This is a genomic window from Longilinea arvoryzae (assembly GCF_001050235.1).
Classification (GTDB): domain Bacteria; phylum Chloroflexota; class Anaerolineae; order Anaerolineales; family Anaerolineaceae; genus Longilinea; species Longilinea arvoryzae.
Genome location: NZ_DF967972.1, coordinates 1,974,014 through 2,031,684 on the forward strand (window position 1 = coordinate 1,974,014; position 57,671 = coordinate 2,031,684).

Annotated in this window: 49 protein-coding genes and 1 tRNA gene (2 of these 50 running past the window's edge); 26 read left to right on the plus strand and 24 right to left on the minus strand. The window is 57.2% G+C overall.

Translation table 11 applies throughout. The features are described from left to right. The 3 genes from LARV_RS08795 to LARV_RS08805 form a co-directional block, all read right to left on the minus strand. Nucleotides 1–80, minus strand: a tRNA-Ser gene (locus tag LARV_RS08795); it reaches 8 nt to the left of the window's first position. Nucleotides 81–108: 28 nt separating this feature from the next. Then, a complete protein-coding gene (locus tag LARV_RS08800; RefSeq protein WP_075073285.1) occupies nt 109–1,503 on the minus strand; it encodes an MBL fold metallo-hydrolase RNA specificity domain-containing protein in 1,395 nt (464 codons plus the stop codon). A 10-nt stretch (nt 1,504–1,513) separates the two neighbouring features. After that, entirely contained in the window at nt 1,514–2,671 is a 1,158-nt protein-coding gene (locus LARV_RS08805) for a ribonuclease D (RefSeq protein WP_083522448.1), read from the minus strand. Between the two features lie 111 nt (nt 2,672–2,782). Here LARV_RS08805 and LARV_RS08810 point away from each other — a divergent pair, with 111 nt between their 5' ends. After that, the gene (locus tag LARV_RS08810) at nt 2,783–3,460 is read left to right on the plus strand and encodes a response regulator transcription factor (protein ID WP_075073287.1); all 678 of its coding nucleotides are present in this window, start codon (nt 2,783–2,785) and stop codon (nt 3,458–3,460) included. After that, nucleotides 3,460–4,836 (plus strand): sensor histidine kinase, encoded by a 1,377-nt coding sequence (locus tag LARV_RS08815; protein ID WP_075073288.1) that lies wholly within the window; start codon nt 3,460–3,462, stop codon nt 4,834–4,836. Before LARV_RS08810 ends, LARV_RS08815 begins: the two co-directional genes overlap by 1 nt. 65 nt (nt 4,837–4,901) lie before the next feature. On the opposite strand, the gene LARV_RS08820 is transcribed toward LARV_RS08815, so the two are convergent. The 6 genes from LARV_RS08820 to LARV_RS08845 form a co-directional block, all read right to left on the minus strand. Next, the gene (locus LARV_RS08820) at nt 4,902–5,675 is read right to left on the minus strand and encodes a hypothetical protein (RefSeq protein WP_075073289.1); all 774 of its coding nucleotides are present in this window, start codon (nt 5,673–5,675) and stop codon (nt 4,902–4,904) included. 159 nt (nt 5,676–5,834) lie between these two features. Further along, nucleotides 5,835–7,595: an amylo-alpha-1,6-glucosidase gene (locus LARV_RS08825; protein WP_075073290.1), complete on the minus strand. Its 1,761-nt coding sequence runs from the start codon at nt 7,593–7,595 to the stop codon at nt 5,835–5,837. A 6-nt stretch (nt 7,596–7,601) separates the two neighbouring features. Next, on the minus strand, nt 7,602–8,207 hold the full coding sequence (locus tag LARV_RS08830) for a histidine phosphatase family protein (RefSeq protein WP_075073291.1): 606 nt from the start codon (nt 8,205–8,207) through the stop codon (nt 7,602–7,604). A 52-nt stretch (nt 8,208–8,259) separates the two neighbouring features. Further along, nucleotides 8,260–10,110, minus strand: a complete 1,851-nt coding sequence (locus LARV_RS08835; RefSeq protein WP_201785904.1) for a glucosyl-3-phosphoglycerate synthase — start codon at nt 10,108–10,110, stop codon at nt 8,260–8,262. Continuing rightward, on the minus strand, nt 10,107–11,330 hold the full coding sequence (locus tag LARV_RS08840; protein ID WP_075073292.1) for a glycosyltransferase family 4 protein: 1,224 nt from the start codon (nt 11,328–11,330) through the stop codon (nt 10,107–10,109). The genes LARV_RS08835 and LARV_RS08840 overlap by 4 nt, the downstream gene beginning before the upstream one ends. 290 nt (nt 11,331–11,620) lie before the next feature. Further along, nucleotides 11,621–12,952, minus strand: a complete 1,332-nt coding sequence (locus LARV_RS08845) for a glycoside hydrolase family 1 protein (protein ID WP_172797822.1) — start codon at nt 12,950–12,952, stop codon at nt 11,621–11,623. Nucleotides 12,953–13,066: 114 nt separating this feature from the next. Here LARV_RS08845 and LARV_RS08850 point away from each other — a divergent pair, with 114 nt between their 5' ends. The 15 genes from LARV_RS08850 (at nt 13,067) to LARV_RS08915 (ending at nt 26,932) form a co-directional block, all read left to right on the plus strand. Next, complete coding sequence (locus tag LARV_RS08850; protein WP_236709944.1) at nt 13,067–13,588, plus strand: CinA family protein; 522 nt, start codon at nt 13,067–13,069, stop codon at nt 13,586–13,588. A 15-nt stretch (nt 13,589–13,603) separates the two neighbouring features. Next, nucleotides 13,604–14,866, plus strand: a complete 1,263-nt coding sequence (locus tag LARV_RS08855) for an MGDG synthase family glycosyltransferase (RefSeq protein WP_075073295.1) — start codon at nt 13,604–13,606, stop codon at nt 14,864–14,866. Continuing rightward, a complete protein-coding gene (locus LARV_RS08860; protein ID WP_075073296.1) occupies nt 14,859–15,563 on the plus strand; it encodes a 5'-methylthioadenosine/S-adenosylhomocysteine nucleosidase family protein in 705 nt (234 codons plus the stop codon). Before LARV_RS08855 ends, LARV_RS08860 begins: the two co-directional genes overlap by 8 nt. 200 nt (nt 15,564–15,763) lie before the next feature. Beyond that, nucleotides 15,764–16,279: a cytochrome c maturation protein CcmE gene (locus LARV_RS08865; protein WP_075073297.1), complete on the plus strand. Its 516-nt coding sequence runs from the start codon at nt 15,764–15,766 to the stop codon at nt 16,277–16,279. A 75-nt stretch (nt 16,280–16,354) separates the two neighbouring features. After that, nucleotides 16,355–18,415: a heme lyase CcmF/NrfE family subunit gene (locus LARV_RS08870; protein ID WP_075073298.1), complete on the plus strand. Its 2,061-nt coding sequence runs from the start codon at nt 16,355–16,357 to the stop codon at nt 18,413–18,415. A gap of 89 nt (nt 18,416–18,504) precedes the next feature. After that, complete coding sequence (locus LARV_RS08875) at nt 18,505–19,035, plus strand: cytochrome c-type biogenesis protein (RefSeq protein WP_075073299.1); 531 nt, start codon at nt 18,505–18,507, stop codon at nt 19,033–19,035. Between the two features lie 24 nt (nt 19,036–19,059). Beyond that, complete coding sequence (locus tag LARV_RS08880) at nt 19,060–19,632, plus strand: TlpA family protein disulfide reductase (protein WP_075073300.1); 573 nt, start codon at nt 19,060–19,062, stop codon at nt 19,630–19,632. Between the two features lie 27 nt (nt 19,633–19,659). Next, nucleotides 19,660–20,193, plus strand: a complete 534-nt coding sequence (locus LARV_RS08885) for a zinc ribbon domain-containing protein (protein WP_075073301.1) — start codon at nt 19,660–19,662, stop codon at nt 20,191–20,193. A gap of 10 nt (nt 20,194–20,203) precedes the next feature. Next, nucleotides 20,204–22,126 carry a c-type cytochrome gene (locus tag LARV_RS08890; protein WP_075073302.1) on the plus strand — a complete coding sequence of 641 codons (1,923 nt, stop codon included), beginning with the start codon at nt 20,204–20,206 and terminating at the stop codon, nt 22,124–22,126. After that, on the plus strand, nt 22,123–22,854 hold the full coding sequence (gene ccmA, locus LARV_RS08895; RefSeq protein WP_075073303.1) for a heme ABC exporter ATP-binding protein CcmA: 732 nt from the start codon (nt 22,123–22,125) through the stop codon (nt 22,852–22,854). The genes LARV_RS08890 and ccmA overlap by 4 nt, the downstream gene beginning before the upstream one ends. Then, nucleotides 22,851–23,534, plus strand: a complete 684-nt coding sequence (locus LARV_RS08900; protein ID WP_075073304.1) for a heme exporter protein CcmB — start codon at nt 22,851–22,853, stop codon at nt 23,532–23,534. Before ccmA ends, LARV_RS08900 begins: the two co-directional genes overlap by 4 nt. A 47-nt stretch (nt 23,535–23,581) precedes the next feature. Further along, the gene (locus LARV_RS08905) at nt 23,582–24,280 is read left to right on the plus strand and encodes a cytochrome c biogenesis protein (protein WP_075073305.1); all 699 of its coding nucleotides are present in this window, start codon (nt 23,582–23,584) and stop codon (nt 24,278–24,280) included. A gap of 12 nt (nt 24,281–24,292) precedes the next feature. After that, nucleotides 24,293–24,451, plus strand: a complete 159-nt coding sequence (locus tag LARV_RS20355; protein ID WP_236709945.1) for a hypothetical protein — start codon at nt 24,293–24,295, stop codon at nt 24,449–24,451. A 142-nt stretch (nt 24,452–24,593) separates the two neighbouring features. Further along, nucleotides 24,594–25,742, plus strand: coding sequence for an NBR1-Ig-like domain-containing protein (locus LARV_RS08910; RefSeq protein ID WP_075073306.1), 1,149 nt, complete (start codon nt 24,594–24,596; stop codon nt 25,740–25,742). A gap of 134 nt (nt 25,743–25,876) precedes the next feature. Further along, nucleotides 25,877–26,932 carry a hypothetical protein gene (locus LARV_RS08915; protein ID WP_075073307.1) on the plus strand — a complete coding sequence of 352 codons (1,056 nt, stop codon included), beginning with the start codon at nt 25,877–25,879 and terminating at the stop codon, nt 26,930–26,932. A gap of 117 nt (nt 26,933–27,049) precedes the next feature. On the opposite strand, the gene LARV_RS08920 is transcribed toward LARV_RS08915, so the two are convergent. Both LARV_RS08920 and LARV_RS08925 read right to left on the minus strand, forming a co-directional pair. Then, nucleotides 27,050–28,147, minus strand: a complete 1,098-nt coding sequence (locus tag LARV_RS08920) for a C45 family autoproteolytic acyltransferase/hydolase (protein WP_075073308.1) — start codon at nt 28,145–28,147, stop codon at nt 27,050–27,052. Between the two features lie 84 nt (nt 28,148–28,231). Then, nucleotides 28,232–29,110 carry an AraC family transcriptional regulator gene (locus LARV_RS08925; RefSeq protein ID WP_172797825.1) on the minus strand — a complete coding sequence of 293 codons (879 nt, stop codon included), beginning with the start codon at nt 29,108–29,110 and terminating at the stop codon, nt 28,232–28,234. Nucleotides 29,111–29,488: 378 nt separating this feature from the next. On the opposite strand from LARV_RS08925, the gene LARV_RS08930 reads away from it, so the two are divergent. From LARV_RS08930 to priA, 3 genes are all read left to right on the plus strand, one after another. Further along, nucleotides 29,489–30,706, plus strand: coding sequence for a M23 family metallopeptidase (locus tag LARV_RS08930; RefSeq protein ID WP_075073310.1), 1,218 nt, complete (start codon nt 29,489–29,491; stop codon nt 30,704–30,706). A 218-nt stretch (nt 30,707–30,924) separates the two neighbouring features. Next, nucleotides 30,925–31,773, plus strand: a complete 849-nt coding sequence (amrB, locus tag LARV_RS08935; protein ID WP_075073311.1) for an AmmeMemoRadiSam system protein B — start codon at nt 30,925–30,927, stop codon at nt 31,771–31,773. Next, entirely contained in the window at nt 31,770–34,295 is a 2,526-nt protein-coding gene (priA, locus tag LARV_RS08940) for a primosomal protein N' (protein ID WP_075073312.1), read from the plus strand. The genes amrB and priA overlap by 4 nt, the downstream gene beginning before the upstream one ends. A gap of 76 nt (nt 34,296–34,371) precedes the next feature. Here priA and LARV_RS08945 read toward each other — a convergent pair whose 3' ends face one another. From LARV_RS08945 to trmD, 12 genes are all read right to left on the minus strand, one after another. After that, a complete protein-coding gene (locus tag LARV_RS08945) occupies nt 34,372–35,361 on the minus strand; it encodes a peptidoglycan DD-metalloendopeptidase family protein (protein WP_152031759.1) in 990 nt (329 codons plus the stop codon). Nucleotides 35,362–35,465: 104 nt separating this feature from the next. Continuing rightward, the gene (gene rho, locus LARV_RS08950; protein WP_075073314.1) at nt 35,466–36,740 is read right to left on the minus strand and encodes a transcription termination factor Rho; all 1,275 of its coding nucleotides are present in this window, start codon (nt 36,738–36,740) and stop codon (nt 35,466–35,468) included. Between the two features lie 313 nt (nt 36,741–37,053). After that, on the minus strand, nt 37,054–38,166 hold the full coding sequence (locus LARV_RS08955) for an NBR1-Ig-like domain-containing protein (RefSeq protein ID WP_172797826.1): 1,113 nt from the start codon (nt 38,164–38,166) through the stop codon (nt 37,054–37,056). Between the two features lie 281 nt (nt 38,167–38,447). Further along, complete coding sequence (locus LARV_RS08965) at nt 38,448–39,677, minus strand: ABC transporter permease (protein WP_075073317.1); 1,230 nt, start codon at nt 39,675–39,677, stop codon at nt 38,448–38,450. A gap of 7 nt (nt 39,678–39,684) precedes the next feature. Continuing rightward, a complete protein-coding gene (locus LARV_RS08970; RefSeq protein WP_075073318.1) occupies nt 39,685–40,890 on the minus strand; it encodes an ABC transporter permease in 1,206 nt (401 codons plus the stop codon). Further along, the gene (locus LARV_RS08975; RefSeq protein ID WP_075073319.1) at nt 40,883–41,788 is read right to left on the minus strand and encodes an ABC transporter ATP-binding protein; all 906 of its coding nucleotides are present in this window, start codon (nt 41,786–41,788) and stop codon (nt 40,883–40,885) included. The genes LARV_RS08970 and LARV_RS08975 overlap by 8 nt, the downstream gene beginning before the upstream one ends. A gap of 111 nt (nt 41,789–41,899) precedes the next feature. Next, the gene (locus tag LARV_RS08980; RefSeq protein WP_075073320.1) at nt 41,900–43,180 is read right to left on the minus strand and encodes an ABC transporter permease; all 1,281 of its coding nucleotides are present in this window, start codon (nt 43,178–43,180) and stop codon (nt 41,900–41,902) included. Then, nucleotides 43,180–44,460, minus strand: a complete 1,281-nt coding sequence (locus tag LARV_RS08985) for an ABC transporter permease (protein ID WP_201785905.1) — start codon at nt 44,458–44,460, stop codon at nt 43,180–43,182. Before LARV_RS08985 ends, LARV_RS08980 begins: the two co-directional genes overlap by 1 nt. 14 nt (nt 44,461–44,474) lie before the next feature. Beyond that, nucleotides 44,475–46,043 (minus strand): ABC transporter ATP-binding protein, encoded by a 1,569-nt coding sequence (locus LARV_RS08990; protein ID WP_075073321.1) that lies wholly within the window; start codon nt 46,041–46,043, stop codon nt 44,475–44,477. Nucleotides 46,044–46,169: 126 nt separating this feature from the next. Further along, the gene (locus LARV_RS08995; RefSeq protein ID WP_075073322.1) at nt 46,170–47,303 is read right to left on the minus strand and encodes a BMP family lipoprotein; all 1,134 of its coding nucleotides are present in this window, start codon (nt 47,301–47,303) and stop codon (nt 46,170–46,172) included. 202 nt (nt 47,304–47,505) lie between these two features. Beyond that, a complete protein-coding gene (locus tag LARV_RS09000; RefSeq protein WP_075073323.1) occupies nt 47,506–48,768 on the minus strand; it encodes an SLC45 family MFS transporter in 1,263 nt (420 codons plus the stop codon). 100 nt (nt 48,769–48,868) lie between these two features. Then, entirely contained in the window at nt 48,869–49,642 is a 774-nt protein-coding gene (gene trmD / locus LARV_RS09005) for a tRNA (guanosine(37)-N1)-methyltransferase TrmD (protein WP_075073324.1), read from the minus strand. Nucleotides 49,643–49,809: 167 nt separating this feature from the next. Here trmD and LARV_RS09010 point away from each other — a divergent pair, with 167 nt between their 5' ends. The 6 genes from LARV_RS09010 to LARV_RS09035 all read left to right on the plus strand — a co-directional run bounded on the left by LARV_RS09010 (nt 49,810) and on the right by LARV_RS09035 (nt 56,438). Then, nucleotides 49,810–51,063 carry a tetratricopeptide repeat protein gene (locus tag LARV_RS09010; protein ID WP_075073325.1) on the plus strand — a complete coding sequence of 418 codons (1,254 nt, stop codon included), beginning with the start codon at nt 49,810–49,812 and terminating at the stop codon, nt 51,061–51,063. Nucleotides 51,064–51,066: 3 nt separating this feature from the next. Beyond that, nucleotides 51,067–52,521 (plus strand): tetratricopeptide repeat protein, encoded by a 1,455-nt coding sequence (locus LARV_RS09015; protein ID WP_075073326.1) that lies wholly within the window; start codon nt 51,067–51,069, stop codon nt 52,519–52,521. A 200-nt stretch (nt 52,522–52,721) separates the two neighbouring features. Continuing rightward, nucleotides 52,722–53,015 (plus strand): co-chaperone GroES, encoded by a 294-nt coding sequence (gene groES, locus LARV_RS09020; protein WP_075073327.1) that lies wholly within the window; start codon nt 52,722–52,724, stop codon nt 53,013–53,015. Between the two features lie 44 nt (nt 53,016–53,059). Further along, nucleotides 53,060–54,694, plus strand: a complete 1,635-nt coding sequence (gene groL, locus LARV_RS09025) for a chaperonin GroEL (protein ID WP_075073328.1) — start codon at nt 53,060–53,062, stop codon at nt 54,692–54,694. 102 nt (nt 54,695–54,796) lie between these two features. Beyond that, complete coding sequence (locus LARV_RS09030) at nt 54,797–55,693, plus strand: peptidylprolyl isomerase (protein ID WP_083522454.1); 897 nt, start codon at nt 54,797–54,799, stop codon at nt 55,691–55,693. A gap of 25 nt (nt 55,694–55,718) precedes the next feature. Next, nucleotides 55,719–56,438, plus strand: coding sequence for a hypothetical protein (locus LARV_RS09035; protein ID WP_075073330.1), 720 nt, complete (start codon nt 55,719–55,721; stop codon nt 56,436–56,438). Between the two features lie 92 nt (nt 56,439–56,530). Here the strand turns inward: LARV_RS09035 and LARV_RS09040 are convergent, their stop codons facing one another. Then, on the minus strand, nt 56,531–57,671 hold the 3' portion of the coding sequence (locus LARV_RS09040; RefSeq protein WP_075073331.1) for a DUF711 family protein. Its footprint extends 92 nt past the window's final position; the window shows 1,141 of its 1,233 coding nt (coding positions 93–1,233); the start codon falls outside the window, past its right edge; the stop codon is at nt 56,531–56,533.

The following is a 57,671-nucleotide window of genomic DNA, read 5'->3' on the forward strand; positions in this document are numbered from 1 at the left end:
GTGGGATTCGAACCCACGGTGACGACGAGCGCCACAACGGTTTTCGAGACCGCCCCGATCGGCCGCTCCGGCACCTCTCCAGTGCGGTCCATTATAATCGGCTTTTGCTTAAATCTCAACCTCTTCGCCCCAACCCGGATACATCACCGGGCCAATATGCTGTTCGGCCAGTTTGGACTGGAAAGCGCTGGAGGCATCCGGTTCACCGTGAACCAGGTAGATCTGCTTGATTGTGGACTTCGACGCAGCGGCGTATTGCAGCAGGATGTCCTGACCGGCGTGAGCGGAGAGTCCGCCAATGGTGGCGACTTCGGCGCGCCTTTCGAACCACTGGCCAAAAATGCGCACCATCTTTTCGCGATCGGCTAGCCGGCGGCCCAGGGTGTCGGGAGCCTGCCAGGAGACGATCAGAATGGTGTTGCGCGGATTTTCGATGTTATTGCGCAGATGATGCAGGATGCGCCCGGTTTCAGCCATGCCGGAGGCTGAGATGATGACCATCGGATCGTGGCGGTCATTGAGCGATTTGGATTCGTCGACCGATTGGACGTAATGCAGACTGCGAAAATTCAGGGCCGGATGGTGTTCTTCGGCGATGAAGCGGCGGGTCTCTTCATCGTAATACTGCGGGAATTTCTGGAATACCTTGCTGGTTTCCACCGCCAGCGGGCTGTCGACATAGACCGGGACTTCCGGCAGATCGCCGTCGCTCATCATACGGTTCAGGTCGTACACCAGTTCCTGGGTACGGCCGACGGCAAACGCCGGAATGATCACCTTGCCGCCGCGTTTCAAGGTGCGCCGGGTGACGTCTCGAAATTCGACGAAAGCGTCTTCCGGGTTGGAGTGCGGTTTGTCTCCATAAGTGCATTCCATGATCAAATAACCCGCATCTCGCGGGTAGACGGGATCCTTGATCAAGGGCAGGTTGGGGCGGCCGATATCGCCAGAATACCATAGGCGGAATTTCCGGCCATTTTCCTGGATATCGAGCACTACCCCGGCTGAGCCCATGATATGTCCGGCTTCGACCAGGGTCAATGTGACGCCGGGAAGAATGGGGGTGGGGCGATCGTATTCGATGGGCTTGAAATATTCGGCCACCTGAGCGGCGTCCTCGAGGGTATACAGGGGTTCGACGGGCGGTTCGCCACGCCGGGCGTGTTTTTTATTGACATACTCCGCGTCCGCTTCCTGAATATGCCCGGAATCGCGCACCATCACATCCGCCAGCATGGCAGAAGCCGGTGTGGTGTAGATTGGCCCGGAAAATCCCTTCTTGATCAGGTTGGGCAAATTGCCGCTGTGATCGATATGCGCGTGCGATAAGATCACGGCGTCGATACTGGATGGGTTATATTTAAAATTCAGGTTACGCTCGTAGAAATCCCTGCGATGGCCCTGGAACAGGCCGCAATCCAGAAGCAATCGGCGGCCGTTGATTTCCAGCAAATGCTGCGAGCCGGTAACCGTTTGGGCAGCCCCATCGAAATGGATCTTCATGAAGCACTCCTCAATTTTGAATGGCGTGAAGGATATCCGCACCAAATCGTTTGAAGCGATATGGCACGCTTTCCATGATCTTTTCGAGCGCGTTCAAGTTCTCCGGATTCACGTCTGCAATGGCTTGCATGACATCGCGCGGGAGGACGACATCCGATTCAACCTTCAGGCTCTGGGCGGTTTCCTTACGCCAGAGGCGCAGTGCGTCCTGGCGATTGGACAATTCCTCGTCCCGGTGGTGATTGCGGCGCGGGCGTGGTGGAGGTGCAGCCAGTTGCCCCTGGCGGATGGCATTCAGCAGGCCCTCCGCGTGGCGTTCCAGCAGGCGCGGGCTGATGGATTGGATTCCCATCAGTTCGCTTCGATTTTGAGGGGCGGCCAGAGCCAGTTCGACCAGGGCCGAATTACTGAGCACTTTGAACTGGGGCTGGTTGGTCTGGCGCGCGCGGGTGTCCCGATAAGTACAAAGCGCCTGCAGCACGGCGGCCTGACGGGGCGTGATCTCGGTGCGTCCGGCCAGGCGCCAGCAGGCGTCGGACGGATTATCCAGAACCGGGATTGGGGTCTGGCAAAGGCGGTTGAAATCTTCCTGGGCCAACTCCCACAGTCCGCAGTCGATCAGCTCGGCGGATAGGCGCTGGCGCAGCGCAATCAAATAATGGCTGTCGAACCGGGCGTACGTTTTTTGCGCGGGCGGAAGCGGGCGCTGTCCCCAGTTGGCGCGCTGGTAGCGTTTATCCAATTGGATGCCAAATTCAGCTTCCAGCACCGAGCCCAGCCCGACCGCCGGCCGTCCCAGAATGCGCGCAGCGACCATGGTGTCGAAAAGGTTGTTGAAGGAGAAGCCAAAATCACGTTTCAGACAAATGATGTCGTATTCCGCGGCATGGAAAATCTTCTCAGTTTGTGGATCCGAAAAGATGGGTTCGAGAGGGGATAGATCGGAGATGGCCAGCGGATCGATGAGATAATCGCTGGTGGGTGTCGAAAACTGGATCAGGCAGACCTGCTCCTGATAGGCAAACAGGCTGTTGGACTCGGTATCCACGGCCAGGAACGGACTCCCGGCCAGATCTGCAACAATCCGGTCTAATTTATGATATGAATCCACCCAGACGGGGTCTTTAAGAATTTCATTCAACATGCGAGAAATTATAGCTTGAATCATCCAGTTTTTCCAAAATCGGAGTGTTCTCACTCAAACTGGAAGGTTTGAGGTTCAATTCGCTAGCGTATGGTTTATGGATATGGTATATTATTTTTTAATCTAGGAGGGGTTATGAACGAACGCATCCTGATTATTGAAGATGATGAAGCCATTTTGCGGGTGCTGCGTCGAGCGCTGGCCTATGAAGGCTATCGGGTGGATACGGCCGGGGACGGTGAGAGCGGCCTGAATCAAGCGCGCGACCATCATCCCGACCTTGTGATACTCGATTGGATGTTGCCAGGGATGGACGGCCTCGAAGTTTGCCAGCGGCTGCGCGCCGGAGGCGGCATTCCCGTATTGATGTTAACTGCCAAGGATACACTGCAGGATCGCGTGCAGGGTTTGGATGCGGGCGCGGACGATTATATGGTGAAACCCTTCGAGTTGGATGAACTGTTAGCTCGAATTCGCGCTTTGCTGCGCCGCACTCAGCCGGAGCGCGTTCCGCTGCTGACTTTTGCCGACCTTTCACTGGACACATCCACCCGCCAGGCGTCCCGCAAAGGCCGGATCATCTCGCTCACCGCCAAGGAATACGACCTGCTGGAACTCTTCATGCGCCATCCGCGCCAGGTTCTGACGCGCGAAATGATTTTCGATCGGGTCTGGGGGTATGATTTTGGCGGTGAGAGCAATGTGCTGGATGTCTATATTCGATATCTACGCCAAAAACTTGAGACGGAAGATGAACAACGATTAATTCATACCGTCAGGGGCGTTGGCTACGTCCTTCGAGAAACCCCTTAATGTCCCTTCGTCTGCGATTTTCCTTGCTTTACACCAGCCTGCTGGGCGGCGTACTCCTGCTGTTCGGCGGGCTTGTTTATGGTCTGGTCAGCATCATTCTGGTGAATCAGATCGATATTTCTCTGACGCAGGAAGCCCAAAACCTCATTTCGCGTTTGAAGGCCACCTCCACCAACCAGTTGGATCAAAACTCTGCCGCATTGTACGAGCCGACCCAGAATATCCTGATTCAGTTTTGGGATACCAACCAGAAGCTGGTTTTTGCGCGACCGGCGCTTTTACAAACCGTGCTGGACAGCCGCGGGTTGCACTCCGGAGCTCCGATTTTTCATTCGGTCGCGACGAATGAGCAGTATTACCTGCGCGTTTTAAGTGTGCCTCTGAGCACGGCGCGCGGGGCGGTTGGGGTGCTTCAGGTGGGCATGAATATGGGGCTCGTGGTCGCCCTGCAGCGTTCGCTGGCGGTGACGCTGGCCCTGCTCACCTTGGCGGCAATGTTCCTATCCGGATTGGTCATCTGGTTCGTCACCGGACGAGCGCTGGCGCCCATCTCCGCCCTGACGCGGGTTGCAACGGAAATTACCCGCGCGGACGATTTATCGCGGCGCATTCCAACCCAGGGCATCCTGAATGATGAAGTGGGGCGGCTGGTGGTGGCCTTCAACGACACCCTCGAGCGGCTGGAAAAGTTATTCACCACCCAGAGCCGATTTCTGGCGGATGTGAGCCATGAACTGCGCACTCCCCTGACGGTCATCAAGGGAAACCTCAGCCTGATGCGCCGGATGAAAGAGGTGGACGAGGAGTCCATGGATTCGATCAGCCACGAGGTCGATCGCCTGACCCGCCTGGTGGGCGACCTGCTGCTTCTGGCGCAGGCCGAATCGGGGCGGCTGCCCCTGCAACTGGGGAAAGTGGAATTGGATGGATTGCTGCTGGACGTCGTTCAACAGCTTCAACCCCTGGCCGGAGACCGGCGTCTGATCGTTTCGGAGATCGATGAGGTGCAGATGACCGGCGATGGCGACCGGCTGCGCCAGTTGTTGATCAATCTGGTGAGCAACGCCATCCAATATACCCCGGCCGGCAGCAGAGTTTTCATCCGGTTGAGCAAGGATGAAACCTTCAGCCGGCTGGAGGTGACGGATACCGGGCCGGGCATTCCAGCCGAGGATTTGCCGCACATTTTCGAGCGCTTCTACCGCGGCGAACGCTCGCGCAAACGCAGCCCGACGAGCGGCTTTGGCCTGGGTCTCTCGATCGCGTACTGGATCGTCAAGAACCACGATGGAACCATCGAAGCCCAATCTGAGGAAGGCCAGGGAACAACCTTTATCGTCCGATTGCCATTGCGTGGACCGGAAGCGCGCAGTTAAGGGAATACAAACCGGCGCAGGGTGTGAACCTGCGCCGGTTTTTGCGGGGGATAACCGGGAGATTTCTAGAAGCGGCGGACGCCAGAGCTGGCCGTGTTTTCGACGTGGTTCGGGCGGTGGGATGGATGCGCCTGCGGGGTCATGCTGACGCTGTGATAGGTCGGTTCGGGCCGCGGAGCGGGTTCGGCATGGTTCGCGGCCTGGCGCAAAGAAGACGAGAAAGAGGAAGGACGGTGCGCCGGCGCGGCATTGGCCAGGTTGACCGGTTGGGCATTGGTGGCAATGCCGGTGTTCCGCGCGTTGCGCGTGTACGGTCGCTGCGTATTGGTCCCAAAGAGGCGATCGCCGGCAACCGAGAGCGTGCCGATGATCAGGATGCGAATGACCCACACCATCAGCGCCACGAACACGGGAATGACTTTGGTCAGGGTGTTGGTGTCGATGACTGCGGTGCTCTTCAGGCTGTGGTTGACGATGGCCATCGAGATGCCCCACCAGGTCAGACCGGCGTTCATCGTCGCCGCAAGCAGCCAGGCGCCGAACAGGTACCAGACTTCCTTGGGCTCTTCCGCGCCCTGCTCGGGGGTGAACAGGCGGGCAATGCCTGCAAAATCGATGCCGCAGAAGGCCACGGCCAAAATGGTGGCCCAGCGCATGCCTGCAAATCTCAGGTCGCCCAACAAATCGCGCAAGGCATAATCGGTGGTGCTGTAGTTGAATATCTCGAATGCGAGCAACGCGCCAATGATCAGGCCGCCGGTCAGGAGTCCCGGCCGGAAGCGCAGGCGGCGCAAGGCACTAAAGGGATCAAAAGTCGAGCGAGAATCGGCGTAATTCATGGGGAACTCCTTATCGAACGAAGTAAACCAGTCAGGGATGAATGTAGATAGAGTATAGAACAATAATTCTATTAAGTCAATAGGGTAATTGAACAAATGTTTCAATTAAAAAGACAAAAAAAGACCGCTGAAAAGAGCACACTCTTTTCAGCGGTCTTTTCAATCCTGCGAAGCGTCCAGTGCCATTTCGATGAACAAGGAGGCCGACCAACCGAACATTGTGGCTGCGCTCGATCCCGGATCGCCCGTTTCTGGGTGATAGAACTCGTAGATGTCGGCCCCGCGCATGACCAGGTCGAGCGTGCGGCGGCGCAATTCGCGCGCCACGGCCGGAAAACCGGAGCGTAGCAGGCCTTCGACCAGCATGTAATTCACATTGATCCAGGTCGGGCCGCGCCACATTTGAAGCGGGTTGTAACGCGGATCGCTGACGGATACCGTGGGAATCGGGAATTTTGTCCAGAATTCGGTCGGATTGGTCAGGTGAGCAACCAGGCTGCGGGCAATTTCGGCCGGCAGCCGGCCGGTGATCAATGGAAAGAGGTTGAAGGGGGTGATCACCGGAATCACCCGCCCTTTTTGTTGAGCCCAGAACAGCCCGGTTTTTTCATCCCAAAGCTTGCGGATCATGAGCTGCAGATGGGCTTCGGCCTGTTCTTCCCAGGCGCGCGCTTCGGTCTGTAAACCGATGACGTCTGCGATGCGCCCCAGGTTTTCCATCTGCATCACCAGATAGGTGTTCAAATCGGGCGATGTCACCGGCATGCCCGTATCCCAGATCGGGTTGTCGTCCAGCCCGGAGGAGAAGGGATGCAGGTATTCGCACAGGCCGTCGCCGTCCGGGTCGCAGTTCTCGAACCACCAGCGGTTCCAGCGCACGACCGGTTCGTAGAGCTCTTCCAGAAATTCGCGGTCGCCGTCGGTCTGATACAGCTTCCATAAAACCCAGGCCAGCAGCGGGGGTTTGGTGACGTCCGCGTCCACCGGAAAGGTGAGGTGGGTGATGGTGCCTTCGTCGTGGATGGCGTCCGGGATCATGCCATCTGGGCGCTGATGATCGAGAACCACGCGAATTTGGTCCTGGGCCAGGCGCCGGTCGATGTGCCGGTAGGCCAGCGCGTGAAAGAAAGCATCCCATTGCCAGACGCCGACGTAATGGATTTTGGAAGGAGTCATGGATTCGCGGGTCATGAAATAGCGGGTCGAAATCAAGCCGGCCCGCATGATCCACCATGCGTATAGTGATTGAGGTTGGTAAGGCTCTGCCACCGACGGCGCGGCGGCGAACCAGGCGCCCCAGCGCCGGGCGGCTTCTTCGAAAGCGAATTCGAGATTGGGAATGTAACGATTGAAACCCAGGCGGGGGGTGAGATTGATCAACAGACCACTACTGGGGCCGGCGGCAACGGTCATTTGAACTTCCAGTTGGTCCGGTTCGATCTGCTGGATTTGATTGGTTACCAGCGGCCGGTTGGTGGTGTAGGCCAGGTTGCGGCGGATATCGCCGGTTTTTCGCAGAACACCGCCGCGCCTGTCCGTGACACCCTGGTCGACATGCATGCGAAAGCGCAACCCGCAGGCGGCTTCGGGCAGGGCGATGAGCAGCGTTTCACTGTCTTCGAAAGCGATCGCAAATTCGCCCAACCGGGTTCGAAAATTCAAACGGTGCGGGAAGGATTCCAAAACGGCTTCCAGGTCGTGGCCTTCGGCATCGATGAAAACGATGCCCTCCACGATGGGTGGCCGCAGCCGGTAACCGGACAAACGTGGATCGATTTTATTCCAACGTTCCACCAGACGGATACACAATCCGCTTCCGTTTTTCATCAACAGGATGCGGCTTCCGCGTTCGGTGAAGGGAATGTGCTCCAGGTCGATGCGGTTCCGCAGCATGTCGAGGGTCTGGTCGTAGGTCAGCATGGCGGTTCAACCTGTGGCCGAATGACTCTGGGGGGCTTTGTGACCGTTCATCCGCGGAGGCCATTCGATCACCTCCGGATGGGCATTGTGCGGCAGGTGATCGTAGACGTCTTGCAGGGGAATTTGATTGGCCTGGCAGATCAGGGTGGCCAATGCCAGCGCATGGGATACGACAATCACCTGGCCGTCCGGATGGGCGCACGCGATGGCATCGATGGCCTGCGCCACACGGGCCGCCACCTCGGCCACCGATTCGCCGTCCGGCGGCCGAAAACCGTTTGGATCGCCGCGGCGCGCCAGCATTTCAGCCTGAAAACGGGCGACCAGATGTTTGTAAATCTGCCCCTCCCATTGTCCCTGGTTGATTTCACGCAGGCGGATATCCGTCTGCACCGGCAGGCGCAGCGGCCGGGCGATGATTTCAGCGGTTATACGAGCGCGCTGCAGGTCGCTGCTGTAAACGGCGTCGAACGGCCGCCCGGCCAATTCGGCGGCCAAAGCATGGGCCTGAGCCAGGCCGGCGGCGTTCAACGGCACATCCGTTTGCCCCTGATAACGCCCCTCCACATTCCAATCCGTTTGTCCGTGTCTTACCAACCACAGGGTTGTCATGATGAAACGCGATCCTCTGTTTCGTTCGATTGGAAGGTATTGTACTTCAGCTTTATGATTCCAAAGTTGCAGTGCGATCCTCTTGGTCGGTGAGTCCGCGCTTTTTTCGATATTCCGGTAATTCGATCATGGGCGGGCGTTCTCTTTCGGCCACCTCCTCCACTTCCAGGTAATAATTCCCATTCTCGAAGCGGATCAATTTCATGGTCCGGTTGACATCCTGCAGCATTTGCTGGCCGTAACGGCTTTCCAGGCGGCGCATGACCGCCTGCTGGATCTGGAATGACATTTTCGAAAGCGCCTCGAGGGTCTGGTTGTGGTGTACCCGTTCGAGCAAATCGACCTGAGCGATGGCGGAGAGGCCAAATTTCTCGAAGGTTTCGATCAGCAGGCCAATCTCCACGCCATAACGTGAGAAGAAATGCATCTGTTCCAGCGCCTTGCGGCGGCCACCGTACTCACCCGAAAGGGGTTGGATGACGCCGGATAACTCCGGATAATAAAGGTTGAGCAGCGGGCGGGCGGTGAGTTCGGTGACCCGGCCTCCGCCGCCTTTTTCGAGAACCTCGCCGCTTTTCAACGGGCGTTGATAAAAGCCTTTGACGAATTGAACCTGGGGATCCTGCAGCAGCGGCCCGAGGACGCCGTAAACGAAGCGGGGGTGAATGTTCACGATATCCGTGTCGATCCACAGGACGATATCGCCCCGCGTGACGTACAGGCTCTTCCACAGGGCTTCGCCTTTGCCAATCCGGGCGCCGTATCTCGGCAGGAGGTCCTGATGAATATAGACGGGCAAACCCAGGTTGGCCGCAATTTCACGCGTCTGGTCGGTGGAATTCGAATCGATGAGCACGATTTCGTCCAACAGGGGTGTGTTATCCATCAAAGCGCTCTTCACGGCCCGGATGACGTTGCCAACGTTTTCGGCTTCGTTGAGCGCCGGCAGGGCCAGGCTGATGGTGACGCCCTGCTTTTCCTTGAGCGCCATCAAACGCTGGAGATCGGCAAATTCGTTGGCATGGTAGGTATTTTCTGCAAACCAGCGGTCGACCAGCAGCGAAATTGCCTGGGCGCCGGCCAATTCACCTTCCGGGCCGGACCAGGAATTGGGCTGTTCGCCATGCGAGCGGATGATCACCGTGGCGCCGGGGGCGTTCCGGAGCAGGTCCTCGGTGGAGCGCCCGATGGGCTGCGTCTCGGCGGGCGGGCGGTTGGATGCGCCAATCACCAGCAGATCGGCAGCGGAAGCGCGTTCGAAGATGGTATGAAGCGGGTCCGCGGAGACTTCGCGTTTGAAATGAATTTCGCTCAGGTTGGGCAGGATGCTCGCCAGGCCGCGGAAAGGCGCTTCCATTGAGTCGGCGGCGTTGGGCGCTTTCAGGTTGAGCACCTGGATTTCAGTGTGCTGCATGGAGAGCGAAAAGCGCAATGCCAGGACGGCATTGGCGCCGCCACGGACCGGGTTGAGAATTCGCAATGGACCGGCCGGCAACGGACCGCGGACGACGGCCAGGTTGCAGACCGGGTTGGCCATCAACTCAGCCAGGGATTTTCCCAGCGCGGAACAGGCTTTGGGATATTCCAGCAGGATCAACTCGACCGAGTCGCCGGCCAGGGCGGTCTGTAATTCAGCCCATGGATCATGGGCCACGTAAACGTGGGAGGGACTCGAATTGGGCAGGTCCGCTCGCAGCGCCTGCAGGCGTTTTCGCAATTGACGCGCGGTGCGCGCTTCGGCCGAGATGGAAGATTCAGGCGGCACACGCACCAGGCCGACCAGGTGAATTTCGCCTCCCAGTTGGCGGGCCAATTCGATTGGCAGCGTACAATCCATACCGGGCATCACCGGGACGACGATTTGTTGAAAAGGACGAAAAACATGTTTGAACGTTGAGGTCATTTCAACTCCTCAAGGATGGGTGCAATTAGGGTTTGATAAATTCCTTCCCAACTGTAATGCTGGCGAATATGCATGCGCATTTGCAGGGTCGGGTGGGTTTGAATGTAATGGGCGATTCGGGCTGCAATTTCAGGAGGAGCGTCATCCGGGTCGAAGTAATTGGCTCGTTCTCCGGCCAGGGCTTTCAGGGCGGAAAGATCGCTGCAAAAAATCGGGATGCCGGCCAGACCGGCTTCGAGAATGGGGATGCCAAAGCCTTCTTCGCGGCTGGGTAGGAAAAGCAGATCGCTTATCCGGTAGAAATCCGGCACGCTGCTTTCCGGCAGTCCTTCCGGAAAATATTCAGCCAGGAAATAAGCGGACTCCTGCAGGTGCAGCGCCGTGCGCAGGCTGAGCAGTTCACTGAAATAATCGATATTGGTCGGATTATGCGGGCCGGGTGGGCCGGTGACGATGAGCGCCGCGGATGGATAAGAACGCTTGAGCGCCGCCAGCGTACGCAGCGCCAGCTCGATGTTTTTGCGGCGGGTCAGCCGCACCGGTGTCAACAGAATCGGGCCGTTGTTCGCGAGGGATAATTTCTTCAGCAGGGTGCAGGTTTCGGGGTGCAGGTTGAGAAATTCCTCCAGATCGAGACCGGCCGGAATGACAGAGATATTCTCACCTGGAATTTGAAAAAGGCGGGCCAGTTCGGTCTGCCTGGCCTCGGAAATCGTCACCTGGCGTACGTTCGGCCAGGCGGTGCGCAGGAGATTCCACGGATATCCGTCGTGAAGTTCGGGCAGATAACGCGGGGACGTCCAGGCGGGATCATGGTGCCAGGCGATCAATCGCGGCCTGGGATTTTCCTGGCTGATTTGAAAGATTGCGGCCGTCAAGGCCAGATTCTTGTGCAGCGAAAGGACATTATGGGCAATCAGGATATCGCAGCCGGCCAATGCCTCCATCAATTCGCGCTTGATGCGTTCCACCAATTCATCGAACTCATCCGGAAGGACGCCCTTATCCAGACTGGCCTTGGCTTTGAGAATATGCGGATGGCGGGAATCGATCAATGGCAGGGTGCGCACCGGAATTTGGGCGTCCCAGGTTTCGCCACGGCCGGCCAGAATCCGAACCGAGTTTCCGGCGCGGTTCAGTTGCTGGGCCTGGTGGGCAATAACGGTCTCGACTCCGCCGACGACCGGCGGCGCCGCATAATGCAGAAGGGTGATGCGCATGAGAGCCTTTCCGGCGCCGCGTGAATTCGTAAACCGCCGGAAAAGGAGCCTTAGGATTGCCTGAATTGCCTGATTGGATGTTTCAGGGGGCTGAAGAATCCTTGACCGGTTGGATTGAACAGGTTGTTATTCGGTTCACCGCGGTACCTGAAAACAGTATAGCCGGAAAATTTCACTCCTGTCAACCGCGCGAATCGGAAGGGCGAGCGTATTTCATAAAAAATACCTGCTCCTTCAAAGATTCGAAGGAGCAGGCTGTTATTTACGGACTGCGAGAAATTCCAGACGTCTCAGGCTTCAGGGAACAACCGCGGATACGCTTCGGGCGCAAATCGTTGGACGGTATCGGAGGAGATGGCGTTCTGGCGGCAAATTTCAGCGTACAAATCGACGCTGCGCCGGCGAATGCGAGCCTGGGTTTGAATATCCAATCCCCACAGGCCGAAACGCTGCGACCAGCCGCGTTCCCATTCGAAATTATCCACCAGCGACCAGTGGAAATAACCCTTGATGGGGAAGTTGAAATTGGCGGCCCGCCAGACCTGGTGCAGATGTTCGACCAGATAGCGCGGGCGGAGCTCGTCGGCGGCATCCTCGACGCCGTTTTCGGTGATGTAGATGGGCAGGCCATAACCGTTGGCCCAGCGCAGGGCTTCGAACATCCCATCCGGAACATGGGCGATGAAACCGGTCGGGCTTAACAGCGCATCCTTTGGGAAGAAGCGCTTCATGAAGAGATCTCTGGATGCCAGCGGGGCAAAGCGAACCAGATCGCGGGTGTAGTAATTGACGCCAATAAAATCCTGGGTGCCCGCGGCTTCGGGTACGGCGACGTGTTTTGCGGCGAAATGCAGTTCGCCGGTTTTGAGCGCGCGTGTGAAACTATCGTTATACGAGTTGTGGAGAAATCTGGCCAGGAGAGAGTCAAAAGGCGAGGCTGCGCAGGCGGGTTTAAAACTGCGGTAATTCACCGCAATGCCAACCACCGAATTCTTCTGGATGCGTTTGATGGCCTGGTAGGCCGCGGCGTGGCCGCGAACGAGATTGCGCAGCACGGTAAATGCCGCATTCATGTCTCCCTTGCCGGGCGGAAAATCAGTGCCCGTGTAGCCGCTGACCACATACACATTGGGTTCGTTGATCGTCACCCACAGGCTGACATATTCTTTCAAAGCTTCGACAACCCGGCTGACATATTTCTCGAACAGCTCGGGCGCATTTTCCAATTCCCAGCCGCCCTGGTTGTAGAACCACAGCGGATCGGTGAAGTGATGTAGGGTCACCATGGGGGTCAGCCCGCGGGCGAGCATGCCGCGCATGATCTCGCGGTAATGGTCGAGAGCGTCCTCATCCCAGTGATCCGGCGTGGGCTGGACGCGGCTCCATTCGATGGACATGCGGTGCGCGTTCTGTCCGGTTTCAGCCGCCCGGTCGAGATCTTCCTTCCAGCGTCCGCCCCACCAATCGCAGGCCAGGCCGGATCGATCACCGTTGAGAATGCGGCCGGGTTCGGCTTCCCAGGCCGCCCAATTGTTGTTGGTGTTTCCGCCTTCCACCTGGTGAGCAGCCGTCGCGGCTCCCCATAAAAAACCTGCCGGGAAATTAAAGGTAGCTTGAGGCATGGGTGTTCGTTGTCCTGTGACAGAGAGTTGTATCATTATATCCCGACACCTGCAAAACCGATGAGGGGCAGAGTATAATAATTACCTGATTCAATAATGAATTCACAGGAACCTTTGAACACACCACTTGAGATAACGATCGGAACGTTATTGCGACAGCGCGGCATGAAGCTGGTTGTCGCGGAATCCTGCACGGGCGGATTGATCAGTGATCGGATAACGGATGTCCCCGGCTCGTCCGATTATTACCTGGGCGGCGTTACGGCGTACGCCAACGAAGTAAAACGACGCGTGTTGGGGGTGAGCGCCGAGACGTTGAGATCTTACGGCGCGGTCAGCGGCGAGACGGCCATCGAGATGGCCAGAGGGGCGCGCTTTGCCCTGGCGGATGAAACGCCCGTCTCATCCATCCTGGGAATTTCAGCGACCGGCATCGCCGGCCCGAGCGGAGGTTCACCGGATAAACCGGTCGGGCTGGTCTGGATTGGACTCAGCGCGCCGGAGGGGGAATCGGCCTGGCAGTTTGTGTGGGAATTCGATCGCAGCGGCAATAAAGCCGCCTCGGCGGAGCAGGCGATCCGGTTGGCGGTCGATTACCTGCGGGGAACGCTTTCGAGCATAGATTCAAACCACTAGCCAAGGAACAAACCGATGGAAAAAAAGCGTATTTTGATTTTAACGGCTGACGCCGGTTTTGGGCATCGCAGCGCGGCAAATGCGATTGCGGCAGCGCTCGAGCTGGACCACGGCGAAGAATGTGAAGTCCAAATTCTTAATCCGGTGGAGGATCGCCGGGCGCCATTTTACCTGCGCGATTCCGCCTCCGACTATGACCGCATGGTCCGCTCGGCGCCGGAACTGTATAAGCTCGGTTACGACGCCAGCGACAAGGAAATCCCAAGTCTGCTCGGCGAAAGTGTAATGACCCTGGCGCTCTTCGAGATCATCCGCGACATGATCCGAAACGAGGATCCGGATGCAATCGTATCGACATACCCGCTCTATCAGGCCCCGCTGACGGCCTACTTCAAGCTCATGGGATACTACGTGCCCTTGAGCATGGTTGTGACCGATCTGGGGACCGTACACCGCATCTGGTTCTCGCAGGGCGTGGATATGTGCATGGTGCCCACGCCGGAAGTGCAGACCCTGGCGATGAACAACGGAATCGCCCAAAATAAGATCCATGTCACCGGGATACCCGTATCGCCGGCCTTTTCACAAAAGAAGCACCGCAAGATCGATCTGCGCCGGAAATTGGGCTGGGAACCGACCCTGCCGACGATCCTGGCGGTCGGCAGCCGGCGCGTCGACCAGTTGATGGAGACCTTGAACGTGCTCAATCATTTTGGCAGGCCGCTGCAGATCGTGGCCGTGGCCGGGAAGGACGAAGAGCTTTACAGCCAGTTGAAATCCGCCGACTGGCATGTCCCGACGCATATCTATGATTTTGTCACCGATATGCCCGATTTGATGATGGCATCGGACGCGGTGATCTGCAAGGCCGGCGGTCTGGTGGTCACCGAATCCCTGGCAGCCGGATTGCCCATGCTGCTGGTGGACGTGATCCCCGGCCAGGAGGAAGGCAACCGGGATTATGTGGTGCAAAACGGCGCCGGCGATATGGTGGAAACTCCCATGCAGATGCTGGAAACCTTTTCGCATTGGACGGCCAACGGCGGCGCGCTCATGCGCGAACGGGCGCGCAATGCGCGCCACCTGGGCCGCCCGAACTCAGCCCTGGATGTGGCGGAACTGGTGTGGCGTTCAGCCTTGCGCGGGCCGGTGAACAAACGCGGTCGTCTGGGCATGGGGCGCAGCCGGCTGATCGATCTGCTCACGAAGAATAACATTCCCTGGCGGGAGACACGGGTAGCAATCGCCCCCGAGACCTTCGAGCAGTTCGATGAATGAGATGGCGAACGATCGACCCAGCGCAGTGATTGTCATTTCGGCCAATGCCGAATGGTGCGTCGTCCGGGAATTCTACGCGGCCTGTCCGGTTGAGGCCGAACCCTACGGCGAATGTTTCGAGACCCGTCTGGCGGGCCGGAAGGTCGTCTTTTTTCAGGGCGGCTGGGGGAAAATTGCCGCGGCGTCGTCGGCGCAGTACGCCATCCAGCGCTGGCAGCCGGATTTGATTGTCAACCTGGGAACCTGCGGCGGATTTGCCGGCTGCGTGGACCGGGGGACGGTCCTGCTGGCAACAGAAACACTGGTCTATGATATCGTCGAACAGATGGGGGACGCGCAAGAGGCGATCGACCACTATTCGACGTCCATCGATCTGTCCTGGTTGCAACCGCCTTATCCTATGGAGGTCCTTCCAGCGCGTTTGGTTTCAGCGGATCGCGATATTCTGCCGGGGGATGTGAAAATGCTGCGCGAACAATTTTACGCCGTGGCCGCCGATTGGGAATCGGGCGCGATCGCCTGGGTATGCAAGCGGAACCACGTCCACTGTTTGATCCTGCGGGGTGTATCGGATCTGGTGGCCGAGAGCGGCGGAGAGGCTTACGGCAGTCTGGAAGTCTTCCGGAATGGCACCCACCGGGTCATGTCGCAGTTGTTGGCCGCATTACCCGATTGGCTGACGCTCGGGGCCGGGTAGAAGAATCTCAAGGGGGTAATACAGTTCCTGTGATATAATCCGCGCTGTGAAATATGGAGAAATAACACCAAATTTCACCTAAGCATAAACGATGTCCACTTCTCAGGCGGATTTAATGTGAATATGACAAAATTCAATTAATCCCCAGATTTAGGATTTTTCAAGTGAAAATTAATCACACTGAGGAGGGTAAAAGCTTTATGGAGGACGCCGCAGTTCGGAAACCCGCTTTCAAGGGGCGCGCCAAATTCATCATCGGCGGCCTGTTGATCATTGCCGCAGTCGTATATCTCGTCATCACCTCCACCCGCGCCAATGCGCAATATTTCATGACCATCGGCGAAGTCAAGGCCAAAGGTGCTGATGTCGTCGATCGCGAACTGCGCCTTTCGGGCGCAGTTTTGGGAGATACGATTCAGTATGATTCGAGCAATCTTCGATTGACTTTTACCATTGCAGACATCCCGGCCGACAACGCCGAGATCGAAGCTCAGGGCGGGCTGGCGGCGGTTCTCCATAGTGCAGTCACCGATCCCAGCCGGGAGAAGATGAACATCGTTTATGAGGGGGTGAAGCCTGATTTGCTCAAGAACGAGGCGCAGGCCATCGTCACCGGAAAAATGGGGGCGGATGGGAACTTCTACGCCAACGAATTATTATTGAAATGTCCCACGAAATATGAAGAAGCTGTTCCCGAACAGGCTGGCAATAACTGACCAGCCCGGTTGAAGATTCACCCCCGGATCAACCACCGGGGTTTTCGTTCTTAGATTAATTGGAGAGAGCAAAGCATGCTGGCGGATTTTGGTTTTGGAGCGCTGGTAATCACCTTTCTGGTTGCGTTGTTTGGCATTGGAGCTGCGGTTTACGGGGGCTTAAAGAACTCCAATCGTTGGGTAGAAAGCGCCCGCCTGGCAATGCTTTTGACTTTCCCTTTGATCACATTGACGGCCTTGAGCATTATCATCCTGCTCGTCACCCGCCAGTATCAAATTCAATATGTTTATAACGTTACCAGCGACAGCATGCCCTTATACCTGAAGGTCACGGCACTCTGGGGTGGGCAGGCGGGTTCGCTGGTTTTATGGTCGTGGTTGATGTCGGCCTTCGCCGCCGCGGTCACGCTCCGGCGTTGGGATCGCGACCGCGAATTCCTGCCCTGGGTGATCGTGGTCTCCTTAGTGACGCTGGCTTTTTTCCTGGGCCTGTCCATTTTCGTCGAGAACCCGTTCGAGCGTTTCTGGCTGAGCAGCAGTGGGCGCGAAATCGTAGCCCTGTTCCAGCCGGCCGGCGCTACGATACTCGCGCCATCGGACGGCCGGGGTTTGAATCCGTTGTTGCGTCACCCGGGCATGATCATTCATCCACCCATGCTGTACCTTGGATTCGTATCGTTCGTCATTCCTTACGCCTTCGCGATCGCCGCGCTGGTGACGGGACGATCCGACGATCGTTGGATTCGAGTGACCCGCCGCTGGACGCTGGTTGCCTGGCTGTTCCTCTCCCTGGGGTTGGTTTTGGGCAGCCGTTGGGCCTATGACGTGTTGGGCTGGGGCGGTTATTGGGGCTGGGACCCGGTGGAAATCGCCGCCTTTTTGCCCTGGCTGAGCGGAACGGCATTCCTGCACTCCGTGATGATCCAGGAAAAACGCGGCATGTTCAAACGCTGGAACATGGTGCTGGTGATCGTAACTTATTCGCTGGTCATCTTCGGCACATTCCTGACGCGTTCGGGCGTACTTTCATCGGTGCATGCCTTCGCCCAGAGTGCGATCGGTCCGCTGTTTTTCGGTTTCATCGGCATCACATTCATTGCGTCCCTGGCGCTGCTGCTGATCCGCTGGAACGATCTTCACTCCGGCGGCGAACTGACATCCATGCTCTCGCGCGAATCGCTTTTCCTGCTGAACAATCTTCTGTTCATGCTGATCGTTCTGGTATGCTTCTGGGGGTTGATCTATCCACTGGTTTCGGAGTTGTTCACCGGCCAGAAGGTGACCTTTGGGCCGCCCTGGTATGAACGCACGACCGGGCCCCTGTTTGCCGGTTTGCTGTTACTAATGGGTGTCGCGCCGCTCTCGGCCTGGGGACATTCCACCATCAAAACCCTGGGGCGAGCCATCTGGAAACCGGCCATCGTCTCGATCCTGGTATTGATCGCCGTCATCGCATTTGGAATCCGGTCGGCGGGCGCCCTGCTGGCCTTCTGGCTGGTTGCCTTTGTAATTTCCGTCACCGTGTATGATTACGGCCGCGCGGTTTGGGCGCGCCACCGCCGCACGCAGGAAGCCCTGCCGTTGGCCCTGTGGAAACTGGCCGGGCGCAACCGCCGGCGCTACGGCGGTTACATCATCCATCTGGGCATCGTCCTGATGTCGCTGGGTGTGATCGGCATCGAAATGTTCCAAACCCAGACCCAGGGGACGCTGAAAACCGGCGAGAGCATGTCGCTTTCGGGGTACACGGTCACTTTTCGCAGCCTGGCCGAATGGAACAACCCGGACGGCCGCAACATTGCCCGGGCGGTGGTGGATGTTTATAAGGACGGCACATATCTGGGCCAGCTCACCCCGCGGCGCGATTTTTATTTCGACGCCCAGCAATCCATGACCATTCCGGGTATGCGCAGCACCATGGACGATGACCTGTACCTGATTCTGGTGGATTGGGAGGAGTTCAATACCAACCAGGCCACGTTCAAGCTGTATCACAACCCGTTGGTCAACTGGCTGTGGTTGGGCGGATTTGTGCTCATTCTGGGGACCCTGGTGGCCGCCTGGCCTGATCCAGAACCGGAAACGGTTCGCCGACGAGAGGCTCGAAAGACAACAGCACAGGTCACCGTGGGATGATGGCGCCCGCCCTATTTTCATCCAGACTCCATGCAGGGCTTATGTAATATTTCTGTAATTCTTACACCTTCACGAGGTTGGCAGGCAAGATGCTTCAAAGAACTGAAAATAACCGGTTGAACCGCCTGAAAATTCTGGCGCTGGCAGGCCTGGTGGCGCTGGCGCTCGGGTTGATATTTGCGGGCAAAGTATTGGCGCAGGATCCGCAGCCGCCAACGGATGACCAGGTCAACGCGGTGGCGAAGGAATTATATTGCCCGGTGTGCGAGAATATTCCGTTGGACGTCTGCCCCACCCCGGCCTGCGCGCAATGGCGCGACCTGATCCGGCTGAAACTCTCCCAGGGCTGGTCGGCGGATGAGATTCGCAACTATTTCGCCGAGCAATACGGCGATCGGGTGCTGGCTGCGCCGCCCGTTCGAGGTTTCAATTGGGTCTTTTACGTCTTGCTGGGAGTTCTGTTGGTCCTGGCGCTGTTGGTTTATGCGAGCGTGATGCGTAAAATTAGATCGAAAACGTCCGCGATCGAGAAGAAACTTCCTCTCGAACCCAATGGAACCCGGGATGAATATCTGGAGCGGATCGAGGAAGAACTACAACGCCGTGAGAAGAAAGGCTAATCCGGAGAGGAGTGGGTAATTTGGATGGATACTAACGTGGAAAATCCCCAGGAGACGCAACCTTCCCCCCGCCGCAACCTGCCGCGCTGGGTGATCCTACTCTCTTTCACCGTGCTGTTGGCTTTTTTGGCTCTCATCGGCATTGGCTTGCGTCGCGTACAGGCTGGCCCAATCGTGATCGGGCAAAAGGTGCCCGATTTTTCCATGGTCACCTTTGACGGACAGACGCATGACCTATCCGATTTCAAGGGAAAGGTCGTGGTGCTCAATTTCTGGGCATCCTGGTGCGCGCCCTGTTCGCAGGAAGCCGCTGAACTGGAGCAGGCCTGGCAGTATTACAAACCCGGGAATGAAGTGATTTTTCTGGGCGTCGATTATACCGACACTGAACCGGAAGCGCTATCTTATCTGGCGAAATACAGCATCAGCTACCCGAACGCGCCGGATTTACGCACGATCATCTCCCAAATGTTCCGCATCACAGGGGTGCCGGAAACGTATTTTATCGACCGTGATGGCAACCTGGCCTATGTCAAGAAAGGCCCCTTTGCTTCCATGACCGAAATTCAGGCCGCGATCGATGATCTCCTTAAGTAGGCAGGGTCCGATTAACAGGAAGAACTTATGGATATTGGCTCGCTTTTTCTCATCCTCGCATTAGCTCTGGCCGTGATTTTTTTCATCGCTCAACCTTTCTTCAAATCCGAAGAGAAAAAAGGCCCGGCTGTCAAAGAAGCAATTGAAACTCGCGAGCATCTCCGCTCGGCGCTGCTGGCTGAGGAAGAACAAGTTCTGGACGCGCTGCAGGAATTGGATTTTGACGACGCGCTGGGAAAAATTCCGGCTGAGGATTATCCGGCGCAACGGATCAGCCTGCTGAACCAGGGCGCGAACGTGATGCGCCAATTGGATCAGATAGAGGAGCGCGACGTCACCCAGAGCGCAGAGGACAGGCTCGAAGCCGCCATCGCCGCCCGGCGCGCAGATACGCAGGCGAATGCCGGCGCCGCCGGAATTGGCGCCCGGGATGCCATCGAGGACCGGATTGCAACGCGCCGCCGCGCGCGGGAGGAGAAATCCGTGGGCTTCTGCACCAAATGCGGCCACCCATTGCAGAAATCGGATAAATTCTGCCCAAAGTGCGGCACAGCCTTATGACGGGGGAGTCATGAAGCGTTCTTTTATTTTCTCGGCAATCATTGCGCTGGTTTTTCTTTCGGCCTGCTCGCTGGCCGAGGATGTCACCCCGCCGCCCGATTATCAGGCGCCGACCCCTTCGAGCGTGGAAACGGTTTACCCGATCGTCCCACCCGACCCGGAGCGCGGCGCGGAAATATTTGCCGAGAAATGCGCACCCTGTCATGGGGATGTGGGGCGCGGGAACGGGACGATGGCGTCCAATCTTTCGGTGGAGGTCCCGGCCATTGGGCGTTCGGAAGTTGCCCTGGGGGCGCGCCCCGTCGAATGGTACGCTGTGGTCACCAATGGGCGGATGGAACGCAGCATGCCGCCCTTCAATTCTTTGACCGATCGCGATCGCTGGGACGTGGTGGCGTATGCGCTTTCGCTGCACGTGACCCAGGGCGAATTGGATTCGGCCAGGGTCTTATACGAACAAGCGTGCCAGAGTTGCCACGGCGTACAGGGCAAGGGGGACGGCGCTCAGGCGGCCGGGATGACCGTGCCGGATTGGTCTCAGCCGGAACGGCTGGCGCTGCGATCAGAAGAGGAATTGTTCCAAACGATTACAACCGGCGCTGGCGAGATGCCGGCTTACCGCGATACACTCACCGATGCGCAGCGCCTTGGGCTGGCAGCCTATGTGCGCTCGCTGACTTTCGCGTCGCCTGGCATTCGGGCCGAAGCTGCCCCGACCACCACGCCCGAGCCAACCCTTACCCCGACCGTCAAACCATCTCTCTCGAGCATGGGCGCAACGCCTTTGGGCAGTACAACCGCGACGCTGGAAGTTACCCCCGACCAACCTCAAAAAACAACCATTTTCGGCACCCTTAAGAATGCGTCCGGCGGCGGATTCCCGGACGGTTTGGAGGCGACCCTGCATGCCTATGATGATATGCAGGCCGCGTTCACGCTGACCGCGCCGGTGAAGGCGGACGGCAGTTATCAATTCACGGATGTCGAACTGGCCGATAACCGCGTGTTCATGGTGACGGTAAATGTCGAAGGGGTGGATTACAATTCGGATCCCCTGCACAGCAAAGACATCTCCGTGGACCAGGCGCCGGAACTGCCGATCACGATCTACGAGGTCAGCAATGATGTGGCGCTCTTGCGCGGCGATCGCCTGCACGTCTTCTTCGATTTTACCGATCCGAAGATGGTGCAGGTGGTGGAATTGATGATCTTCAGCAATCCAAGTCAGCAGGTCGTCGCACCGGCAGCGGGCAGTACGACGCTTCTGAATTTCAAACTTCCGGCAGGCGCAACCGATATTCAATTTCAGGACGGAACGCTGGGCGACGGCACCTACATTCAAACGGCGGATGGCTTTGGCGTCGCCCAGGCTTATACGCCAGCCGAAGGGTATCAGGTTCTTTTTGCCTACAATTTGCCCTATACACACAAGGGCGATTTCGAACTGGACGTCCCCATCGATGTCGCCGAAGCAATTGTGATGCTGCCCCAACAGGGCGTGCGCATGAAGAGCAGCCAGTTGACGGACGCCGGCTCGCGCACAGTACAGGACATCGATCTGGAGTTGTTTACCGGCGCCAATCTCTCGCCGACCTCTCCGTTGAAATTGAGCCTGAGCGGGCGTCCCAGGCAGGGAGCCCAGGTCAGTTCCGGTTCCACGACCACGCTGGTGATCGGCATCGGTGCGTTTGGATTGGTGGGCGCAGCGGCCGGGATTTATTTCCTTCGCCGCCGGAAGGCCCGGAATTCACATCAGATCGAAATTTTAAAGGATGAAACCCCCGAGACATTGATGGATGCCATCATCGCCCTGGACGATCAGCGCCGCACAGGTGAATTAAATGAAGAAGCCTATCTTAGCCGGCGCAGTGAACTCAAGCAGCGATTGGAGCAGGCCCTCAACTCGAAAGACCCCGGGAAAGGCGCTGAATGATCGAGGTGCGCTCGCTGGTAAAACGGTTTGGCCCGAAAACCGTGCTGCGCGGCCTGGATTTTTCGGTGGCCCAGGGAGAATTCGTGGCCCTGTTGGGACCCAACGGCGCAGGCAAGACCACGTTTTTACGCATTCTGGCTTCGCTTTCCCGGCAGTCTTTGGGGGAGGTGAAGATCGCCGGATTTTCGCTGCCGGAGCAATCGGCTGCCGTGCGGCGGCGGCTGGGCGTGGTTTCGCATCTGCCGCTGCTTTACGGAGATCTGAGCGCGGAAGAGAATCTGCGCTTCTACGGCCGCATGTACGGCGTTCCAAACCTGTATGCGCGCATCACCGAAGTGTTGGAACTGGTCGGGCTGACCGCCCGGCGGCGCGATCTGGTGCGGACTTTCTCGCGCGGCATGCAGCAGCGCCTGGCGATTGGACGGGCCATTCTTCACGACCCCGAAGTGCTCCTGCTGGATGAACCGCACACCGGCCTGGACCAGGATGCTTGCGGCATGCTGGATGAGGTGCTGCGCCAGGTGGCCGTTCGCGGCCGGACTGTGGTGATGACTTCGCATGACCTGGCGCGGGCCCAGGACCTGGCCTCGCGGTTCGATATCCTGACCCGCGGGCGCATTCAGGCCTCGGTGCAGCAATCCGACCTGGTTGTGGACGGCCTGTTATCGTTCTACCGCAAAACCCTGGAAGCGGGCGCGTCCGTTCAACGCGAGGGGAGAGCGCTATGAATCAGGTGACTCCCTTCCTGCGCGCGATGGGCGCCGTGGTGTGGAAGGACCTGGCCGCCGAATGGCGCAGCCGGGAAATGCTCTCGGCCATGCTGGTCTTTGCCCTGCTGGTTATTCTGATTTTTAATTTCGCCCTGGAACTCGATCCGGTCGGAAGAGCCAACATCACCTCCGGTATTTTGTGGGTGACCTTCACCTTCGCCGGCACGCTGGGACTGAATCGTTCCATGGCGGTCGAAAAAGATCGCGGCTGCCTGGACGGGCTGCTGCTTGCGCCGGTGGACCGCACGGCTATCTATTTCGGCAAGGCGCTCGCGAACTGGATTTTCATGCTCTCGGTGGCGGTCATCGTTTTGCCGGTATACAGTGTGCTCTACAATATCAATTTGTTTCAACCCGGCTTGCTGCTGGTGATTGTTTTGGGCTCCGAAGGGTACGTGGCGATCGGAACATTGCTGTCGACCATGACCGTGCAGACGCGAACGCGGGATATTTTGCTGCCCATTTTGCTCTTCCCGGTGGTCATCCCGGTGGTCGTGGCGGCTGTGAAGGCTTCCGGCAATTTCCTGGCCGGGTTGGAAATGACGGAAATTCAGCCCTGGCTGAATTTATTGATCGTCTACGATGTGGTTTTCACATGCGTGGCTTTCATGGTTTTCGATGCGGTGGTTGAGGAATAAGCCTCATTTCTTCTCTCGATGAGCATCGCTTGACAGGAGGAATTTGAATGACGGCGCAACCGAAATCATTACGGGTTTTGAATGGGGTAACGGCGCTGCTGTTGGCTGCCGCAACCCTGATGGTCTTTCTGTACGCGCCCACCGAGGCGGTGATGGGCCTGGTGCAGAAGGTCTTTTATTTCCACGTGGCATCGGGTTGGACCGGTATGCTCGGCTTTTTGGTGGCATTCGTCGCGGGCATCGCCTACCTGATCACCCACAAACGCAGTTGGGATATCGTCGGCATGGCCGGGGTTGAAATTGGCCTGGTGTTCATGCTGATCTGCATCATCACCGGCTCGATCTGGGCGCGCCCGATCTGGAATACCTGGTGGACCTGGGACCCGCGCCTCACGACGGCAACCATCATGGAGCTGGTCTATGCGGCCTACCTGATGCTGCGGCAGGGGGTCGAAGATCCCGACCGGCGGGCGCGATTCGGGGCCGTATATGCCATCATTGGCTTTTTAAGCGTGCCGCTGACCTTCTTTTCGATTCGCATTTTCCGCACCATCCACCCGGTGGTGATCGGCGGCAGCGACCCTTCGGCCACGGGGTCGTTCGATATGACGGCCAGGATGCTGCAAACCTTCATGTTCAGCCTGCTGACTTTCTCCGTATTGTTCGCGAACGCGCTGTGGCACCGTATTCGCCTGGGCAAGTTCGCTGATCAGGTCGATCAAATGAAAATGAAATGGATGGACTGAGAAGAAAGGAAAATGACGATGGAAGGACCTGCCGACACCCTGACGTACATGATCGCCGGTTACGCGGTCATATTTGGCGTCATGCTGATCTATCTGGTCAGCCTGATCCTGCGCTGGAAGAACCTGCGTAAAGACATCGAGGTCTTGAAGGACCTGGAAAAGAAAGACTAAATCCATATTCCCGGATCGAGATTTCATCGAGCGGACAGACAACTGTCCGCTCGATTTTTTCGTATACTAAATATATAAATTATTGGGAACTTTATCCGATGAAGAACCGTCAATAGGACATCAACACAAAGGAGTCTGCGAGATGAGTAAGAAATTTGTCCTGATGCTATCGGTCTCTTTATTGGTCTTGTTGGCTTTGGCGGCCTGTATTCCCGGAATGCAGCCGGCCGCGACATTGAGCCCTGAATTGATTGGCACGCTTTCCGCCCAAACCGTTGTGGCGCGTTTGACGGAAATTGCTCGCCAGACCCCTGAGACTTTGCCCACTCAGGAGCCGGTCGTGGCTTCGCCAACAGTTCAGGTGATCACCCCGACCCCGACCAACACTTCCATTCCGCCCACCATTACGCCCATCCCGCCGACGGCGACGCCCAGCCTTCCGTGCAACGCCGCCCAATTCGTCAAGGATGTCACTGTTTCAGACGGCAGTGTGTTCAAACCCGGCCAGACCTTCACGAAGACCTGGCGGATCAAGAACATCGGAAGCTGCAACTGGTCGGCGGATTATTCGATCGTGTTCGTCAGCGGCAACGCCATGTCCGGCCCATCCTCCGTCAATATCAACGCCACGGTCCGGCCGGGTGAGATGATTGACCTTTCGGTGAACCTGACCGCGCCGAGCAATACCGGCGACTACACCGGCAACTGGGCGCTGCGTACGTCCAGCGGCACGATCTTCGGCATCGGCCAGAGCCATGAAGAAAGCTTCTGGGTCAAGATCACCGTCAAGGTAGCCGATACCATTGTTTATAACCTGGCCGACAAGGGCTGCGATGCCAGTTGGAAATCGACCGTCGGCGGCCTGACCTGCCCAGGATCGGAAGATCTGACCAATGGCTTTGTCAGCAAGGTAAACGGTCCCAATACCGAAACCGGCCAGGAAAATGAGGCCGCACTGGTGGTGGCGCCGAGCGCGGGCGACGGCGGCTACATCGAAGGACGCTTCCCGAACTTCAAGATCCAGAATGGGGACCATTTCAAAACGGTCATCGGCTGCATGGCTTCCAGCCCGAAATGCGACGTGATGTTCCAGGTGAACATCTCCGTGGAAGGCGGCGCCGTGCAAAGTCTGGGCTCGTGGACGCAGACTTCGGATAAGAGCCTGCAAAAGATCGATCTGGACCTGAGCGCTTACAAGGACAAGAACGTGTCGATCATCTTGAAAGTGCTCAACAACGGCAAGGCGGAAGACGACCGCGCCTTCTGGCTGCTGCCCCGCATCCTGAGGTAATTTCGAACTGAAAAGGCTGCCTATCGAAACCGCACACCAGCCCGGGCAGCCTTATTTTGATCGAATTAGTAGATATTTATGCCTTGTTTTGCTATACTGAATTCAATCAGAGGGATTGAATCAAGGAGATCGAAATGAGCAACCGAAATATTGGCACAAAATGGGGCTGGCTGCGGAATGGATTGCAACTGGCGTTCGTTTTTGTCCTCATTGCGGGATTAGCGCTGGTGCAGACGCCCTTTACCGCGCAGGCGGCGACAATCCCAACCTTCGACATCGTCAAGGTGGTGGTGGATGACAGCGTGACCATTCGCACCCATAACTTCCCGGCGAACATGACTTTCACCGTGCGCATGGGAAAGATCGGCACCCGGGCGATCGGCGGCATCGAAATCACCAAGACCGATTCCGGCAAAGGCGGAAGCTTCGATGTGACCTATAAGATTCCGGCGGATCTCAAGGGTCTGGCGCAGATTGCGATCCGCATGGACGGCAGTCTGGGATACTATGCCTACAACTGGTTCTACAACAAGACCAGCACCAGCACCACGGCCACCCCGGTTCCTTCGGGTCCCATTCCCACGTTCAGCATCAGCGCGGTGGTGAAAGACGACAGCGTGACCATCAAGACCAGCAACTTCCCGGCCAACCGGACCTTCACCGTGTTGATGGGCAAGATTGGAACCCGGGCGGTCGGTGGGGTGGAAGTCGGGAAGACCGACTCTGGCAAGGGCGGTTCATTCGAGGCCACATACAAGATCCCAGCCTCGCTCAAGGGACTCTCGCAGATCGCCATCCGGATGGATTCATCGCCTTACTTTGCCTATAACTGGTTCTATAACAGTTCGACGGGCACCGGCGGCACGGGCGGCGTAACGCCCACACCCATTCCCGGTTACACGGGCTACCCGACCTTCAGCATTATCGGGGTCGACCGCGACAATACGGTCACCATCCGCGCCAAGAACCTGCCGCCCCACGTGACCTTTACGGTGCGCATGGGCAAGTACGGTACGCTGGGCCTGGGTGGGACGCAGGTGGCTACCACCGATTCGGGCGCGGGCGGGTCGATGGATGTAACCTACACCATCCCCTCCGGCCTGAAGGGATTGGATCGCATTGCCATCCGCATGGACAGCGCCCCCGGTTACTTCGCCTATAACTGGTTCTGGAACAACGACGCGCCTTAGAAGTCCTTGAATTCTCCGCCCTCCCGGCTGTTGCCGGGAGGGCGAGTTCATTCTACGACTGGATTTACGATGAGGAGCAGCCGGTAAGAATTCCTGTCTGCGCGACGGATGGTTCAGCTATCCCCAAAACTGAGCGAAGCCGTCAGCCTGGGGCAGCTCAACCGGGAAGACCTGGACTTCGGCGGGTTGCTCGAAAGTGAAGGTATGCTTTTCGTTGACTGCCGGCGAACCAAAGCAGATTTCGATGCTGCCGTTCATCGGATCGGCGATAAAACTGTATAGGGTGCCGAAGTATTCCTTATAGAAATGATTGCACAGTCCCTGCGGGTAACGCCCGGCGAGCAGCGCGCGAATGTCATCGTGGGTGATGGACGGCGCGCGCTGCGCGATCAGGTCGAGCATCAACTGCCTGCGCACCTGTGAATTGGACATCACCGGTTGAGAATAGCGCGCCAGTTCGGGGCTGGTGTAGTGGTTGGTCGCGCAAACGAATGGATCGGCATGTTCGACGGCCAGTTCTTTGCCGTGTACTTCGACCTTCGCAGCCTGTCCTTTCTTATCGGCCAGGATGAGAATCGGATTCCCGCCGCAGGGGATCTGACGCAGCCACTGCAGGGCTTCGCTTACATCGCTGCAGTTCTCCAGCAGCGAGCGCACCACCGCCCAGAATTGCAATCCCTTTTGCAATGGCGGGGTCATTCCAGGTTTATTGCTCACCGGGATTCCTCCGGCCGACATGGTGACCACCAGACCACGGTCATTCATCCCGTCTGCCCGGCCCAACAGAAGGGTCGAAAAAGCCAGGTGGCTGTACTTGCCCTGCAGACGGGTCAGGCACAGGCGCATATCCTCGGTTTCGGGACTGAAGTCGTAATTGCGCCCGACCAACGTCCTCCCGCACCGGGTGATCTGGGGCAGCAATGCAAAGTGGCTGCAATGAATCGGCTTGAGGTAGGTGTGCAGGTGATAAATAATCTGCCCCGGGGCAACGCTCAACCCGTCGGCGATGCCCTGCACTTCCTCCAACAACCCCGGACAGAATTGAAGGTACAGCGCAGCGATCTCCGCGTAGTTCGAATCGATCCATTCTTGTGGGGTGGATGTGAAAAATGTGCGTAGCGCCGGGTCGGTTTGTACAAAGGCAGCCTGCTGCTGTCCGATCTGGTAAGAAGTCCCTGTAAGCGGGATGTAACGATACTGATAGCGTGAATCCATTGTGGTCTCCTTGTTTTTCATCAAGGATAAGCTTTTGGCAGGAGCTTCGCTTTCACTTTCTTGCCAGAATTTATGCATTTCTTGCTATATCGGGATGGGTTGAACCGGAATGCAGATATTGACATCGAACCATTGCCGCGGATGTCCTTCGGGCGTTTGCAGATAAACCTCGAAGGGCAGGCTGTTTGCCGGCTGAAAACCGGTATCCGGGAGCCAATCGTGGAATATTGCGTAATACACCTGACGCAGTTCTGCCGCCGGACTCTCGGTGTGGTAAACGGCATAACGACCGCCGGGGATGGTCAGGTTATTGACCGGCGGCGAGGCGCGCACTTCTGTTGGGGTGCTCAGACAGGCGTAATAGCGGCATTTGTTCTGGCGGGTAATCAATGGATCATCCAGCGAGATCCCGATAGCCTGGCTGCCGGAAAGATCCAGGTTCTGCATAACCGCCCAGCGGTTGAGTTTTTCCCAGGCGCGGCAAATCATGCGCATGTCGTAGCCCTCATAGCAGGAAACGTAAATTGTGTAAATATCCGGCATGTTTTTCAGGGAAACCTCGTGAATCACGTATGAATGCTCCGGAGGATCGGTCAGCAGGTTCGGATGCGCCGGCTGGTCCTTCACCGGGATACCCGCCCGATACTGGCTGGGGGTGATCCCGTACCGCTGCCGGAATGTGCGCGCAAAGATCGCCGAATTGGTGAAGCCACTTTCCAGGGCAATCTGGGTGACGCTGCGGCTGGTTTTGATCAGGTAGTTTTGGGCCATTTCCAGGCGGGTGCGCAGAACGTAATCGGCCGGCGTCTCGCCGACCAACGCAGTGAAAATGCGGTGAAAGTAAAAACTTGAAAAACCGGAGATACCGGACAGGGTATCCAGTGAAATAGGCTCGGAGATGTGCGTGGAGATATAATCGATGGCCAGATTGATGCGTTTTTGGTAAATTCTGTTCGAATCCATGCTGCGCCTGAGGGTAAACCAAAACATTCGGCGAAAAAGAGGGATCTCCTCCAGGTTGTTTTCCGCGCTTGATCTGTCAGGGGCAATTCCCCAAAACAAGTATACCGCTGACGGGCCGGTTGACTGCATATCTTTGCCCGCCGAGAAAGGGGGTCCGGCCGCGGATATTATATTATCCAGTCGAAGGGCAGCCCGGGTGGGAAACCCCGTTACCCGGGCGGGGGGAAGAATGTCTTTGTCATCCCTCATCCGTTCACCGACAACCATCATCCATTCAGACATATGAGAATTCGATGAAAATTATCCTGATAACTTTCCAGTTCGCTTGACCAACTAAAAACGCTGTGATAACATGCCTTTCATGAGGAATAATTGAAAATGATTGAACCATCGACATCGAACATTCCTGATCGATCCGATGCCGATCTGCAAAAGGAACAAGAAAATACCCCAGAGCAGCCCACGCCCCGCCGGGGATTGAATCACTGGTGGGAACAATTGGTCCGGATGGGCCTGGGTGAGGTTGCCCTGCGGGTAGGGACCGGCATCGCGTCCCTGGTCATGATCCTGGTGGTTTTGTGGGTCATGCGAAATTTTTACCTGAAGGGTGCAGTCGAAACCGCTCCCAGCGGCGCAGCAATGGCCGCCGCCCTGCCGACGGAAACTTCAGAGGTGGAAGCGCCTGCCTACGTGCTGCCGAATGAGGTGGCCATGGTTCAAGGCGTGCCACGCCTGGCATTGCTGCATACCACGCTGCCATCCCGCCCGCGTTTCGACGTGATCCAATACACGGTGGCTCAGGGCGATACGATCTTCGATATCGCCGAGAAGTTTGGGCTAAAGCCGGAGACTCTCTTGTGGGGTAACCAGCAGACGTTGGGAGACGACCCGCACCGGCTGAAAGTGGGCGTCACGCTCAACATTCTCCCCACGGATGGCGTGTATTATGAATGGCATGCCGGGGACGGGCTGAACGGCGTGGCCGAATATTTTCACGTGGACGCGGATACGATCATCTCGTGGCCGGGAAACCATCTGGATAAAGCGACGCTCGGCGATTACACCAATCCGAACATCCCGGCCGGCACCTGGCTGGTCATCCCCGGTGGACGGCGCGAGTTTGTCTCCTGGAGCGCCCCGCGCATCACACGCCAGAACCCGGGCGTGGCCAAATTGTACGGTCCCGGCGCGTGCGGCACCATCGTGGATGGGGCAGTGGGAACGGGATCGTTCATCTGGCCGACGACCAACCAATGGTTATCGGGCTATGATTTCAGCCTCGGCGCCAACCATCCCGGCATCGACATCGGCGGGCAATCCGGCAACGCCATTTACGCGGCTGACAGCGGAGTGATCGTCTACTCAGGTTGGAACGACCTGGGGTACGGTTACGTGATCGTGATCGATCACGGCAACGGCTGGCAGACCACCTACGCTCACCTCAGCCAGATCTATGCCGGCTGCGGCGCCAGCGTTACCCAGGGCGCCACCATCGGCCTGATGGGCACGACGGGCAACTCCACGGGCCCGCACCTGCACTTCGAAATGTACAACGATACCTACGGCAAGGTCAATCCGCACCAGTTCCTGCCGTAAACTGACGAATAAGTATGTGAACCTCACCTCCGGGCTGGATCGTTTCAGCCCGGAGGTGTTTTTTCTTGCCGGCGGAACCATCCGGCAGGCTCGTTCGTGAAGGACCGTGACCGTAAGCCGCTTTTGAGATATAGTTAATGCGACGGTAAAGACCGCGAGAAGAGATTGCGTATCGTTATCGTATCGAAGCGGGTTATTGGAAAGGAGTGTGGTCGATCATGGTTGCTGACGTTCGACCTTCGCCCATTGCGGGTACCTGGTACAGCGCCGATCCGCAGCGTCTGGCGCACCAGGTGGATGCGTTTTTACAATCCGCAGTTCTTCCGCCCCTGTCCGGAGAGGTGATCGGGCTGGTCAGCCCGCACGCCGGGCACCGCTATTCCGGACGCACCGCCGGGCACGCCTTTCGGGCCGTCCAGGGCCAGCACTTCGATCTGGTGGCGGTGATCAGCCCGCTGCATGGTTTCTATCCGGCCGATCTGCTCACGACCGCCCATAAGGCGTACGGCACGCCGCTGGGCACGGTCTGGGTGGACGGTGAGGTTTTGGATGCGTTGGATGAAAATATCAAGGTGATTTCGGACAAAAAAATTCAGCGGATCTCGAATGACACCGAACACTCGCTTGAAATCGAGCTGCCTTTCCTGCAACGCGCCCTGGAAGGGGAGTTCAAATTGCTGCCCGTGATGGTTCGCAGCCAGAGCAAGTCCACCGCCCGCGCGTTGGGTGAAGCGCTGGGGCGCGTGTTGGCCGGTAAACGGGCGCTGTTGGTGGCCAGCACGGATTTATCGCATTTCTATCCCGAAGAGACCGCCGACCAGTTGGACGCCGTCATGCTCAAGCAGATCGCTGATTTTTCGCCGGATGGCGTCTTTCGCGCGGAAGAAAGCGGCACAGGCTTTGCCTGCGGATATCCGGCCGTGGCCGCCGTTCTATGGGCGGCGCGCGCCCTGGGCGGCAATTCGGTTGAGATTCTCCATCACAGCACCTCGGCGGACGAAACCGGTGATCGCGGGGAAGTCGTCGGTTACGGGGCAGCCGCGATTTTGAAACAGGTTTCCGCTTGACCACCTTCGTACAGGTCGCCGTAAACGTCCCGTTGAGCGGGTCGGGTATCTACGACTATCACCTGCCGGAAGAATTGGAGGGGCGGGTGAAACCGGGCTGTCTGGTCATCGTTCCCTTTGGTAAGCGGACCGTTCAGGGGTTGGCGCTTCGCCTGACCGGTGAAAGCGCCGTGCCGGAGACCCGCCCGGTGCAGACACTGGTGGATGATCAACCGGCCCTGACCGCCGAGCAGATGAAGCTGGCGCAGTGGATGGCGGACGAGACGCTGTCGCCGCTGGCGGCGTGCATCGAACTCATGCTGCCACCTGGCCTGAGCCAGCACACCGGGACACTCTATGGCTTGAATTCGGAAAAGCTCCCTGCGGCGGCGGTGTTTACCCCGCTGCAAAACCGCCTGATCGATCTGCTGCGCCAGCGCGGACCGCTCCGGGATGGGCAGATCGATAACGCGCTGCCCAAAGTGCGCTGGCGGGAAGCCGCCGAGCCGCTGCTGCACAAGGAGATTCTCGGCTCGCAGCCGTTTTTATTGCCGCCGACGGTACAGCCCAAGCGGGCGCGCACGGTCTGGCTGACGGCTGCGCCGGAAACGCTGGCGGAGCGCCTGGAGGGGGTGGCCCGACCCGGCAGCGCTGCCCTGGAACGGCGCAAAGCAGCCCTGCGATTCCTGCAGGGCGAAGCGCTGCCCGTAGATGTGGCCTGGGTAAAGGCATCCTCCGGAGCAACGCTGGCCGACCTGCAAAGCCTCGCCGAAAAGGACCTGGTGGCTTTTGGTGAAACCGAAGTCTGGCGCGATCCATTGGAACATATGGCCCCGGTGGTGCAGCAGGCCCCGCAATTGACGGGCGGTCAGATGGAAGCCCTGGAGCGCGTGCGGGCCGGTTTACGCCAGATGGACCCATCCAATCCGCCCGCGCCTTATTTGCTGCACGGCGTGACCGGCTCGGGCAAAACGGAAATCTACTTGCAAGCCGTGGCCGAAGCCCTGCGTCAGGGACGCCAGGCGATCATTCTGGTGCCCGAGATCTCGCTCACGCCGCAGACTGTCAAGCGCTTCCTGGGGCGTTTCCCGGGCCAGGTGGGGCTGGTGCATTCGCGGCTTTCGCCGGGCGAGCGTTACGATACCTGGCGGCGAGCCCGCAGCGGGCAACTGAGCGTGATTGTCGGGCCGCGCAGCGCCCTGTTCACGCCGCTGCCGCGCCTGGGCTTGATCGTGGTGGATGAATGCCACGATGATTCATATTATCAGGACGATCAGACGCCGGTGTATCACGCCGTGCAGGCCGCCCTGGCCTACGCGCGTATCACCGGCAGCGTGGTGTTGCTGGGCTCGGCCACGCCCGAAATCGGATTGTATTACCGGGCGCAACGCGAGCATTGGAATCTGCTGGAGCTGCCGGAGCGTATTCTGGCGCACCGCCAGATTTTGGCGACCCAGGCGAGCCAATCCGGTATTTCGATGCCTGAACTGGACAACGAAGGTGAGGCCGCGTTCTTGCCGCTGCCGCCCGTTCAGGTGGTGGACATGCGCCAGGAACTTAAAGCCGGCAACCGTTCGATTTTCAGCCGGTCGTTGCAGGATTCCCTGACGCAGGTGCTGAATGCCGGTCAGCAGGCCATCCTGTTCCTCAACCGGCGCGGCTCGTCCACCTATGTATTCTGTCGGGAGTGCGGCCATGTGTTGCGCTGCCCGCGTTGTGATATGCCGCTGACCTTTCACAGCGACACCAACGATTTACGCTGCCATATCTGCAATTATCAACGCCAGATGCCGGCCTACTGTCCACAGTGCCGCAGCACTTCGATCCGGCAGTACGGCACCGGCACGGAGCGCGTCGAAAGCGAAGTTCAAAAGACGTTTCCGAATGCGCGGACCCTGCGTTGGGACGCCGAAACCACCCGCCAAAAAGGTTCGCATGAGATTTTGCTTTCCCATTTCAGCCACCATCAGGCGGATATCCTGATCGGCACCCAGATGCTGGCCAAGGGCCTGGATCTTCCGCTGGTGACGCTGGTTGGGGTGGTGCTGGCCGATGTGGGCTTGAACCTGCCGGATTACCGCACTCCGGAACGAACCTTCCAATTGCTCACCCAGGTGGCCGGGCGGGCAGGGCGCAGTCCGCTGGGTGGACGGGTCATATTGCAGACCTATCGGCCGGACCACTATGCGATTCAGTTCGCCGCGAAGCATGATTATTCCGGATTTTTGCAACACGAACTGGCCGAACGCCGCAAGATCGGATATCCGCCCTTTTCACGCCTGGTGCGCCTGGAACTGCGCCAGCGCGATCCGGCCAGCGCTGAAGCGGAAGCCCACCGGATGGCGGAGCAGTTGCAGGTTTGGATGGACCAGGAGGGTTTTACCTCCACCCGGATCATCGGTCCGGCGCCGTGCTTTTTCGCGCGCCAGAATGGGCTGTACCGCTGGCAGATCCTCCTGCGCGGGCCCGAGCCGGCGCGCCTGCTGCGCGGCAAAACCCTGGGCGAATGGCGCGTGGCGGTCGACCCGACCAGTTTGTTATAGCCCCGGTCCGGATCGAAAGAAAACAAAAACCGGCGCAATCAAATGCTGCGCCGGTTTTTGTTTTTGGTATCCCGATCTAGGGTAACACGTAATGCGGATTGATGAAGGCACCGAAGTAACGCACTTCGAAATGCAGGTGTGGGCCGGTGGAGTTGCCCGTGGAACCGGCGTAACCGATCACGTTGCCAGAATACACGCTCTGGCCGCATCTCACCTGGATCGAACTTAAGTGGCCGTAAACCGTGTGGTAGCCATTGCCGTGGTCGATCATGACCATATTGCCGTACCCACCGCTGATCCAACCGGCGTAAACCACCACGCCGCTGTCGGCTGCGTAGACATTGGCGCCTAATCCCGCGCCAATATCGATGCCCAGGTGGCCATCCCAGAAATCATTGCCCGAGATCATGTGACTGTCGGCCGGCCAGACAAATGCGCCTGACCCATATGCGCCTCCGTCTGCGATTTCACATTGTCCGGTGATGGTCTTGTTGGCGCCGGAGGACGGCCGCCAATAGGTTGGCACCAACCAGGTGCGCTGCCACTCGCGGCTGCCGCCGGGAATCATGACGTAGGATCCCACTTCCAACTTGGGGTTGGACACATCCATCTTGTTTCCCGGAAAATATAGAATCTTATCAGGCGTGGATTTATACTGCGCCGCCAGTGAATCGATGGTATCGCCATCCTTGACCTTGATATAAATGCCGTCGGCAGGTGGGATGATCAACGTATCGCCCACCGAGATCAGGTCGGGATTGTCGTTGAGGATGGCGTAATTCGCCCAAAGGATCGTCTCAGGCTTGACGTCGTATGATTTGGAGATGGCGAAGATGGAATCACCCGATTCAATGGTATATTCCGCTGCGGTCTCGCGGCTCGTATCCGAAATCACCGTGCTGAGATTTGAAATCCGCGACAGGGCATTCACCGCCGCGCCGGTCGAATAATCGGGCAAAGGCGCCGTTTTGGCGCTGTCAGCAGGGATGAACTTGTCGCCTGAGGAGGCAGCCAGTGCGGACACACCGGTTACCTGCAATAGAACCAAGACTGCGAATGCAATCATTAATGCTGCAATCCCCCAGGAAATTCTCGGAAGCCAGGTATTTACCCATAAAGAGCGATGCGCTTTTTCCGGCTCCCCGATTGGGGATTTTCCTTGCTTCAAGGTCACATATCCTCCGTGAGCGTTTCAAGAAATTCCATATTATTCTTACTTTTCGAAATACGCTGCAAAATAGCTTCGGTCGCGACAGCCGTATCCATGGCTGCGCCCTGGGGGGCGGGGGCGATCATTTGCAGGTACATGCGGCGCATCAACCAGACGCGCGGCAAAATATCCGAACCGAGCAGCAGTTCTTCGCGGCGGGTGGAGGAGCGTTCGATGTCGATGGCCGGGAAGGTCCGCCGTTCCTGTAATTTACGGGAGAGGACCAATTCCATATTGCCGGTGCCCTTGAATTCTTCGTAGACCACGTCATCCAGGCGCGAACCGGTATCCACCAACGCGGTTGCGATGATCGTCAATGAACCGCCTTCTTCGATATTGCGCGCCGCGCCAAAGAACCGTTTGGGCGGGTAGAGGGCAGACGGATCCATGCCGCCGGAGAGCGTGCGCCCGGACGGATTGACGACCAGGTTATAGGCGCGCGCCAGGCGAGTGAGCGAATCCATCAAAATGACCACATCCCGGCCAGTTTCCACCAGGCGTTTGGCGCGTTCGAGCGTGATTTCAGCGGTGCGTACGTGTGAACTGACCGGTTCGTCGAAGGTGGAAGCCACCACCTCGGCATCCACCGATCGGTCCATGTCGGTCACTTCTTCCGGCCGTTCGCCGATGAGCGCCATGATGAGATGCACCTCGGGGTACTTGGTCGAGATCGAATTGGCGAGCTGCTTGAGAATGGTGGTCTTGCCCGCCTTGGGCGGAGATACGATCATGCCGCGCTGACCGCGGCCGATCGGGGCGATCAAATTGATCAATCGCGTCGAAAGGGCTCCGCGATCGACTTCCAGGTCGAAGCGACGCTCAGGGAAAATGGGGGTCAAATTCTCGAAGCTGGGCCGGTTGTGAAGTTCTTCCGGGTTTTTGCCATTGATGGTTTCCACTTTCAGCAGACCATAATGGCGCTCGGAATCACGCGGCGGGCGGACCGCGCCGATGACCATATCGCCGTTGCGAAGCTCGTAGCGGCGCAACTGGGCCTGAGATACGTAGACATCCTCAGGCCCGATTTTATAATTGGTGCGCAGGAAACCGATGCCTTCGGGCATGATCTCCAGAATCCCACCCCGTACCTCAAGCCCTTCACGATCCGCTTCGATTTGCCGAATGCGGATGATCAGGTTTTCTTTTTTGAGGCGGTTTGCGTCAGTGACATTCAGATCCTTGGCTATCTGACGCAATGATGCCAGCGGAGCATTTTCGAGTTCAAGTATTCTCATGGAATTATATATCCGTGATTGTTGAGTGTAATTGTACCACAAGCGATATGCCAGCCATTTTCCAGGCCGGCTGAAGCGCTTATGTAATTGCGTGGTTTGGGTAAGAAAGAAGAAGTCGTTCGCTTTCCCGAAGGTTCAAAGTCCTACGGAGAAAGCCCTCTCAGAGAGGGCAGGCGACTTTGAGCATTGCGATTATATCATGCCGCAATTTGTCGCGCAAGCCAAAACTGACTGGGATTCTCTTTCGACGATGACCTCCTCAAGGGCTACCCGAGTGTTCATGCAAAACGGGCAGCGATCTTTGCCTTCCACTTTACGGTTCAAGGCGCGGCTGCAGCCAGAAAGCCTGGTCCTGATCGGAGGCGCCGTTGGATTTGACGGAAAGGACGAATTGCACCTTTTTTCCGGCCAGGGTCGAGAGATCCAGGTTGATGCGGGTGAAGTTGTGATCGTAGGTCTCGGTCCACTCGGTCAACTTGGTCTCCGAACCGCCTTCCGGAATATAAGAAAGTTGGAATTTAACATTGCAATTTGTGGCATTGTTCAGGCAGCCGATGATGGATTTGAAGTACATGCCGCTGGTGACGGTCAGCGCCGGATAGACGCCGCGAATTTCAGTGTCGGTGCCGGAGGGCGGATTGGTCCACAGGGCGGGTTCGTCCTCGGTTCCACCGGTTTCCAAAACCGGCGCATCGACCTTTATCACAAAGCCGTTGTCACTGGTCTGCCCGGGACAGTTGACGGCGCCGTTGGTCGTGCGCCATTCGGCCTTGCAGTAATTATCGACGAAGTTATAGCCGGATGCCGCGACCTTGATCTTGACCCAGAACGCCTTGGCCCCGTCGCTGCCCAGCCCAAAGACCACCCCCGAGGCATTGCGCAACTTAAAATTCGCCTGGAAAGTGCCGGCTTTGCTTGGCGCCTTGAGTGCAAGCGACACCTGAACCACTTGCTGGGGCGCGACCGACCCGTTGGTCAATTGGGTGGCGGGCGCTACTCCCATGCTCTCGCCGGTATCGAAGACCACCGCGTAACTCGAATTCCAGGTGCAGGAACCGGTATTCTTCAGCTCCCAGGTCTTGGTAAACGATTGGCCGGGATCAACCTGGGTGTCGTCCGGATAATTCACATCGCGAACGAATTCAACCCGATCACATGGAACGGAGGTGGTGGTCAGCGTGGGTGAGACGATCGTTTGTAACGCCGGCGAGGTGTTGGTGGCTGCCTGTCCCTCGGAAGTCTGAGTGGCCGGCGATTGGGTCTTGGCCTGGGCGACGGCGGTGCTCAAGGCAACCACGGTCTGGGCGGCGAAGGTGTTGAGTTGATCGGGCCCGCTGACCTGTTCGGTGGGGCGTGGAAGATTGCATGAACCCAGGAGCAATGTCAGACCGATCAGGATCGCAAGGAGCATAAATTTCTTATTCACCATGGGGTCTCCTTCCATGAGCCAACGCAGCCAGAATCAACTCCTTCCGGAAAATGCCGATAAGTTGATTATAGCCAGGTTTGCTCAATCGGGGTATATGGCGCGGATTGAAATGGATGGCATCGACAACAAGTGCAGGGAGTTCTCGGGTGGAGCGAAGAAAGTCCGGGGCCGCTTCCCGGGTGTGGGTTCCGGAAGATGGACGGGACGTAATACGGATTGGGTATTACGTCCCGTTGTGAGTGATTATCAGCCAATAGTCTGTTGAAATCCGAAACGGATCAGGCTTTTCCGATCAGCGCGTTCACGAACAGTTTGAGATTGAATGCCTGTCCCGAAAGCAGCCGTTGGGCGCGGAACATGCCGGCCACTGCCCGGATGAGCAGGTACACGGTCACCAGCAGCAGAAAGATCGAAATTGCCATCTGCCACCAGGGCACGTTGGCCGATGAGAGCCGCGCCATCATGGTGATGGGAGACGTCAGTGGAAACAGGCTCAGGATCAGGGAAATCGGGCCATTTGGTTTTTCAGCCATCGAGGTCAGGAAGAACAAGGGAACGATGAGCGGCAGAATCACGATGGTGGTTGCCTGCGAGGCTTCGCGCAGATTGGGTACAAGCGCGCCGATTCCGGCCATCAATGCCGCGTAAATGCCGTAACCCAGCAGGAAGAAGACCATCCCCCAGATCAGGAGGGCCGGGCTGATTTGGAATCCCGCTAATTCCGGCGTACCGTTGCGCGAGAGAACCGCGATCAGATAACCATACCCGGACCAGACCACGGTTTGCAGGAGGCCGACCAATCCGAGCGCAATGATTTTTCCGCTCAGCATTTGAGTGGGGGTGATCGAAGTCATCAGCACTTCCATGACCCGGTTCTCTTTTTCATTGGTGATGCTGCTGAGCATCATGCTGGAGGAGGTGAGGATGACCATGTAGAAAAGCATGGTAACCACGTAGGGGACCATGAAGTTCATGAAATTCCCCGCGTCGCGCACCGGCTGCTGGGAAATATAGGTGACTTCCACGTTGTAGGGCTGTTCGATGCGGCTCAATAAGAGCGGTTCACCTTTCAGAAGGCTCGAGCGGATCACCTGTTGGATCACCTCGGATCGATCCATTCCGCCAAATGGGTTGAAGTCGGTCCGCAGGTAGGTGACATCGCCGGTTTCCAGGAAATCAGGCGGGATGATGTAATACGAACCGATCTGACCTTCCTGTAAAGCAGCGTTAGCCGCGGACTCATCCTTGAATTGCAGTAGCTTGTCCTTGTATTCAACCGGTATGGCCTCGATCAGGCCACTTTGATCGACCAGGCCTTCCGGTTTTACTTCCTCGGGTGGAGAGATCAGTTTTCCGATCATCGAAGTGGGCTGGTCCCCCCCGATCGATCCGAAAATGGTGAAAACGACCGTGGCAATAATCGGGACCAGGAATAGCGTCAGAAAAAAGGATTTTCTGAAAACAACCGTCCTGAATTCGTTTTTCAGTACGAGCAACATTTTATTCATGGCATCCTCACGCGGCGCGTCCGAAAATTTCCTTCCAGGCCAGGCGCTTGCCGTAACGCAGCATGCCTAGACGGAAAGCGCGGCTGGCAACCCAGATTGCTCCCACCGCGGTGAGGATGAGCAACCCGATCGTCAAAACGATCTCCCAGACCGGGATATCGGTGAGCACCGCGCGCATTGGCAATGTGAGCGGCGCGGTCAACGGGAAGAGGCTGAAAGCAACAGCCAGTCCGCCATTGGGATGCATCATGATCACGCTGATGAACCAGAGCGGCAAGAAGATGGGCAGGGTGAACAGACCGGCCACCTGTTGGGCTTCGCGAGTCTCGGTCACGGTTGCGCCTACCGCGGCCATGAGAGCTGCCACCATGATGAAGCTGGGCAGGAAGGTCGCCAGCATCAACCAGAAAAAGGAGGGGTTCAGCAGGCTGCCGACGGAATACTCTGGCATGGCGCTGGTGAGAAAATTGATGGCCACCAGGCCACACAGCGCCCACACGACCACCTGGGTGAGGCCGACGCTGAGATTGCCCAGGATCTTCCCTGCCATCAACTGGTTGGGAGAGAGTGATGTGACCATGATCTCCATGGTGCGATTTTCTTTTTCCTCAACCACAGCCTGCAACAGATAACCGCCGCTGGTATTAATGGAAACCATAAAGAGGATGCCGGCAATCAAAGGGATGAGGATAGCCAAAAAATTATTTTCAGCCATCTCCCGGCTGCCTTCGACGCTTTTGATGATCAGGTTGGCACCCTGCGTTATGCGCGCCGCGAGGTCTTTGGGCTTGCTGGCGAGAAGGTTCATCACCAGAAATTGCCTAAAATTCGATTGCACCTGGTCGCCCGGCGAATCGAGAGCGACCATTTTGACATTGCCGGTCTTCATGTAATCCGGGGCAATGATAAACAAAGCCTGGATGGTCTTGTTATTCAGGTCCGCCTGGGCAGAAGCTTCATCGGAGTAAAGATGGAATTGAATTTTCGGGGTGAAATCGGATTTCTTCACCTCGAGCTGCCGGGCGTTGGTAAACAATCCGGATTGATCCACATAGCCGGCTGGCCGGGAGTCGTAATCGAGCCGTACGGCCAGGAAGGTGGCCCCGATCATTACAACGACCATCAACGGCAGGCTGAGCAACGCGACCAGGAAACGTTTGCGGAGTACGTGATGGCCGTATTCGTGTTTGAATACCAACCAGAGCTTACTCATTCGGTGTCTCTCCTGTCACGACCCGGATGAAGATCTCATCCATGGTAGGCATGGCAATCTCGAATTGTTCGACCAGGATATTCTCTTTCACCAGTTCTGCCAACACCGCCTGCGGAGCGGTACCGGCGGCTAGTTTGAGGTGGTAACCGCCATTGGTTCGCAGATAGGAGGAGACGCCGGGGATGGTGGCCGGGAGGAGGGTGGGCGTACGTAAGATCAAATCCTGTCCGGCGTACTGGCGGCGAATTTCGTTCAAATCGCCGTAAAGCATGGCTTTGCCTTTATCGATGAGAACGATCCGGTCGCATAATTCTTCCACCTGGTGCATCTGGTGCGTGCACAGCACGATCGTCCGGCCTTTTGCGCGCTGTTCGAGCAACAGGTCTTTGACCATCTGGGTGTTGACGGGATCGAGCGCGCTGAAGGGTTCGTCGATGATGAGAATTTCCGGCTCGTGCACCAGGGTGACGATAAGCTGAGCCTTTTGCTGCATACCCTTGGATAATTCTTTGAGCTTCTTCTTGCGACTATCGGCCAGGTCAAAACGCTCCAGATATTCGCTGACCCGTTTGTTGGCTTCAGCTTTGGAAAGACCTTTCAAGGTAGCCAGATAAACCAGACATTGTTCCAGCTTGATCTCCTGGTACAAACCGCGTTCTTCAGGCAAATAACCGATGCGGTTTTTCTTATCTTCTGTCATCGGGCCGCCCAGGATTGCGACATTTCCCGAATCGGGCTTGAAGATATCCAGAATAATGCGGATCGTGGTCGTCTTTCCCGCGCCGTTGGGTCCCAACAAACCGAAGATTTCTCCCGGGTTGACTTCGAAATTGACCCCATCGACCGCGCGTTGTGAGCCAAAAGACTTAACGATGTTTTCAACTTGGATGGTACTCATTCGATGGCACCTCATGTTTACGATGAATGCAATGATTATAACAAACCAAATAGAAAGCCCCCCTAGTCTTAGGACCAGAGAGGCTTCGGAAAAACGATGAGTTTTCGAAGGCTATTCTTTCTCGTACGGGGTGCCTTCAGATGCCGGGGCATGACCTCTGCCGATGAGACCGGCCAGGACGATCATGGTGATGACATACGGCAGCATGGCCATGAATTCGGGGGGAACAACGCTGCCCAGGATGGACAGCTTGGAACCAAATGCATCAGCGAAACCGAACAGCATACCGGCGCCAAAAGCCCCGAAGGGATTCCAGTTGCCGAAGATCATGGCAGCCAGGCCGATGAAACCTTTGCCGGCGGTCATCATTTCATCGAAGCGGCCCACCGAACCCAGGGTGAAGTAGGCGCCGGCAAAACCGGCGATGGCGCCGCCCAACAGGGTGCCCATATAGCGGGTTTTGAAGACATTGATGCCCAGCGTGTCGGCCGCCTTGGGATGCTCACCGCAGGCGCGCAGGCGCAGGCCCCAGCGCGTGGAGAACAAAGCCACCTGCAGCACGATGCAAACGATGATGGTGCCGTAGATGAACAGGTTGTTATTGAACAGGATGGGCCCGATGAAGGGGATATCCGCCAGCAGCGGAATGGGAACCCGGCCAAACATGGGGGTCATGTTCAAAGCTTCATTGGTCTGCATGAATTTGGCCGAGATGAAAGAGGTCATACCGGTGGAGAAGATATTGATGACCGTGCCGGTGATGATCTGGTTGATTTTGTATTTTATGGAGAGCCATGCCAGAACCCAGGCCAGAAGCATCGCGGAAGCGATGGAACCCAAGAGGCCAACCCACATGGAGTGCGAGACACTGCCGACCAGCGCGCCGACCAGGGCGCCCATCAGCATCATGCCTTCGATGGCGATGTTGATGATCCCCGAGCGTTCGCAGAGGATGCCGGAATACGCGGCCAGGATGATCGGTACAGCCAGTGACAGCGCGCTGTTGAGCATGCCACCCAGGTTGAGCGATTTTCCCCTGGCGGTATAGGTCAGGAAAGCAAACACGAACAGCAGGGCAACCACGCCCAGCACCGCATTGGTTTTCTTCCCGAAACCGCGCACGAGCTGATAAATGGCTGCCAGGAGGGACAGGCCGCCGGTGATGATCAAAGTCAGCTGGGATTTGACCACCCAGCTACCCACGGCGCCCTGAGTGATGCCGCCCGGCGTCATGCCAAAGGAGGTGGTCAGGTCACTGCCCGTATCGCGAAGGAAAACCAGAAGGATGAGCGCCGCCAAGGCCAGGAAAACGATTCCCATGGTCACCTTGCGGCGGAGTGAAACGACTTCGACAGTCTGGGTCGTAGATTTTGTTACAGCAGCAGTTGCCATTATTTCCCTCCCCAGCCGTGGATAAACACTTTCTCTTCAGCCTTGGCTTCCTTGATGTGATAGATCGAGCGGATCAAGGCGGGCGCGGCAATAAAGACGATGATAAACGCCTGAATGATGGAAATGATATCGATCGGGATCTGGGTGACCACCATCATCTGGGTGGCGCCGTTGCGCAGGAAACCGAAAAGCAACGCGGCCAGCACAACGCCAAACGGTGAGCTGTTGCCCAACAATGCCAGCGCAATCGAGTCATAACCATAACCAGAAGACAGCCCCATGGCCATCGAGTGAGCGACGCCCAACACCTGGTTGGCGCCTGCCAGTCCGGCGAGCGCACCCGAAAGGGACATGGCTACGATGGTGCTTGTAACAACATTCATGCCGCCATATTTGGCTGCATGCGGGTTCGCGCCCACGGTGCGGAGATTAAAGCCCCAGGTCGTTTTGAACAGCAGGAACCACATCAGCCAGGCGATTGCCAGAGCGATGAAAAATCCCAGGTGAAAACGAATGGGGGTCTGGAAAAACTTTGGCAGCCAGGCTGTTGCTTCTATTTTAGGAGAGATCGGCATGCCACCCGAGGTCGGGTCACGCATGGGGCCGCCCAGCAGCCAGTCGGTCAAGCGGAAGGCAATCCAGTTAAGCATGATGGTGTTGATGACTTCATGCGCGCCGGTCTTGGCTTTGAGCCATCCAGGAATGAAACCCCACAGGCCGCCGCCGATTGCACCCGCGAGCAACGCCAGAGGCAGGTGGATGACGGCCGGCAGGCCTTTCAAGGCATAACCCACGAAGGCGGCCGCGGTGCCGCCGATGAACAACTGGCCTTCAACGCCGATGTTGAACAAACCGGCCCGGAAACCAACCGCTACCGCCAGACCCGCAAAAATATAGGGCGTGGAAACGACCAGGCTTTCCAGGAAGGGGTTGAAGGCGCGCCGGATTTCCAGCGCATTGCCCGCCTGCAAGGCCGAAATCATCCGCGCCGGGCTGCCGAATGCGGAGCGCAACAACGCGCCGTAGGCAGTGCCAACAGAATTCAACGCTGCCAGAAGTCCCTGACCGAAAGATTTGCCAAATGCTGTATACACGTTGGCATCCGTCAGAATGATCAAAATTCCACCGAACACCAGACCGGAGAAGACTGCCAGAACGGGGATCAATAGCGTCTGGCCAACCGAACGGCGTTGTTTGCCGGAATTCTTTTTCGACGAATTCGTCAGTTCCTGCAGGACGGCCTTACCGACATCTTTGTTTTGAGAAGGTTCTTCGCCCAATTCAGCACCTCTGTCTAGAGAGTAGTTTCTCGTTTTCGAGTTTCACCGGCCGCGATTTGCTGCAGAGCAACATCTGGAGAAACTCCAGCCATGAGCAAGCCAACCTGTTCCTTGGTCACCTGGTCAGCCGGAAGAATGGTGACGATATTGCCGCGGTACATGACTGCGATGCGATCCGAGAGCTCCATGACCTCATCCAGTTCGGGCGAAACCAGGAGCACGGCGCAACCTTCCGTCCGCTTGTCCATGATGCGTTTGTGAATGAATTCGATCGAACCAACATCCAGGCCGCGCGTAGGCTGAGAAGCGATCAAGAATTGAATCGGGCGGGAGAGTTCGCGGGCGATAATCACCTTTTGTTGATTGCCGCCGGAGAGCGACCCAACCGTTGTGTCGATACTGGGAGTGCGAATATCGAATTCTTTTACCAGGCGCTCGGCAGATTCGACGATTTTTTCTTCATTCAGAATGATGCCTCTGGAAAAAGGCTCTTTGAAGTAGGTACACAGAACCAGATTTTCATAAATCGGGAAGGGCAGCACCAGACCATCGCGCTGGCGATCCTCAGGCACATGCGCCGAACCATATTCCGTAATCTGGCGCGGGGACGCTTTGCTGATATCGTGGCCCAGCAGGGTGATCTTCCCGGACTCAAGGTGTTTCATGCCGGTGATGGCTTCGACCAGTTCGGTCTGCCCATTGCCCTGCACGCCGGCCACGCCCAGAATTTCCCCCGCATGAATGTCGAAGGAGACGTTGTTTACCGCGATCTGTTTGATTTCATCGCGCATCACCAGGTTCTCGACGTTGAGAACGACCTCTCCCGGTGTGCCAACCTCACGTTCCACTTCCAGATTGACCGCGCGACCAACCATCATGGCGGCCAGCTTGTTCTGATCCGCTTCAGCCGGGGTTGTCTCACCCACCACTGCACCGCGGCGGATGACCATGATACGGTCGGCAATTGCCAGAACTTCGCGCAGTTTGTGGGTGATGAAGATAATCGACTTGCCCTGTTTGGCCAGCGAACGCATAATCTCGAACAACTCGTCCGCTTCCTGCGGCGTCAGCACAGCGGTTGGTTCGTCGAAGATGAGGATGTCAGCTTCACGATACAACAGCTTGATGATCTCAACCCGCTGCTGAACGCCCACCGGCAGATCCTGAACGTACAAATCCGGATTGACATCCAATTGGAACGCTTCGGAAATCTCTCGAATGCGTTTGGCCGCCTTTGGCCGGTCCAGGAATCCGCCCGGACGGACAGGTTCCTCACCCAGCATCACGTTTTCGGTAACCGTGAAGACGGGCACTAACATGAAGTGTTGATGCACCATACCAATTCCGGCTTTGATGGCATCGGTTGGGGAATGGACCTGAACCGGTTTGCCGCGGACCGAAATTTCGCCTTCATCCGGCTGGTACAGGCCATAAAGAATATTCATCAATGTGGTCTTACCCGCACCGTTTTCGCCCAGCAAGGCGAGAATTTCTCCCTCATTCAATTGCAGGTCGATATGGTCATTGGCCAACACGCCAGGAAAGCGCTTTGTAATCCCAGAAAGTTGAAGAATGGGCGTCATGACCGCTCCGTATGGAAAATATGAATTTCATCATTTTACCATACTTAACAATTCCGTCGGTAGTGTTAAAGGATAAGAAAACTGCCAGGATTGCTCCTGGCAGTTTCGGTATTCAGTCTTTCAAAATTACTGCTTGATCGCGAAGGTATCGCTGAGTTTGATGGTGCCGTCGATGATGGACGGGGCCAAAGCTTCGGTTTCAGTGCGCAGTGCTTCAGGAACCGCAGCGTTGATGGTGCCCAGACCAACACCCTTGTTCGTGAGGGTACCAACGGTGATGCCACCCTTGAAGGTGCCGTCGATAACCATCTTGATGGAATCGAGGACGGTGGCGTCCATCAGTTTCATCACGGAGGTCAGGACGATGTCGGCATATTCAGGATTGGTCAGCGCCCAGTCGCTATCGACGCCGATGATGTAGGCATTGCCACGTTCCTTGACGGCCGCAGCGGTGCCCAGGCCCACAGGACCAGCAACCGGCATGATGATGTCGGCGCCTTCGTCCATCAGGCTGTTGCCGAGTTCCTTACCCTTGGCCTGATCGTCGAAGGAGCTGGAGAACAGGCCCTTTTCGGGGTCGTTGATGTCCCAACCGAGGACTTCCACTTTGGTGCCCTTCTGCTCATTGTAGTAAGCAACACCGCGAGCGAAGCCATCCATGAAGATGGTGACGGTCGGGATGGGGAAGCCACCGAAGGTGCCGACCTTGCCGGTCTTGGTCACACCAGCGGCCAGATAGCCAGCCAGGAAGGCGGCCTGGTCGGTCTGGAAGACCTGGCCCAGGATGTTCGGGATGATCGGGTCGTAGGAGACATCGACGATGGAGAACTTCACATCGGGATTGGCTTCAGCGGCGGCCTTGGTGGCGTCGGTCAGATAGAAACCAACCGGGATGATCAGGTCGCACTTCTCTTCGACGAAGGCGTTGATGTTCTTCTCGTAGTCGGCAACTTCCTGCGATTCCAGATACTTGCCTTCGATGCCCAGGGTTTCAACGGCGTCGGTCACGCCCTTCCAGGCGGTCGCATTGAAGCTCTTGTCATCGATACCGCCGGTATCGGTCACTTCGCAGACCTTGATCTTGGCGGCGGGGGCTTCGGTGGGCGCAACAGTCGGCTCGACCGGGGCTGTGGTGGGCTCGACAGGAGCCGCGGTGGGCTCTACGGGCGCAGCAGTCGGCGTAGCTGCAGGTGCGCAGGCAGCAAGGATCATGGTTGCCATGACAACGACTGCCAAAACTAATGAAAGTTTCTTTGCCATTTTCTTCTTCCTCCAACAATGAATTGGGTGGAAATTTCCCGACCTGAAGGCTCAGACCGGTAGGTAAAGTATACATCGGAATAATTTCAGTGGCAAGATAAACTTGTTAGCGTTTTGTAAGCTTTATGGTCAAAGAGGTCAATGAAAACGGGCTCCATTATGGAGCCCGTTGGTTGGAAAGTCGAGAATTCGATTCGGCAGGTCAGGCCTGGGGTTTGGCCTCGCCGCGTTTGACGCCGAGCATCATCGCCATGGCCAGAACCATGAATATCGGGCCAACGATCATGATCGAGCTGTAATTGTTGTGGGTCAGCGCCACGATCCAGCCGTTGATGTTTGGTCCGGCGATGGCCGCCAGGGTGGAGAACAGGTAATACAGGCCGGTGTACGTGCCGATGCGAACATTATCGGTCATATCCACCACCATGGGCAGCGAATTGACGTTGATCATGGCCCAGGACGCGCCAGCCAGCATCAACAGGATGCTGATCATATACATCTGCCCCAGTCCAAAGACCTTGGCCAGCGGAATGATCAGGGTTGCCTTCGGCAGGATGTACATCAGCAGCATGAGCACGATCATGCCGACGAGACCGATCAGGATCGTCCGGCGGCGGCCCAGGCTGCCGCCAATATAGCCGGCCGGCAGGGCGAAAAGAACAAAGACAAAAGAGAGCTGGCCCAACAACTGCGCGCCCTGACCGCCTTCCAGTCCAAGGTGATTCTGTGCATACAGCGTGAAGAATGCCTCGATGGCATTGTAGGCCACAAACCAGAAGAAAATGGCCAACAGAATCCGCAGCGCGCTCTTTTCTTCGCCGCGAATGACGGTCATAAAGGCCTTCCACAGGTCCGGGCGTTCCTCTTCGGAGGTCTCCTCGTATTCCTTTGGCTCTTTGATGAAAATAAAAACCAGTAAAGCCGAGAGGACCACCAGGATCGACCCCATCCAGAAAGGATAGGCATGATTGGCGCTCATGTCATACAGCCGGCCGCCGATCAGCGTGGCGACGATGGAACCGATCCCACCCATCATGTTGATGATGCCGTTCGCCTGCGAGCGGAAGCGCGAGGGAGTGATATCGGGCATCAGCGCGATGACCGGGATGCGCCAGAATGCCATGCTGACCAGCAGTGTGCTGGTGCAGGCGACGAAGAGCGGAAGGATATTTGCCAGCGGAATGAGGCCGAACGCGATTGCTCCGATCGGCGCGCCGATCAAAATGAAAGGCATACGCCGGCCGATGGGCGTGCGCAGGCGGTCCGACCAGGCGCCGACCGGCGGTTGGATGAGGAACGCGGCAATGTTATCCAGCGTCATGAAAAAACCGATCCAACGTGGGTCGAGCTGGAATTTGTTGGCCAGGAACAGCGGGACAAAACTGTTATAGACCATCCAGATGACGCTGACGCCAAAGAACCCAAACCCGAGCAAAAAGGTCTTTCCGTAGTTCAGACGTTTCATGGCTTCTCTCCCTGAAGGTAACCAGAAGGTAATGAGTCAATGCGAGAACCGCCCGTGCTTCAACAGCACAGGCGGGAAATTGGGCGGCAGAGGGAAAGGTTCATCCTTGATCTTGCTCTGAGGTGGTAGGGGCTGAATTTTGAGATTGCTCTTCTCGCAGACGTGCGAGATATTTGCGATCGGCAGGGGTCAGATCGAATTTTTCGAGCAGATCGGGTCGCTTCTCCAGCGTGCGTTTCAGAGATTGCTCGCGGCGCCAGCGCGCGATGGCGCCATGGTCGCCGGATTGGAGCACTTCCGGAACGCCCCAGCCCCGGAATTCGGGGGGGCGGGTGTAATGCGGATATTCCAGCAGGCCGGAGGCGAACGAATCATCCTGGGCGCCGTCGGGGTCGCCCAGCGCGCCCGGGATCAAACGCGTGATGGCATCGATCAAAACCAGCGCAGGAAGTTCGCCGCCGGTGAGGACATAATCGCCAATCGAAATCTGGTCCGTGATCAGGTGTTCGCGAATGCGTTCGTCGATGCCTTCATAGCGACCGCACACCAATGCCAGGCGAGGGTAAGCCACCAGCTCCTGGGCAACGTGTTGGGTGAAGGTCCGGCCCTGGGGGGTCATCATGATGACCGGGCAGGCGGGCGGCGCGCCCAATACGTCTTCGACCGCAGCGAAGACCGGCTCGCATTTCATGACCATTCCACCGCCGCCGCCGTACGGCGTATCATCGGTGGTGTGGTGCCGGTCGATCGTCCAGGAGCGCAGGTCGTGCAAGTGAACGTCCAGCAGGCCGTTTTTTATGGCGCGCTGTAAAATACTGATTTCCAGATAAGGTTTCAGTCCGTCCGGAAAAATGGTAAATACATCGAAAAGCATGGCATCATTCTAGCGTGAAGAATGCGGGTTGGCAAGAAAAAAGGGTTCGTGAAACCGATCAGGTTAAAAAGGGCTTAGAAGAAAGAACGTTCGGCACCCCCAAAGCTTGACGAGTCTCCTTGAAATGGTAAGATTAAATTATGTATTTACGTGGTAGTCAACTGAACATGAATAAACGCCGGCATCGTACGAATCCGGTTACGATTGTTTTATTTTTCCTTGCCGTAGGCGCATTGATCTATGTCAATCAGGTGATCGTGCCATCGACCACCCCCCTCTTCATCCCGACCGCGACGCCGACCCGGGCGCCTGAAACCTATATCGCGGATGCCGAGTCGCTGGTCAGCGAAGGCAAGATCTCACAGGCGATCACGGCCTACAAGGATGCCGTGCAGGCCGACCCCAGGAACGCGGGCGTGAAGGTATCGTTGGCGGAGCTGGAGGCCATGAACGGCAGTTATGCTGACGCCATATTGCATACCGAAGATGCACTTCTGCTCGACACCAATAACGCCATGGCGCATGCCGTGCGCGGTTGGGCTCTGGGGCTTTCGGGCGATTACCTGGCTTCACAAACAGCATTGAAGCAGGCCATTGAGATCGACCCGAACAATCCAATTCCGTACGCCTATCTGGCAGAGGTTCTGGCGCGGATGCAGCAGGATGGCAAGGGTTCCATGGGTACGCTGGACGAGGCCATCGAGTATTCGCGCAAAGCCCGCGATTTGGGCCCGGATTTGCTGGAGACCCACCGCGCGCGCGGGATCATCCTGGAACTCACCGGCGAGAATGCCGACGCGATTCAGGAATTCGAAGCCGCGATTGCCATCAATCCCAACATCGCCGAGTTGCACATCATGCTGGGCCGCAATTACGTCGCCATCGGCAATGATCCCGCCGCCGAAGAACAGTATTACAAGGCCAATTCACTCAACCCGTCCGATCCCTGGCCAGACGTGTATATGTCGCGCCTTTACCTGCGCACCGGTGATTATGTCAAGGCCATTCAGTTCGCCGAACAGGCGGTCGAAAACGACCCGAGCAATTCCTACTTTTACATCAATCTGGGCACCATGTACTATAAGAATTTGATGTACCCGGATTCGATCAAAGCGTTTCGATTGGGTCTGCGCGGCGGCACAACCGAAGATGGCGTGGAACTGCCAGGGGCAGCGCTCAGCGGCGATAACGTGGATGCCTATTATTTCTACGGCCTGGCGTTGGCTCGAAACGGCGAGTGTAACGAGGCTGTCGAAATCTCTCAAATGCTGCAGCAGACCGTCCCGAATGATGATATCGCCATGTATAATGCGCAAGAGATGATCAATATCTGTACCGGCCAATCGGCGACTGAAACTGTTGCGACGGAAACCATCACGCCCGAGGAAAACTCAGGAGTGACGGATACTCCACAACCCTAAAGAATGAGCTCGAACGCGAAACGATATATTTTCCTGCGCCAAAGACGACACAGTGATCCGTACCGTGTGTTGATATTGCTGGCGCTGTTGTTGGTCGGCTTGTTTGTGCTGCGGGAGTTCAAGGCCGGGGCAATCGAAGCGCCGTTTACGGCAACGGCCACGCCGACTCGCACCGTGATCAGCTATGAACAGGAAGCCGAAACCTATTTTCAGATCGGCGACCTGAATAAAGCCATCGGATCCTATCAACAGGCGATCGCACAGCAGCCTCAAGACGCGCAATTGTATGCCGAACTGGCGCGCATCCAGACCTATTCGTCCAGCCTGTTGACCAATTCCGATGCCCGCCGCCAACGCCTGCAGGAAGCCCTCGATTCGATCGGCAAAGCGGTCGAGTTGGCGCCGGACGACAGCACCGCGCACGCCGTGCGCGCTTTCGTGTTGGATTGGAATGCCAACCCAATCCTGGCTGGCGATCAATCGGCCGTCATCCTGCTGCAGGCCGAGCAGGAAGCCGTCACCGCGATCAATCTGGATAATACCAACACCCTGGCCCTGGCTTATTATGCTGAAATCCTGGTCGACCAACAAAAATGGAATCAGGCCGAACAATACATTGACCAGGCCCTGGAACGCGATTCAACCCTGATGGACGTGCACCGGGTAAAAGGCTACGTGCTCGAATCGACCCGCCAGTACCGGTTGGCCATCGAAGAATATCAGAAAGCTCTGGAAATCGCCCCCAACATGCCACTCCTCTGGCTGCAGATTGGCTACAATTACCGCGCGCTCGCGGACCCGAGCGTCCCGGCACAGTTCGATCCGGCCCTGGAGGCGTTCTCGAAGGTTGTGGAAATCAACGAGCGTCTGGGCATTCAAGATTCGCTGCCCTATACGCAGATTGCCAAGACCTACGCCCAGATGGGTGAAGGCCTGATTTCTTCGCGGAACGCGCGCAAGGCGCTGCAGATCAGCCCCACCAGCCCGGATATGTACGGGCAGCTTGGCGTGATCTACTTCCAGGCCCGCAACTATGAAGGCGCCATTCCGGCCTTTCAATGTGCGTTGGAGGGCTGTGACGCGGTCACGAGTTGCGATGTTCGCCAGTGCGATTCGGAAACCGATCCGGCGGTCACCGTCACGGGGCTGCCGTTGAGCGACTCCACGGTGGTGTATTACTACACGTACGGGTCGGTGCTGGCCGGCATGGCTCGCAAGAGCAACGGCTATTGCAACAAGGCCATGGAAATCCTGAACAAAGTGCGCAACGCCTACAGCGAAGATACCATCATCCTGTCCATCATCCAACCCAGCGTGGAAATTTGTCAAAGCATTTTGAGCGAGACCGACCAGACCCCAACCACGCAACCTCAAACGGACCAAACGCCGACCGTTCAACCTCAGACAGGCCCAACCCAGCCGGGAAATTTGCCGACGGAGACCCCGTCGGGCGGTTGAAATCAGGCCAGGGACACGGCCGATGGACGGGGCTCCCGGCGGATCGAGCCTGAATATCAGAGTTTTATAAGAGTAAAAATAACCCCCTTGACTTTTGATTTGAAGGCAAGTAAACTATCTTTCGGTTTAGCACTCTAATCATTAGAGTGCTAAACACAAAAAAACAAACAGAAATCCTCAACTTTTTTTGGAGGGAAAGAATGTCTATCTCGATGAAACCGTTAGGTGCTCGTGTTGTTGTCGAACCGCTTGAGCAGGAAGAAATCACTGCCGGTGGTATTGTTCTCCCCGAAACCGCCAAAGAAAAACCCCAAAAGGGCAAAATCATCGCCGTAGGCGCTGGCGACCGCGATGAGAAGGGCAACCGCATCCCCATGGACGTCAAGGTTGGCGACACGGTATTGTTTGCCAAGTACGGCGGCACGGAGATCAAAATCGACGGCAAGAAGCTGCTGATCCTGCGCGAAAGCGATCTGCTGGCGATCATCGATTAGGTTCTTTGAAGAAATCAAGCTAATTTTTAAGGAGAGTAGAACATATGGCTGCAAAACAACTCGTTTTCGGTGAAGATGCTCGCCGTAAATTGAAGAGCGGTATTGATGTCGTTGCGGATGCTGTTGCTACCACCCTCGGCCCCAAGGGCCGCAACGTGGCGATCGATCGCAAATTCGGTTCGCCCACCATCACGCACGATGGTGTGACCGTTGCCAAGGAAATCGAACTCGAAGATCCCTTCGAGAATATGGGCGCCCAGCTTCTCAAGGAAGCCGCGACCAAGACCAATGACATCGCCGGCGATGGCACCACCACTTCCACGGTGCTGGCGCACGCGATCGTCAACGAAGGTTTGAAGACCCTCTCCGCTGGCGCCAACCCCATGCTGCTCAAGCGCGGCATCGAAGCGGCTGCCAAGGCTGTCGCCGAGAATATCAAGGGTCAGGCCATCAAGGTCGAAACCAAGGAAAACATCGCTGCAGTTGCCACCATTTCCGCGCAGGACGCCAATATCGGCAACCTGATCGCTGAAGTCATGGAAAAAGTCGGCAAAGACGGCGTCATCACTGTCGAAGAATCCAAGGGTCTGGAATTCGAGACCGAGTACGTCGAAGGTATGCAGTTCGACCGCGGTTATATTTCGCCCTACTTCATCACCGACAACGAACACATGGAAGCTTCCATCGCGGATCCCTATATTCTGATCTACGACAAGAAGATTTCCGCCGCCGCCGATATCGTCCCCGTGCTCGAGAAGCTGGTGCAACTGGGCAAGCGCGACCTGGTCATCATCTGCGAAGATGTGGACGGCGAAGCGCTGGCGACCCTGGTGCTGAACAAGCTGCGTGGCATGCTGAACGTGCTCGCCATCAAGGCCCCTGGCTTTGGCGATCGCCGCAAGGCCATGCTTCAGGATATCGCCACCCTGACCGGCGCCTCCGTGATCTCTGAGGAAACCGGCCGCAAGCTGGAAACCGCTGCGGTTGCCGACCTGGGCCGCGCCGAGAAGGTTGTGTCCGACAAGGACAACACGACCATCGTCGGCGGCAAGGGCGAAGATTCCGCCATTCGCGGGCGCATCGAACAGATTCGCATCGAGATCGAAAAGACCACCAGCGATTACGACCGCGAAAAGCTGCAGGAACGCCTGGCCAAGCTGTCTGGCGGTGTAGCCATCATCCGCGTTGGCGCTGCCACCGAGACTGAACTGAAGGAAAAGAAGCATCGCGTCGAAGACGCCCTTTCCGCAACCCGCGCGGCTGTGGAAGAAGGCATCGTTCCTGGCGGCGGTGTCGCCTTGATCAACGCTGTTGCATCTCTTGACAAGATCAAGATGGGCAACGAAGACGAACAGATGGGCGTCAACATGGTCCGCCGCGCGTTGGAAGTTCCTATGCGCCGGATTACCGAGAACGCTGGCAAGGAAGGTTCCGTCATCATCGCCAACGTCCGCGCTGAACAGAAGAAGCAGAAGAACGTCAAAGTCGGTTACGATGTCATTCGCGACGAGTACATCGACATGGTCAAGGGCGGCGTGATCGATCCCGCCAAGGTGACCCGCGGCGCTCTGGAAAATGCTGCCTCCATCGCAGCGATGATCCTGACCACCGAAGCCCTGGTCACGGATGTCCCTGTCAAGGAAGCACCCGCTGCTCAACCTCAGATGCCCGAGTACTAAATCGGTGTAGGAAAATCAAAACCGGCCGTGCGCAAGCACGGCCGGTTTGCTATCAAACCTGAGAAGAACGGCAATCGACAGAATCGGTTATAATTTTATACAATGTCAAACCGAAAAATATCTTATTTGATTCTATTGTTCCTGTTCACCTTGACGGCTTGCAACGGTCTGGGCGCTTCACCAGCCACCCAGACTCCTGCCGTTCCAAACACCGACACTCCCGCACCCGCGACGCCCAGCCCGACCTCCGAACCCCTGGCGGCGCGCGTCAATGGGGAGGGTATCCTGCTGGCGGACTACCAGGCCGAATTGGGGCGTTTTCAGGCTGCCCTGGCGGAGACTGGCAAGACGGCAACCGACGAAGAGGCCCGCCAACGGGTACTGGACTCATTGGTGGATGAAATGCTGCTGGCCCAGGCTGCCACAGCCGGCGGTTATCAAAGCAGCGATGCGGACATTCAGTCCAGTCTCGACCAGATGACCCAGAAGATCGGCGGCGCCGAAGCATTGACCGAATGGCAACAGAAAAATGGCTACACCGAGGAGAGCTTCCGGCGGGCAGTCAGTCGTTCGCTTGCCTCTGCATGGCAACGCGACCAGATACTGGCGGCCGTGCCCACCAGCGCCGAGCAGATTCATGCCCGGCAGATCCTGGTTTTAAGCAAAGAGACCGCGGATTCCATCCATAACAATTTACAATCTGGCGCAGATTTTGCAACGCTTGCTGAGCAATACGATCCCGTCACCGGCGGCGATTTAGGTTGGTTCCCGCGGGGTTACCTGATGCAACCGGCTGTCGAAGAGGCTGCATTCGCCCTTCAACCGGAACAGTACAGCCCGGTGGTCCAATCCAACATTGGTTATCACATCATCCAGGTGATCGAACGCGAAGAGCATCCGCTGGCGCCTGACGCGCTGCAGACGCTGCAACGCAAAGCATTGGCCGATTGGTTGACACAACGGCGCGCTGAAAGCCAGATCGAAACCCTGCTTCCATAATGCGGCCGGAAATCAAAGGAAAAATATGGAAACCGGAACCTCCAACCCAAAAAACGACCTGCTGTGGAATGTGCTGACCCTGGCGATGGTAGCAGCTATCGTGATCGTGGGGATCCTTTTTTTGGCGGTCTTCGTGAATCCCAACAGCGCGTTGAATCCTTTTCCACCGGTGACGTTGCCCGGAGTCATTATTATACCGACTGAGACTCCCGGCCGGCCGACGTTCCCACCGACCTGGACGGCCACTGCGGCCCCGGTCACCGCGACGATTGCGCCGCCCACCGCCGAAGTGCCTGCCGTTTCGGCAACCCCCGCGGATGGGAACGCCGTTGCGCCGACGGCCACCAAGAAACCTTCTTCTCGGGGTTATTCTTTTTCCATTCAGACCGATCCGGCTTCGATTTCGAGCGTGTTGTTCCGCCCGGAATGGGGCTGCGATTGGATGGGGCTGGCCGGACAGGTGGTGGATTTGAAGAACAGTCCGGCCACCGGCATTCGCGTGCAGGTGGGCGGCTTTCTGGGCGAGAACAAGGTCGATTTACTCAGCCTGACGGGTACTGCTCTGCAGTACGGCCGGGCGGGATATGAATTTACTCTGGCGGAAAAACCGATCGCGTCTACCGGAAAATTATGGGTACAGTTGCTGGATCAATCGGATTTGCCGCTCTCGGATAAGATTTATTTCGATACCTACGACAGCTGCGAACAAAACCTGATCATCATCAACTTCAAACAGGTGCGGTGAGTTCGTCTGCGAACCGAAAAATAACGGCCAGCGGTTTTTCGCTGGCCGTTGCTTTATATCTCATGAACGACTTACGGCGTTACTACGGGTGTCTACATACTGCCGTTGGGTTTTCGGGGATGAAGCTGATAAGTTTCGTTCCCCCCGAAAAAACCGGTTAGCGGCGCGGCATCCAGCGACAGAATTCGGCCGTTGGCGAAATAGGAGAAGTCGAAATTCGTCAGATCGCCGGCGCGCTTGCCGGGAACGGGCATGAGCCGGGCGGTGAGGGGTTTACCCAAGCGCACGGCCAGCGATGCCACGTCCAGCAGCAGGGCCGCCAATTGGTCGGCGGTCACGTCGCCGGGCAGCGGAACCGTATCCAGGCCGGTACCGCACACGGCCGAGAACATAAGCAGGTCCTTCACGCCCAGCGTGCCGTCGATGGTGCGCTGCGCCAGAACCGAGTCTTCCAGCACCGGCAGCATCAGGCCGTTGAACCCGGTGCGCGGCCAGCGCCCACGGTCGAGCGTATCCGCCACAAAAGCCGCCGCCGCCAGCGACCCGGCCAGTCCAAGGGCGGGAAGCCCCAATTTTTCCATCGCGCCGCCCAATGAGACGGAATCGTCGGGGTAGGGTGCCAGGGAAATATCGAAACCTTTGAACAGGATTTCGAATTCGGCAGCCGCTCCGGCGGCAATCTCGGTCAATTTAGCGATCGCCTTTTCAAGATCCGCCAGCAGATTGTTGCGGGCTTCCTCCAGCGTCGACGCCCGGCTAAAGGCCTGAATTGCCGTATCGGCGCATTCAAGCGCCAACGCGAAGGCCGGAAGATCACCACCGGCATGCCCGGCCGGAAAAAACGGCGCGCCCGGCGCCACGTTGGCCAGAGCCGAAAAACGCAGGTTGGCGAAGCCGTCCGGGGTAATTTGCGCAGCCGCGTGGATGACCTCTGCGCAGGCGCGCACGGCGGGCAGATGGATGCCTTCGGCTGCCGTCGCCATGACACCGCCGAAGAACACGTTCTGGGTGGCTGCGATCATCTGTGGGATAAGCCGGTAACTATCAGGGTACTGCGGCAGCGCTGGCCCGAGGGAGAGATACGAAAAGCCTAAATCGGAGGCTTGTTTCTCCATGTTCTGAGCCAGAAGGATGGCACTCTCGTTGCAACAACTGGGCACCATATGGGGGAAGGGCACCGTGGCCAGACGGGTCGTCTCGACCTCATATCCTGCGGCGATAAAACGTTGAGAG

What these genes read in the sequence shown, in the direction of transcription:
- LARV_RS20355 (WP_236709945.1), top strand. Translation starts at nt 24,293, where the DNA reads ATGACGATGGAAGGACCTGCCGACACCCTGACGTACATGATCGCCGGT.
- rho (WP_075073314.1), bottom strand. Translation starts at nt 36,740, where the DNA reads ATGAGAATACTTGAACTCGAAAATGCTCCGCTGGCATCATTGCGTCAG.
- LARV_RS08990 (WP_075073321.1), bottom strand. Translation starts at nt 46,043, where the DNA reads ATGACGCCCATTCTTCAACTTTCTGGGATTACAAAGCGCTTTCCTGGC.
- LARV_RS09010 (WP_075073325.1), top strand. Translation starts at nt 49,810, where the DNA reads ATGAATAAACGCCGGCATCGTACGAATCCGGTTACGATTGTTTTATTT.
- LARV_RS08970 (WP_075073318.1), bottom strand. Translation starts at nt 40,890, where the DNA reads ATGAGTAAGCTCTGGTTGGTATTCAAACACGAATACGGCCATCACGTA.
- LARV_RS09030 (WP_083522454.1), top strand. Translation starts at nt 54,797, where the DNA reads ATGTCAAACCGAAAAATATCTTATTTGATTCTATTGTTCCTGTTCACC.
- LARV_RS08910 (WP_075073306.1), top strand. Translation starts at nt 24,594, where the DNA reads ATGAGTAAGAAATTTGTCCTGATGCTATCGGTCTCTTTATTGGTCTTG.
- LARV_RS08815 (WP_075073288.1), top strand. Translation starts at nt 3,460, where the DNA reads ATGTCCCTTCGTCTGCGATTTTCCTTGCTTTACACCAGCCTGCTGGGC.
- LARV_RS08930 (WP_075073310.1), top strand. Translation starts at nt 29,489, where the DNA reads ATGATTGAACCATCGACATCGAACATTCCTGATCGATCCGATGCCGAT.
- amrB (WP_075073311.1), top strand. Translation starts at nt 30,925, where the DNA reads ATGGTTGCTGACGTTCGACCTTCGCCCATTGCGGGTACCTGGTACAGC.
- LARV_RS08860 (WP_075073296.1), top strand. Translation starts at nt 14,859, where the DNA reads ATGAATGAGATGGCGAACGATCGACCCAGCGCAGTGATTGTCATTTCG.
- LARV_RS08875 (WP_075073299.1), top strand. Translation starts at nt 18,505, where the DNA reads ATGCTTCAAAGAACTGAAAATAACCGGTTGAACCGCCTGAAAATTCTG.
- LARV_RS08995 (WP_075073322.1), bottom strand. Translation starts at nt 47,303, where the DNA reads ATGGCAAAGAAACTTTCATTAGTTTTGGCAGTCGTTGTCATGGCAACC.
- trmD (WP_075073324.1), bottom strand. Translation starts at nt 49,642, where the DNA reads ATGCTTTTCGATGTATTTACCATTTTTCCGGACGGACTGAAACCTTAT.
- LARV_RS08820 (WP_075073289.1), bottom strand. Translation starts at nt 5,675, where the DNA reads ATGAATTACGCCGATTCTCGCTCGACTTTTGATCCCTTTAGTGCCTTG.
- LARV_RS08865 (WP_075073297.1), top strand. Translation starts at nt 15,764, where the DNA reads ATGGAGGACGCCGCAGTTCGGAAACCCGCTTTCAAGGGGCGCGCCAAA.
- groL (WP_075073328.1), top strand. Translation starts at nt 53,060, where the DNA reads ATGGCTGCAAAACAACTCGTTTTCGGTGAAGATGCTCGCCGTAAATTG.
- LARV_RS08835 (WP_201785904.1), bottom strand. Translation starts at nt 10,110, where the DNA reads ATGACCTCAACGTTCAAACATGTTTTTCGTCCTTTTCAACAAATCGTC.
- LARV_RS08830 (WP_075073291.1), bottom strand. Translation starts at nt 8,207, where the DNA reads ATGACAACCCTGTGGTTGGTAAGACACGGACAAACGGATTGGAATGTG.
- LARV_RS08905 (WP_075073305.1), top strand. Translation starts at nt 23,582, where the DNA reads ATGACGGCGCAACCGAAATCATTACGGGTTTTGAATGGGGTAACGGCG.
- LARV_RS08845 (WP_172797822.1), bottom strand. Translation starts at nt 12,952, where the DNA reads ATGCCTCAAGCTACCTTTAATTTCCCGGCAGGTTTTTTATGGGGAGCC.
- LARV_RS08965 (WP_075073317.1), bottom strand. Translation starts at nt 39,677, where the DNA reads ATGAATAAAATGTTGCTCGTACTGAAAAACGAATTCAGGACGGTTGTT.
- LARV_RS08900 (WP_075073304.1), top strand. Translation starts at nt 22,851, where the DNA reads ATGAATCAGGTGACTCCCTTCCTGCGCGCGATGGGCGCCGTGGTGTGG.
- LARV_RS08840 (WP_075073292.1), bottom strand. Translation starts at nt 11,330, where the DNA reads ATGCGCATCACCCTTCTGCATTATGCGGCGCCGCCGGTCGTCGGCGGA.
- LARV_RS08945 (WP_152031759.1), bottom strand. Translation starts at nt 35,361, where the DNA reads ATGATTGCATTCGCAGTCTTGGTTCTATTGCAGGTAACCGGTGTGTCC.
- LARV_RS08880 (WP_075073300.1), top strand. Translation starts at nt 19,060, where the DNA reads ATGGATACTAACGTGGAAAATCCCCAGGAGACGCAACCTTCCCCCCGC.
- LARV_RS09000 (WP_075073323.1), bottom strand. Translation starts at nt 48,768, where the DNA reads ATGAAACGTCTGAACTACGGAAAGACCTTTTTGCTCGGGTTTGGGTTC.
- ccmA (WP_075073303.1), top strand. Translation starts at nt 22,123, where the DNA reads ATGATCGAGGTGCGCTCGCTGGTAAAACGGTTTGGCCCGAAAACCGTG.
- LARV_RS08980 (WP_075073320.1), bottom strand. Translation starts at nt 43,180, where the DNA reads ATGGCAACTGCTGCTGTAACAAAATCTACGACCCAGACTGTCGAAGTC.
- LARV_RS08975 (WP_075073319.1), bottom strand. Translation starts at nt 41,788, where the DNA reads ATGAGTACCATCCAAGTTGAAAACATCGTTAAGTCTTTTGGCTCACAA.
- LARV_RS08805 (WP_083522448.1), bottom strand. Translation starts at nt 2,671, where the DNA reads ATGATTCAAGCTATAATTTCTCGCATGTTGAATGAAATTCTTAAAGAC.
- LARV_RS08870 (WP_075073298.1), top strand. Translation starts at nt 16,355, where the DNA reads ATGCTGGCGGATTTTGGTTTTGGAGCGCTGGTAATCACCTTTCTGGTT.
- LARV_RS09015 (WP_075073326.1), top strand. Translation starts at nt 51,067, where the DNA reads ATGAGCTCGAACGCGAAACGATATATTTTCCTGCGCCAAAGACGACAC.
- LARV_RS08855 (WP_075073295.1), top strand. Translation starts at nt 13,604, where the DNA reads ATGGAAAAAAAGCGTATTTTGATTTTAACGGCTGACGCCGGTTTTGGG.
- LARV_RS08925 (WP_172797825.1), bottom strand. Translation starts at nt 29,110, where the DNA reads ATGGATTCGAACAGAATTTACCAAAAACGCATCAATCTGGCCATCGAT.
- LARV_RS08810 (WP_075073287.1), top strand. Translation starts at nt 2,783, where the DNA reads ATGAACGAACGCATCCTGATTATTGAAGATGATGAAGCCATTTTGCGG.
- LARV_RS08920 (WP_075073308.1), bottom strand. Translation starts at nt 28,147, where the DNA reads ATGGATTCACGCTATCAGTATCGTTACATCCCGCTTACAGGGACTTCT.
- LARV_RS08825 (WP_075073290.1), bottom strand. Translation starts at nt 7,595, where the DNA reads ATGCTGACCTACGACCAGACCCTCGACATGCTGCGGAACCGCATCGAC.
- LARV_RS08890 (WP_075073302.1), top strand. Translation starts at nt 20,204, where the DNA reads ATGAAGCGTTCTTTTATTTTCTCGGCAATCATTGCGCTGGTTTTTCTT.
- LARV_RS08885 (WP_075073301.1), top strand. Translation starts at nt 19,660, where the DNA reads ATGGATATTGGCTCGCTTTTTCTCATCCTCGCATTAGCTCTGGCCGTG.
- groES (WP_075073327.1), top strand. Translation starts at nt 52,722, where the DNA reads ATGTCTATCTCGATGAAACCGTTAGGTGCTCGTGTTGTTGTCGAACCG.
- LARV_RS08800 (WP_075073285.1), bottom strand. Translation starts at nt 1,503, where the DNA reads ATGAAGATCCATTTCGATGGGGCTGCCCAAACGGTTACCGGCTCGCAG.
- LARV_RS09035 (WP_075073330.1), top strand. Translation starts at nt 55,719, where the DNA reads ATGGAAACCGGAACCTCCAACCCAAAAAACGACCTGCTGTGGAATGTG.
- LARV_RS08915 (WP_075073307.1), top strand. Translation starts at nt 25,877, where the DNA reads ATGAGCAACCGAAATATTGGCACAAAATGGGGCTGGCTGCGGAATGGA.